This window comes from Rhodothermus profundi (assembly GCF_900142415.1).
Taxonomy (GTDB): domain Bacteria; phylum Bacteroidota; class Rhodothermia; order Rhodothermales; family Rhodothermaceae; genus Rhodothermus; species Rhodothermus profundi.
Genome location: NZ_FRAU01000011.1, coordinates 36,809 through 88,346 on the forward strand (window position 1 = coordinate 36,809; position 51,538 = coordinate 88,346).

At 57.2% G+C, this 51,538-nt stretch carries 39 protein-coding genes; 29 read left to right on the plus strand and 10 right to left on the minus strand.

What is annotated here, in order from left to right; all coding sequences use genetic code 11:
• The 5 genes from BUA15_RS12940 to BUA15_RS12960 all read left to right on the plus strand — a co-directional run.
• A partial coding sequence (locus BUA15_RS12940) for a sulfotransferase domain-containing protein (RefSeq protein ID WP_143149626.1) occupies window positions 1–182 on the plus strand: 182 nt, incomplete at its 5' end.
• Complete coding sequence (locus BUA15_RS12945) at window positions 175–1,134, plus strand: glycosyltransferase family 2 protein (protein ID WP_072716414.1); 960 nt, start codon at window positions 175–177, stop codon at window positions 1,132–1,134. The genes BUA15_RS12940 and BUA15_RS12945, both read left to right, overlap by 8 nt.
• Window positions 1,135–1,137: 3 nt before the next feature.
• Complete coding sequence (locus tag BUA15_RS12950) at window positions 1,138–2,361, plus strand: glycosyltransferase family 4 protein (protein ID WP_072716415.1); 1,224 nt, start codon at window positions 1,138–1,140, stop codon at window positions 2,359–2,361.
• Between the two features lie 39 nt (window positions 2,362–2,400).
• Complete coding sequence (locus BUA15_RS12955; RefSeq protein WP_178139426.1) at window positions 2,401–3,360, plus strand: ATP-grasp domain-containing protein; 960 nt, start codon at window positions 2,401–2,403, stop codon at window positions 3,358–3,360.
• A 6-nt stretch (window positions 3,361–3,366) separates the two neighbouring features.
• Window positions 3,367–4,398, plus strand: a complete 1,032-nt coding sequence (locus tag BUA15_RS12960) for a glycosyltransferase family 2 protein (RefSeq protein ID WP_072716417.1) — start codon at window positions 3,367–3,369, stop codon at window positions 4,396–4,398.
• Here BUA15_RS12960 and BUA15_RS12965 read toward each other — a convergent pair.
• Together BUA15_RS12965 and BUA15_RS12970 are read right to left on the minus strand one after the other, a co-directional pair.
• Entirely contained in the window at window positions 4,392–5,486 is a 1,095-nt protein-coding gene (locus BUA15_RS12965) for a hypothetical protein (RefSeq protein WP_072716418.1), read from the minus strand. The genes BUA15_RS12960 and BUA15_RS12965 overlap by 7 nt on opposite strands.
• 3 nt (window positions 5,487–5,489) lie before the next feature.
• Window positions 5,490–6,992: an MBOAT family O-acyltransferase gene (locus BUA15_RS12970; protein WP_072716419.1), complete on the minus strand. Its 1,503-nt coding sequence runs from the start codon at window positions 6,990–6,992 to the stop codon at window positions 5,490–5,492.
• A 306-nt stretch (window positions 6,993–7,298) separates the two neighbouring features.
• Here BUA15_RS12970 and BUA15_RS12975 point away from each other — a divergent pair, with 306 nt between their 5' ends.
• From BUA15_RS12975 to BUA15_RS13065, 19 genes are all read left to right on the plus strand, one after another.
• On the plus strand, window positions 7,299–10,085 hold the full coding sequence (locus BUA15_RS12975) for a choice-of-anchor D domain-containing protein (protein WP_072716420.1): 2,787 nt from the start codon (window positions 7,299–7,301) through the stop codon (window positions 10,083–10,085).
• A gap of 202 nt (window positions 10,086–10,287) precedes the next feature.
• Window positions 10,288–16,449 carry a malectin domain-containing carbohydrate-binding protein gene (locus BUA15_RS12980; protein WP_072716421.1) on the plus strand — a complete coding sequence of 2,054 codons (6,162 nt, stop codon included), beginning with the start codon at window positions 10,288–10,290 and terminating at the stop codon, window positions 16,447–16,449.
• A gap of 204 nt (window positions 16,450–16,653) precedes the next feature.
• Window positions 16,654–17,598, plus strand: a complete 945-nt coding sequence (locus tag BUA15_RS12985; RefSeq protein WP_072716422.1) for an NAD-dependent epimerase/dehydratase family protein — start codon at window positions 16,654–16,656, stop codon at window positions 17,596–17,598.
• 217 nt (window positions 17,599–17,815) lie between these two features.
• Window positions 17,816–18,850, plus strand: a complete 1,035-nt coding sequence (locus BUA15_RS12990) for a glycosyltransferase family 2 protein (protein ID WP_245772052.1) — start codon at window positions 17,816–17,818, stop codon at window positions 18,848–18,850.
• Between the two features lie 28 nt (window positions 18,851–18,878).
• Entirely contained in the window at window positions 18,879–19,946 is a 1,068-nt protein-coding gene (locus BUA15_RS12995) for an NAD-dependent epimerase/dehydratase family protein (protein WP_072716423.1), read from the plus strand.
• Entirely contained in the window at window positions 19,910–21,097 is a 1,188-nt protein-coding gene (locus BUA15_RS13000) for a glycosyltransferase family protein (RefSeq protein WP_072716424.1), read from the plus strand. The genes BUA15_RS12995 and BUA15_RS13000 overlap by 37 nt, the downstream gene beginning before the upstream one ends.
• Before the next feature lie 6 nt (window positions 21,098–21,103).
• The gene (locus tag BUA15_RS13005) at window positions 21,104–22,072 is read left to right on the plus strand and encodes a hypothetical protein (protein WP_072716425.1); all 969 of its coding nucleotides are present in this window, start codon (window positions 21,104–21,106) and stop codon (window positions 22,070–22,072) included.
• 4 nt (window positions 22,073–22,076) lie between these two features.
• Window positions 22,077–23,102, plus strand: a complete 1,026-nt coding sequence (locus BUA15_RS13010; protein WP_072716426.1) for a hypothetical protein — start codon at window positions 22,077–22,079, stop codon at window positions 23,100–23,102.
• A 4-nt stretch (window positions 23,103–23,106) separates the two neighbouring features.
• Window positions 23,107–24,261, plus strand: coding sequence for a glycosyltransferase family protein (locus BUA15_RS13015; protein WP_072716427.1), 1,155 nt, complete (start codon window positions 23,107–23,109; stop codon window positions 24,259–24,261).
• Entirely contained in the window at window positions 24,258–25,373 is a 1,116-nt protein-coding gene (locus BUA15_RS13020; RefSeq protein WP_072716428.1) for a glycosyltransferase, read from the plus strand. Before BUA15_RS13015 ends, BUA15_RS13020 begins: the two co-directional genes overlap by 4 nt.
• Window positions 25,374–25,380: 7 nt before the next feature.
• On the plus strand, window positions 25,381–26,214 hold the full coding sequence (locus BUA15_RS13025; RefSeq protein WP_084660604.1) for an FkbM family methyltransferase: 834 nt from the start codon (window positions 25,381–25,383) through the stop codon (window positions 26,212–26,214).
• 104 nt (window positions 26,215–26,318) lie between these two features.
• Complete coding sequence (locus tag BUA15_RS13030; protein ID WP_072716430.1) at window positions 26,319–27,764, plus strand: hypothetical protein; 1,446 nt, start codon at window positions 26,319–26,321, stop codon at window positions 27,762–27,764.
• Window positions 27,765–27,772: 8 nt separating this feature from the next.
• Window positions 27,773–28,693, plus strand: coding sequence for a hypothetical protein (locus tag BUA15_RS13675; RefSeq protein WP_143149623.1), 921 nt, complete (start codon window positions 27,773–27,775; stop codon window positions 28,691–28,693).
• 4 nt (window positions 28,694–28,697) lie between these two features.
• Window positions 28,698–29,801 (plus strand): glycosyltransferase family 47 protein, encoded by a 1,104-nt coding sequence (locus BUA15_RS13040; RefSeq protein WP_072716432.1) that lies wholly within the window; start codon window positions 28,698–28,700, stop codon window positions 29,799–29,801.
• Window positions 29,802–29,805: 4 nt separating this feature from the next.
• Window positions 29,806–30,963, plus strand: a complete 1,158-nt coding sequence (locus BUA15_RS13045) for a glycosyltransferase family 4 protein (RefSeq protein WP_072716433.1) — start codon at window positions 29,806–29,808, stop codon at window positions 30,961–30,963.
• A 2-nt stretch (window positions 30,964–30,965) separates the two neighbouring features.
• Window positions 30,966–32,114, plus strand: coding sequence for a glycosyltransferase (locus tag BUA15_RS13050; protein ID WP_245772053.1), 1,149 nt, complete (start codon window positions 30,966–30,968; stop codon window positions 32,112–32,114).
• On the plus strand, window positions 32,105–33,364 hold the full coding sequence (locus BUA15_RS13055; RefSeq protein ID WP_072716434.1) for a glycosyltransferase family 4 protein: 1,260 nt from the start codon (window positions 32,105–32,107) through the stop codon (window positions 33,362–33,364). Before BUA15_RS13050 ends, BUA15_RS13055 begins: the two co-directional genes overlap by 10 nt.
• Before the next feature lie 4 nt (window positions 33,365–33,368).
• Window positions 33,369–34,301, plus strand: coding sequence for a sulfotransferase family protein (locus BUA15_RS13060; protein ID WP_072716435.1), 933 nt, complete (start codon window positions 33,369–33,371; stop codon window positions 34,299–34,301).
• Window positions 34,279–35,424, plus strand: coding sequence for a glycosyltransferase family 4 protein (locus BUA15_RS13065; protein WP_072716436.1), 1,146 nt, complete (start codon window positions 34,279–34,281; stop codon window positions 35,422–35,424). Before BUA15_RS13060 ends, BUA15_RS13065 begins: the two co-directional genes overlap by 23 nt.
• 66 nt (window positions 35,425–35,490) lie before the next feature.
• Here BUA15_RS13065 and BUA15_RS13070 read toward each other — a convergent pair whose 3' ends face one another.
• From BUA15_RS13070 to BUA15_RS13090, 5 genes are all read right to left on the minus strand, one after another.
• Window positions 35,491–37,623, minus strand: coding sequence for an alpha-ketoacid dehydrogenase subunit alpha/beta (locus BUA15_RS13070; protein ID WP_072716437.1), 2,133 nt, complete (start codon window positions 37,621–37,623; stop codon window positions 35,491–35,493).
• 147 nt (window positions 37,624–37,770) lie between these two features.
• Window positions 37,771–39,225: a sensor histidine kinase gene (locus tag BUA15_RS13075; RefSeq protein WP_245772054.1), complete on the minus strand. Its 1,455-nt coding sequence runs from the start codon at window positions 39,223–39,225 to the stop codon at window positions 37,771–37,773.
• A 22-nt stretch (window positions 39,226–39,247) separates the two neighbouring features.
• A complete protein-coding gene (locus tag BUA15_RS13080; protein WP_072716449.1) occupies window positions 39,248–39,961 on the minus strand; it encodes a response regulator in 714 nt (237 codons plus the stop codon).
• A gap of 71 nt (window positions 39,962–40,032) precedes the next feature.
• Window positions 40,033–41,184 carry an alanine racemase gene (gene alr, locus BUA15_RS13085; RefSeq protein WP_072716438.1) on the minus strand — a complete coding sequence of 384 codons (1,152 nt, stop codon included), beginning with the start codon at window positions 41,182–41,184 and terminating at the stop codon, window positions 40,033–40,035.
• 64 nt (window positions 41,185–41,248) lie between these two features.
• Window positions 41,249–42,301 (minus strand): porin, encoded by a 1,053-nt coding sequence (locus BUA15_RS13090; RefSeq protein WP_072716450.1) that lies wholly within the window; start codon window positions 42,299–42,301, stop codon window positions 41,249–41,251.
• 117 nt (window positions 42,302–42,418) lie between these two features.
• Here BUA15_RS13090 and BUA15_RS13095 point away from each other — a divergent pair, with 117 nt between their 5' ends.
• From BUA15_RS13095 to BUA15_RS13105, 3 genes are all read left to right on the plus strand, one after another.
• A complete protein-coding gene (locus BUA15_RS13095; RefSeq protein WP_072716439.1) occupies window positions 42,419–44,734 on the plus strand; it encodes a S9 family peptidase in 2,316 nt (771 codons plus the stop codon).
• A 70-nt stretch (window positions 44,735–44,804) separates the two neighbouring features.
• The gene (locus tag BUA15_RS13100; RefSeq protein WP_072716451.1) at window positions 44,805–46,109 is read left to right on the plus strand and encodes a dihydroorotase; all 1,305 of its coding nucleotides are present in this window, start codon (window positions 44,805–44,807) and stop codon (window positions 46,107–46,109) included.
• A gap of 54 nt (window positions 46,110–46,163) precedes the next feature.
• Entirely contained in the window at window positions 46,164–47,405 is a 1,242-nt protein-coding gene (locus BUA15_RS13105; RefSeq protein WP_072716452.1) for a D-alanine--D-alanine ligase family protein, read from the plus strand.
• Here BUA15_RS13105 and BUA15_RS13110 read toward each other — a convergent pair.
• A complete protein-coding gene (locus BUA15_RS13110; RefSeq protein WP_245772055.1) occupies window positions 47,392–48,285 on the minus strand; it encodes a pseudouridine-5'-phosphate glycosidase in 894 nt (297 codons plus the stop codon). The genes BUA15_RS13105 and BUA15_RS13110 overlap by 14 nt on opposite strands.
• Between BUA15_RS13110 and BUA15_RS13115 the strand changes: the two genes are divergently transcribed.
• Complete coding sequence (locus BUA15_RS13115; RefSeq protein ID WP_072716440.1) at window positions 48,284–48,826, plus strand: hypothetical protein; 543 nt, start codon at window positions 48,284–48,286, stop codon at window positions 48,824–48,826. The two genes, BUA15_RS13110 and BUA15_RS13115, sit on opposite strands and share 2 nt — an antisense overlap.
• Before the next feature lie 98 nt (window positions 48,827–48,924).
• Window positions 48,925–49,410, plus strand: a complete 486-nt coding sequence (locus BUA15_RS13120) for a BCAM0308 family protein (RefSeq protein ID WP_072716441.1) — start codon at window positions 48,925–48,927, stop codon at window positions 49,408–49,410.
• A gap of 2 nt (window positions 49,411–49,412) precedes the next feature.
• Here the strand turns inward: BUA15_RS13120 and malQ are convergent, their stop codons facing one another.
• Both malQ and BUA15_RS13135 read right to left on the minus strand, forming a co-directional pair.
• On the minus strand, window positions 49,413–50,957 hold the full coding sequence (gene malQ, locus BUA15_RS13125; RefSeq protein ID WP_072716442.1) for a 4-alpha-glucanotransferase: 1,545 nt from the start codon (window positions 50,955–50,957) through the stop codon (window positions 49,413–49,415).
• Window positions 50,958–51,204: 247 nt separating this feature from the next.
• Window positions 51,205–51,538 (minus strand): T9SS type A sorting domain-containing protein (locus BUA15_RS13135; protein ID WP_143149624.1); only part of this gene is annotated, 334 nt, incomplete at its 5' end.

Here is a 51,538-nt window from a genome sequence, read left to right on the forward strand (position 1 = left end):
AGGAGGATGTGCGGAGTCATTATCGGAAGGGTCAGCCGGGCGACTGGCGGAATCATTTTACCGAAGAACACGTGGCCGCCTTCAAAGAGAAATTTGGTGATCTGGTTGTCCGCTTGGGCTACGAACCAGATAACAACTGGACCCTGACAACAGCAACACCCGAGGAGCATCGCAATGCCTGAAGTTGGGGTAGTTATTCCCTGCTATAATCAGGAACGCTATATTCTGCGGGCCATCGAAAGCGTTCAGCGACAGACCTGGACCGACTGGGAACTGGTAGTTGTAGATGATGGCAGCACAGATGCTTCGGCGGTCCTTGTGGAAGAGTTGACAGCGCAGGATGAGCGGATTCGTCTGGTACAACAGGAGAATCAGGGAGTAAGTCGGGCACGTAATCGAGGAGTCCAGGAGCTTAGCCCCTCTGTACGCTATCTGCTTTTTCTGGATGCGGATGATATGCTGCATCCCGAAATGCTTCAGACTCTGACTTCCTATCTGGAACAGCATCCCGAGGCTGGCGCTGTTTTCTGTGGGTTTACGCGAATTGATGAAGAGGATAGGACAATTGCGGCGCCGCAACTATTTGTAGCCCATGCTTTTGTGCCGACGCTCCTGGGATTTCGCCGCCTTGGAATGGACTACCAGGGCCGCATACCTTTTTACACGGTAATGGCTGATCCGGTAAATCTTCCATCTAATACCCTGATGCGGCGCCAGATTTTTGAGCAGGTAGGCGGATGGGATGAGACGGTGCCTCAGCCCGCAGAAGATCGCGACCTGTTTATGAAGATTGCGCTTTTCAGTGAGTTGCATGTAGTGCCTCGGGTGCTGGTGTATTATCGGATGCACAGTCAGCAGTCTACGAAGAATTTAGCGTTTGCGTTGCAGCAGACGGCCCGTTTGATGCGGCGATGGGTGCAGTACTGGCGCGCGCAACCGCCGTCGCGTGAGCGCACGGAAGTTTTGCGTTCCTGGCATTTGAGTATGGGGCGAGTGGGGGCCTGGAAGAGCGTGCAGGCCGGGTGGCGGCAGTTGCGAAGCCGGCGGGTAGTGCCTGGTATTCGCAATATTATTGCGGGTGTTCGCCGTTATCTGACTTCGTTTTTACCGTACGAGTGGGGCTGGATGTACTAAAACATGCGTATTCTTTTCGTTACGCAGCGGTACCACCCGTTCGTTGGCGGGGTCGAGACGCAGACCCGCCTGGTAGTACATGAACTGGCCCGTCGCGGGCACAAGGTGCAGGTAGTTGCCACAACCCTTCGCGACGTGCGGTTGCCGGTGCGGCTGCGCGTGCTGGGTGACAGTTTGCTATTACCCCGTGGCCAGTCCTATAAAGACGAAGGCGTGCCCGTGCATGCGCTTACTCCCAGTGTCTGGGACCGGCTGCGTATGTTGCCTATTGGCGTGCGGGCGGTGCCGCTCCTGGCGCGTCGCTACCATACGCTGCGGCGTTTCGGGTATCCTTTCTTTCGACGCGTCTTTGCTCCCCGGTTGCGGCCTTTCATCGAATGGGCCGAGGTGGTGCATTCGGTAGCTGGAAATTACCTGGGTTGGACGGCGCAGGAGGTGGCCCGGGCGCTGGGCCGTCCGTTCGTGGTGACACCTTATGTGCATCCGGGGCAGTATGGCGATGGACCGGACGATGCCCGGCACTGGCAGGCAGCCGATGCCGTGCTGGCCCTGCTGGAGACCGACCGAAAGGTGCTCGTTGAACGCCTGGGGGTGCCCCCCGAGAAGGTACATCTCTACGGGGTAGTGCCGTTGCTGCCCGAGCAGGCCGATGGAGCCGGCTTTCGGAAGCGGCATGGACTGGGAAAGGCACCGATCGTGCTGTTTGTCGGACGCATGAACGACTACAAAGGAGCTCCGGCCCTGGTGCAGGCAGCTCCTTTGGTATGGGCCCGGCGCCCTGAGGTGCATTTTGTGTTTATCGGGCCCGCGTCGGAGGAGGAACGGCGCATTTTTGACGGGGTAGATGCGCGGGTGCATTACCTGGGCCGGGTGGACGAGCAGGAGAAGGCAGATGCCTATGCGGCCTGCGATGTGTTCTGCATGCCTTCGCGCCATGAGATCCTGCCGGCCGTCTATCTGGAAGCGTGGAGCTACGGAAAGCCAGTAGTAGGCGGGCCAGCCCCGGGATTGCGGGAGTTAATCGAAGGCAATGAAGCCGGTATAGTAGTGGCGCAGACGCCCGAAGCGATTGCAGAGGGATTATTGCATCTGTTGCAGGCACCTGAAAAGGCGCATGCGCTGGGAGAGAATGGACGGCGTCTGGTGCAGCAGCGCTATACCCGGGAAGCGCTGGTTAATGTACTGGAGCGGATTTATGCAGACTGTACAGACCGGGCAGGTGGGTAGAGGATGTTCCGACGAGCAGGAAAAGGCAGTTTTGCCGTCGTGAGGAGGATTGGCAAGGTGCTTCCTGACGGCATGAGATGTAGGTTGAGATATGCGTGGCGTATTGTGGATGATATAAGGCAGGGCGTAAGATTGAATAGCAAAGTAAAATGTGTAAAAAATATCTATATAGTAAAAAACCTCTTCAGGCCTGAGTTGTGCATTCTGTTTTATCCTAATAGACTGGCAAAATTCTATACGATATATAAAATTATCACTTTGCTTGGATTTAGGATAGTGTACGAGCTTGATAAAGCGTATGATTTAGTTGTCAAGTGGAAGGATGCAACCTATACAGATCCGCTGCCAGCATCCCTGCGAGATAAACCAGTCATTAATGCGGATTGTATAGATATCAGTAAAGCGTATATCTCAAAGATATTTTTTGATGTTTTTGGATATTCTATTTCTGTTGATCCTTTAAGATACAAAGGCATGATGGTTGTGAAATCAAACAAAAATTTTGCTCATGATGGTCGAATTATAAAAGGGCCGTTATCTAAAACAGAGGAAGATAAAGTATATCAACGTCTTGTTGATAGCATAGATCCAGAGACGGGACTGGCTGTAGATTTCAGGGTACCTGTTTTTGGAGATATGATCCCAATTATCTGGAAGAAATATAAACAGATTGACGAAAGATTTGGGAGAAATGTGATATTTCGAGAGATTGCCTATCCTTATGAGGTTTTTTCGGAAGAAGAGCTGGAAAAGATTATAAAAGTAGCTCAAGTAATGAATCTGGATTATGGAGAGATGGATGTTTTAAGAGACAGAAGGACAGGAAAGATTTATATTGTAGATGTCAATAACACTCCAGCCATTGATAAAACTTTAGATTATTTCCTGAGTAAGGATCCTGATGAGGCTCATGTATTGATGAAAGCGCTCTGTAAAGGATTTGTAGAACTGATAAAAAAGAAAGGAATCTATAATGCGAAATTTTTGCAAATCACCTGATTTGTTATGCCAAAATGTTCGGTAATTATACCTGCCTATAACGTTGAGAAATATATACGATTTTCCGTGTCATCTGTGTTGTCTCAAACTTTAAGAGATCTGGAAATAATTGTTGTGGATGATGGGTCCACGGATAATACTTATGCTATTTTGACGCAACTAGCCTGGCAGGATTCCCGTATTCGCATCATTCGACATAGACAACGTCGCGGCGCCTCCTGCGCGCGCAATACTGCCCTGGAGGTAGCGCAGGGAGAATGGATTGCCTGGCTGGACGCTGATGATTGGATGGATGCGGTGCGGCTGGAACGTTTGATCCGGCTTGCCGAACGCTGGGGGGCAGACATGATCGCCGATAATATATATCTGGTTGATTTTTATAAATTTGATAACATAAGCGAGGGGCAAAAATTTGATCAACAACGTACCCTTTTTTCTAAACGATTATTGAAAGCGCTTCCTCGTTTTATTACACCGGTTGAGTTTATTCTGGGCAATATGCCCGGGCCTCGAAATCCAAGGCTTGGTCTGATAAAGCCGCTTATCAGACACGCTTTTATAACAAAGCATGCGCTGAAATGGCGGGAAGAGGTTATGGTAAGCCAGGATACGGTGTTCTATTTCGAATGCCTTATGCATGGTGCCCGCCTGCTTCTGATACCTGAAGCTCATTATTATTATCTGGAAGGTCGTCCGCAAAGTATCAGTCTTTCTGTGTCGAATCTACAGGGAAATATAAATCGATATAGAGTGAATCAATTTCTGATTGATAAATATGGAAGGGAAAATAGTGCTGTTAAAGCAGCGCTTCAAAAGCGATCTAAAAGATTGTTAAAGCTCATACGATATGCGCTTTTCAAGAGAAAACTCTGTAATCGCCCATTTTATCGTAAATTAAAATTTGTGGTAAATAATCCTGTGATAATTTGTGACTATATCGTCTTTTGTTTGAAAATGACCTGCTATAAAATTGTATCCCGTCTCAAAGCACGGCTACTTTTATCTGAGCGCCGAGCCTCTCGGGGAGGGCGTCAATAAGCGGATCCGGCTTCAATCTCCTGGGTGATTGCCTGCAGAAAGACTTCTGCCAGCTTGCGGGTGAAGTCTGGGGCGTAGGCATCGGCCAGGTGAACCAGATCCGGGAAGGCTTCGTCGGGGTACGTGGCAGGCACCTCAAGTACAAGCATGTCGTGCGCGTAGGCCCACTGGCGGAAAGAATGTATTTTTTCGGGTGTAGGACGGTCGGTCAGTCGATGCCAGGAAGTGAGCGGGACGTTGAAGACCGCGACGCGCCCGCCGCGCCGCTGGAGCAGACGCACCAGGTCTGCAAAGACCGTCTGATCCCAGTCTGGAATGACGCTGTCAGGGCGTAATGCATTGAGATGCTGCATTTGTTCGAGCATCAGGCGGCGAATGGCAGCAATTCCGGCGCTGTCGGTCCGAATGCCTCCTCGGGGAGCCAGGGAGGGTGGAGCAGATGAAACAGGCGGGCGGAGTCCCAGGCGACGGGGCAAGTCCTCGATCAACGCCCGTACTTTCCCGCGAATAAAGCGCCCGTAGCGTACGCTGTGCAAGAAGAGGCCAGCCGTTACGACGAGCTTGTCGCGCACTGCATCGCCGGCCTGCCACCAGAAGGTCGGCAGGTCCTCAAGGCGCAGGATAGGAGAAAGGAGCAGCGGCCAGCGTGGATCCGCCCAGAGACCGTCCCAGGTGTCCGTAAAAAGATCGCCGGGAGGCACGCCGTGCTTCAGTCCGACAAGCAGGACGGTTCCAGTCAGGAGCGAATCTGGAAGGCACCGAAGCGCCAGATAGTGCTCGGCCAGCGTTGAATATCCCTGGCCAAGGTTGTAGATGTAAAGGGGAGGCGGGAGGTTGGCCGCTGCGGCATGGGGGCGCAGCACTTCGCGAAACGTGGGCACGTCGACCGCGGCCGCCACGCGGGAACTGCCAATGAACAGGTAATGGACTGGTGTTTGGCCAGTGCGCAAGGGATGGTAAAAGTCTACGAGTCGCTGCACTCCCGCAAAGGGACCATTCGGCGTAAGCAACCGAATGGTCAGTTCTACTGCCACCAGAGGCGGCAGGAAGAATCCGAGGGCTTTGACGACAAGTTGCCGCAGCCGCATGGTTCAAAACTGAAAGTAAATGAACGGACGCCGGTCAAAGACGCCAAACAGCAGTACAAGCAGAATAAGGAAATAGTAGGTGCTCCATCGCAGCAAGCGAGGAGCAGTGTCGATCCACGTCTCCAGTCGAACAACGTGGGCATCGATCCACTGAAGAGCTTCCAGCAGTCCAATGGATCCCAGGCTGACGATCCAGTCGGTAAATGAGAAGCCAGGCAGTCCAAAGCTTCCGGAGAGATCAAAGAGATGGGTTGCGATATGCGCAGCATCTGCTGCGGAACTGGCCCGGAACAGGATCAGACTGGTCATGGCCAGCCAGCAGGTGGTAAGGACGGCCAGACCATTGCGCAGACGAGGGATAATCCGGGCCAATCTAGGAATTCCGGCGGCATGAGCGGGGGCAGGTGCGAGCTGACGCGCCCATTGTTCCACGCGTTGCCAGAACGTGCGGCGCGCCGGACGCGTCAGCAGGCCCACAATCAGATACAGCCCATGCAGCGCTCCCCAGAGCACAAAGGTCCAGGCAGCGCCATGCCAGAGGCCACTCAGTACAAAAACAATAAAGATACTTCCAAACCAGCGAATTTTAGAGCGGCGTCCCCCGCTGCGCAGCAGCGGCGCATATACATAGTCGCGAAACCAGGTGGTCAGACTGATGTGCCAGCGTTGCCAGAATTCGGCGATGGAACGGGCCGCAAATGGCCGGCGGAAGTTTTCCATCAGATCAATTCCGAAAATTCGGGCAGTGCCAATGGCAATGTCTGAATAGGCTGAAAAGTCGCAGAAGATCTGAAAGAAAAAGAAATAGAGCGCAATCCAGTAATGCGTCCCACTATAAGCAGCAGGGTGCGCAAAGACAGGATCGACATAGAGCGCCAGGCGGTCGGCAATCACTACTTTTTTGAAGAACCCCCAGAGAATCAGAAAGAACCCGGTGCGAAGGTAGGCAGCGTGCAGTTTTCGGGGATGGTGGAGCTGAGGCAGCAGATTGCGGGCGCGTTCAATGGGGCCGGCTACCAGTTGCGGAAAGAAGCTGACAAATAGCGCAAAGTACCCCAGGTGGCGTTCTGGTTTGAGCGTGCCCCGGTACACATCGATAGTGTAGCTGAGCGTCTGAAACGTATAAAAGCTGATGCCAATCGGTAGCAGCACGTCGAGCGTAGGGACCTCGGTGGGATGCCCCAGTAGCCCCAGCAATGCTTCCAGCGCATCGGCAAAGAATCCCAGGTATTTGAAGGTAGCCAGGAGCCCCAGGTTGGTAACGAGGCTCAGGATCAGAAACGGTCGGCGAGCCTGCCGCGTGGTGCAGCGCCCCATTGCCCGACCGCACAGATAGTCGATCAGCGTGGAGACCACAATGAGCAGCAGGTATTCGACCTTCCACCAGGCATAAAAGACATACGAGGCGAGCAGCAGCAACAGCCAGCGAAAGCGTGCTGGCAGACCGTAGTACAGCGCAACGACCAGCGGCAAAAAGAGCAGAAAGTCTAGCGAGTTGAACAGCATGACCTCGCGCGTTTCAGAAAAGCCAATCTTAAGTTAGCAAGGCGCTGCTCGCTAGGCTGCCTCCTCTGGCGCAAGGTAGCGGCAGAAACTCATCCGATCTTTATAGGAGGGACTGGCACTTTCAGGTGGGAGGTTGTATCCTTCCGGCACATCTCTGGGCGGGTGAAGGTGGCGGAAAGAAACCGCTGCTTTCGGAAGTATCCGACCTAGGTGAGGAAAACGGGACGTCAGGCGGCCGGAACGGGCTTTGGTGGCTTTGGGCGTCCCGTGGGGCAGGAAGTTGAATGGATACAGACCCGAAAGCTCATGCGTGTGCGTGCGTGGTGGCGGTGGATCCTCCTGGTGGGGATCATAGGAGGCTATACCGAAAGGGAAAGCCAGGCGCAACAGGGGTATGAAATTCTAGGAGAGCAGAAACGCTGGCATCCCATCACCATTCAGGTCTATGGGCCTCAGGCAGATGAGCAGGGGGACCCGAATCCCTTTCTGGATTATCGCTTTAACGTAGAAATTACGGCGCCCGATGGCCGGCGCTATGTTGTGCCTGGCTTCTTCGCAGCCGATGGGGATGCGGCCAATACATCGGCCACCGCGGGGAATGTCTGGCAGGCCCATTTTACCCCTTCGCAGATCGGCACCTATCGGTTTCGGGTCTCTTTTCGGCAGGGGCCTCAGGTAGCCATTTCGCTGAAGCCGGATGCAGGGACGCCGATCCCTCCCGATGGGCTGGAAGGGACGTTCACCATTGGTGAGACGGATAAGGCGCCCCCTGACTTCCGGGCACGGGGCATCCTGCGCTACGTAGGGGAGCGTTACTTTCGCTTTGAGGATGGAACCTATTTTCTGAAGGGCGGAGCCGGCTCTCCCGAGAATTTCCTGGCTTATGCCGATTTTGACAATACTATAGACCATGGCGGTGCTGCCAACGACTTGCCCAATGGGCTTCATCGCTACGCTCCCCATCTGTCCGATTGGAATAGCGGCGACCCTACCTGGAAGGACGGCCTTGGAAAAGGAATTATCGGAGCAATTAACTATCTGGCCGGGGAAGGGGTTAACTCGCTGTATTTTCTCACGATGAATGTAAATGGCGATGGCCGCGAAGTCTATCCCTGGACTTCCTACGACGAACGGTACCGCTTTGACGTCTCCAAGCTGGCGCAGTGGGATATCGTTTTTCGACACATGCAGCGAAAGGGTATCCTGCTGCACGTGATTACTCAGGAACAGGAAAATGACCAGTTGCTGGACGGCGGTAACTTAGGCGTAACGCGGAAGCTTTACTATCGAGAGCTGGTCGCCCGGTTTGGGTACCATCTCGCGTTGATCTGGAATCTGGGAGAGGAAAACACGAATACGACGGCGCAGCGCAAGGCCTTTGCGCAATACATTCGGAGTCTGGATCCCTATGATCATCCGATCGTCGTGCATACATTTCCCAGAGATCATGAAAAGGTTTATGGGCCCTTGTTGGGATATCCTTATCTGGAGGGGCCTTCTCTGCAGCTCAGCAAAATGGCGGGAGGGTATGCAGCCACGCGCACCTGGATTGAACGCAGCGCCGCAGCCGGACGTCCCTGGGTCGTGATGCTGGATGAGCCGGGCAATGCCGCTGTCGGGTGCTCACCGGATGGCCCCGACAACAACCATGACGCGTGCCGCAAGGAAGCGCTCTGGGCGAATCTGATGGCCGGTGGGGGAGGGGTAGAGTGGTACTTTGGCTATCAGCGCCCGCATAATGATCTGGATCTGGAAGATTTTCGCAGCAGGGATCGGCTCTGGGACTACACGCGCTTTGCCCGGCAGTTTTTTCTACAGCATCTTCCTTTCTGGGAAATGGAGCCTGTTGCCGCAACTTCTGTGGGAGCTCCGCCGGACGCTTACGTGCTGGTGCAGCCTGATGCAACGGGATGGAAGAGAGCGGCTGTCTATTTCCCTCAGGGCAGTGGAACGCTGATGGCCCCCGAAGGCACCTATACGGTCTACTGGTTTGATCCCCGAAACGGCGGTGATCTCCAGCAGACCGATCCTCAGCAAATCTCTGGGAGACAGACCGTTACCCTGCGCCCGCCCGCTCAGGACGGACAGGACTGGGTGGTGTTGCTGGTGCGGGCTGACTCGGGAGCAACGGCGGCGCTAGCAGTGGATCCGCAGCAGTTGGATTTTGGGGAGGTCGCGCTCGATACAACGGTGCAGCGCTCCCTGACCCTGCGTAATACAGGCACGGCCACCCTCACTCTGACCGCGCTGCGTTTCCAGGGAAACGATACAACCGCCTTTGCACTTGTGTCTTCGCCGTCGTTGCCGCTAACGCTTGCGGCCGGGCAGACGCTACGCCTTACCATTCAGTTTATGCCTTACCGGGAAGGCGAGCACCAGGGCTCCCTGACCATAGCCACCGAGCAGGGGGTGCACGTCACGGTTGCGCTATCGGGGACCGGACAACCTGCTGTCGAGCTTCCGGTGGTGACGCGCTTCGTGCTGGTGGATGCGCAGACCGACACCGACGTGGCGGTGTTGCGCCCTGATACGGTGCTGTGGGTGGAAAATCTGCCGGCAGCCATTAATATCCGGGCGGATGTCATTGGCAGCGTGGGCAGTGTTGTTTTCTGGAAAAATGGGGTGAAGGTACGTACGGAAAATGTACCCCCGTTTACGCTGGCAGGGGATGTTGCAGGGGATTACAAAAGCTGGGCCTATGAATTCGGGCGTTATGTAGTGGAGGCCGTGCCGTATACGAAAGCAAATGGGCAAGGCAAGGCCGGACAGGGGCTGAAGCTTACCTTTGAGATTCGCCAGTATCTAACCGCCACGGAACCATTCGGGCCTGTTTCCCGGCCAATCCTGGACGTGCTGCCCCATCCGATTCGCCAGCAAGGTTTCGTTCAGCTCGTTCTGCCTGAGGCGCAACAGGTGCGTTTAGTACTGTATGATCTGCTGGGCCGGCCGGTTCAGGTTATCTATCAAGGATGGCTTGCGAGCGGAACGCATCGCTTTGTGATCGAGGGGAGCCGTTTGGCCGCCGGTCGCTATTTATGCCGGGCACAGATGCACCAGCAGACGCTCACGCGCACCGTGACCATTCTTCCTTGATATCAAATGGCTTAAATCCAAAACTGCCATTGAGATGGGCAAACAGGCGTATCCTGAAAGCGCAGGATGCGCCTGTGGCTTGGCCGCTTTTTAGCCAGAGCACCTCTATGGCATCTTCTGGGAAACGCGTGCTACGGAGGAGGTTTGCGCTTATCTAATATGACATATTCATTATTCATTCATCTTAGGGGTGTCAGGTGCTATGCGGAAGCGATTACAGGTGCTCTATTTGCTCGTGATCTTGCTGAGCGTGAGCCTGTGGACCGGCTCAGAACAGGTCCGGGGACAGACAATAAGCTTTAATGCAGCCGACCTTCAGGGCGTCTCGTTAAAAAATCCCACATCCCTGCAGTTTGGACCGGACGGTCGGCTCTACGTGGCCCAGCAGAATGGCCTGATCCTGGTGCTGACGGTGGAGCGAACGGGGCCGGCTACCTACCAGGTCATCAACCAGGAGACCATTACGTTGATTCAAAACATTCCCAATCATGATGATGATGGTACGCTGAATCCTTCGGTCACGACGCGGCAGGTAACCGGTATTCTGGTAGTGGGCACGCCGAGCAATCCTGTTATTTATGTTACTTCGAGTGATCCCCGGATTGGAGCAGGAGGCGGTGGACAGGATCTCAACTTAGATACCAACTCCGGTATTTTGTCTCGTCTGACGTGGGTAGGAACCAGCCGGGATGATCCGGCGGGCTACTGGGATAAGGTGGATCTGGTGCGAGGGCTGCCGCGCAGCGAAGAAAACCATTCGCCCAATGGGATGGCCTATGATCCCACTACCCATACCTTGTATATCGCAATAGGAGGACATACAAACGCCGGGGCCCCGTCGAACAATTTCGGGTTTACCATAGAGTATGCCTTATCAGCCGCTATTCTGTCGGTTGATCTGAATGCGTTGGAGGCGATGCCTATTCAGGGTAGTGGGGATAACAAGTACGTGTACGATCTGCCGACGCTGGACGACCCGACGCGTCCGAATGCAAATGGTATTGATGACCCAAGTCTACCCGGATATGACGGGGTGGATATCAATGATCCCTTTGGCGGAAATGACGGATTAAACCAGGCCAAATGGGATCCGACAGGCCCGGTTCAGGTCTACGCCACCGGTTTTCGGAACGCCTATGATCTGGTGATCACCAGTAACGGTCGCATGTATGCCGTAGATAATGGAGCAAATGGAGGATGGGGAGGGCACCCGGATGGCGAAGCCGATTATCCTGCGGAGACTACCGTTGGGCAGTGCACAAATAAATATCTGGCGGGTGAGCCCGGATCGACCGGACCCGGACCGGGAGGCGACCCCAAGGTCAATAACCTGGACAATCTGCACTTTATCCGAGAGCTGGTTCCCGGGGATCCCAACTACGTGCAACCCGGTGAGCGCTACTACGCGGGCCATCCGAACCCGATTCGCGGCAATCCGCTAGGAGCCGGCCTGTTCAAAGACTCAGTCTGGTATGGGCCGGGGGATCCGCGCCTGCCTGTTGACTGGCCGCCCGTGCCGCCCGCTCTCGCATATGCTGCAGAGTGCGACTATCGCCAGCCAGGCGTAGCAGATGGCGCCTTGACAACCTTTACGTCTTCGACAAACGGCATCACCGAATACACGGCTTCGAACTTTGGCGGAGCGCTTCAGGGAAACCTGCTGCTGGCCTCCTTTGATGGTAACCTCTATCGTGTCGAGCTGAGCGCAGATGGTAAGCAGGTCCTCACAAAAGAAGTGTTGGCCTCCGGGTTTGGGTCGATTCCCCTGGATGTCACTGCGCTCGGAGATAATGCTCCATTTCCGGGCACGATATGGATTGCCAACTATGGATCAAACACCATTACCGTCCTTGAACCGAACGATTTCCTGATATGCTCGGGTAGTTACGACCCCACGCTGGACGAGGACGGTGATGGCTACACCAATGCCGACGAAATCGACAATGGAACGGACCCGTGCTCGGCTGCCAGCAAACCAGCAGATGCGGATGGCGATCTGATTTCGGATCTCAACGATCCGGACGACGACAACGACACCCTGCCCGACACGGCGGATCCCTTTGCCATTGACGCAAGCAATGGATGGAATACGCCGCTGCCGGTTTTCTACAACTTCTTTAATAACGATCCAGGAACGGGCTTTTTCGGTGTGGGCCTGACGGGGTTGATGACCAATGGCACCGCAGATTATCTGACGTTGTTTGATCCAAACAATCTGATTGTTGGCGGAACAGCCGGACTGCTGACCATTGTCGCTGTTCCGCCTGGTGATGCTGAAGGTGCTGCCAACACCCAGCAGTATGCCTTCCAGTTTGGGGTAGCGGTCAGCAGTACTACGGCACCGTTTGTTGTTGAGGGACAAATAAACAATCCGTTCTTTAGCGGTGCGCCCCAGGTGGGACAGTCGCAGGGTATTTTTATCGGGACAGGTACGCAGCAGGACTTTATCTACATCGGTCTGGTCGTTGAAAGTGGCGGCGAGGGCATTGAGGTAGTCCATGAGACAGGCGATGTAGCGACCCGACAGTTTGTGCCGGTAGCAGGAGCGCTCAGCAGCACGCATGTCAGATTCTTCCTGGAGGTCAATCCACAGGCCGGGACGGTGCAGCCTCGCTATGCATTGGATGACGGCATAGTGCAGGATGTGGGAACGCCGCTGGCTCTTTCGGGCAACCTGCTGGCCGTCGTGCAGGGTACTTACGAGGCAGCTCCGGGCATCCCGTCGGGGCTGGCGGTAGGGGTACTTGCCCGCCAGGGGAGTTCCGCTACGGCGTTTGAAGCTACCTGGGATTACCTGCGCGTGCAGGAGGTACTGCAGACCAGTCAGGCTATCGTTGAAGTGACGCCCACAGGTAATCTGGGGGCCAGCACGTATGCTAACGGCTCGTTTATCATCCAGAACACTTCGACAGGAGGGGAGCAGATCGTCTCTGTCCGGATTCGGCTGGCTTCGGGCATGCTGCCGGACATGATCTTTGATCCGGATGGATTGGCCGGGGACAACGTCGCCAAGCCATTTACCCCGAACTCCGGAGCGGTTGAAACAGGGCTGCTGGGGCATACCCTGTTGGATCCTCACAATGGGGTGGATGGCAGTGATGGTTATGAGACGCTGGAGATTCAGTTCAGCCAGTTTGATCCCGGTGAGGTGTTTACCTTCTCTATCGATGTAGATCCCAACAGTATCAAGGGCACCTCGCAGCCTGGCCCTGGTGGGTCGGGGAGTGTATCTGGACTCGAACTGGTAGGAAGTGAGGTGGAAATCACGTTCAGTAATGGTCTGACGCATCGCGTTCCGCTCTTTCGGCATCCAAATGGGAGTCTGGGAGGGGCGCGGGCCTGGGTGCGCAGTGCCGCTCCCCCTCGGCCACGTCTGGAGGTGGTGGGGCTTGCCAGCTTGCCGACCACCGTGAATGATCCGAATCAGATATTCCGGGTCTACGGACCGGTAGGCGCTACCGTGAAGCTGTTGGTCGTTGAGGCGGCGCTGTTTGAGCCGGCCGGAGGCGGCTATAACGTGGCGCCCTACGATGCAAATAGCGTCTTGCAGGTGCAGGATTTCACCGCTACGCTGGATGTTTCGGGCACGGCTGACATTCCCGTGACGCTGACCAAATCGGATCCGGCCGGTGGTATTCACTATGCTGTCGCTGTGGTGGAAGACCCAGATGGAATGACCGGCCTCACCTCTAATGTCGTGGTGCTGGCCTACGAGCCACCGCCTCCGCCTCCTTCGGCTGCATTGATTCGCTTGAACACTGGAGATGGTACAGTAACTACCAGTGGTGTAGTATGGGACGCGGATGCCTACTACTCAGGACCTAGCAAAACGTACAAAAACCTGTCGCTGCCTATTGCCGGTACGCAGGACGACGTGCTGTATCAGACGGAGCGCTACTCGAACGGCGGTCCAATGGTTTATGAGATTCCGCTGCCTAATGGTGTGTATGACGTCCGGTTGCACTTTGCCGAGATCTGGTGGGGGGTCAAAAAGCCGGGAGGACCGGGCTCGCGCGTTTTCAATGTTGACGTAGAAAATGGGCAGGGCGTGCTGACAAACTTCGATATCATCGCTGAAGCTGGTGCGCCTGCTACGGCGCTGATTAAGACGTTCAATGGCATCGGGGTAACGGATGGTGCCCTGACCATTGTGTTTACGCCTCTTGTTAACAATGCAAAAATTTCGGCTATTGAAATTCTGACTTCAGGTCCCCGAGGCGTTCTGGTTGTTTCGCCCACCAGCCTGGACTTCGGGCAGCAGGTCGTCGGCACAACGGCCAGTCAGACGTTAACGCTGACGAACCAGGGCACCGCCGATCTGACAGAGATCCTAATGGTTATGACGGGACCTCAGGGAACCGAGTTCACGGTGAGTACAAACTGTGGGACGTTAGCGCCGGGAGCCACCTGCACGGCTACCGTCACGTACACTCCGGTTACGCTTGGTGCCGTCAGCGCTACGCTCAGCATCCACTATCACGACGGGACGGGAATCCATCAGGAAAAACTCGTTCCCATAACCGGTGAGGGCGTCAGCACGCCAACTTATACGCTGACAATTACGACGGTCGGGAACGGAACCGTCACTAAAAATCCAGACCAGACAGCTTATGAATCTGGAACCGTAGTGCAACTGACAGCGGTACCGGCTGCCGGATGGGTTTTCAGCAACTGGAGTGGCGATCTGAGCGGCAGCGACAATCCGGTAAACGTGACGGTAACGACCGATATGAACATTACGGCCACGTTTATCGAGCTGCCCTCGGCCGACAACTTCCTGGCTACTCTGACGGTCACGGACGCGACAGGAGAAAGCCGAATCCTTTCGTTTGGCACGGCAAACGGGGCTACGGACGGGTTTGATGCAGCCTACGACCAGAAGGCACCGCCGCTGCCGCCTCCAGGGGCATTTGAAGCCCGCTTTCTCAACGGAGGGGAAGCGCTGTACAAAGATGTGCGGGCTTCCGTAGTGGAAGGGGCTGCGGTGCAGTGGACCCTGCAATTCCAGCCAGCTACGGGCGGATGGCCGGTCGTCATCTCCTGGAATCCGCTGACGTTGCCACCCGGTAGCTTCCGCTTGCAGGATACAGGGGGCGGCACTCAGGTGGACGTCAACATGAAGACGCAGCATCGATACGTAGCCGACAGTGGAGCGCCGACCACCTTGGTGATCCAGTACGTGGCCCCGACCGCAGCCGCCTTCACAAATGCCTCCGTCAATCTGGAAACAGGCTGGAATCTGGTCGGGTTGCCTCTGGATGTGGCCGATGGGGCGCTCGGCATTGTGTTTCCGACCGCCGAGCCGGGTGCATTGTTTGCCTATGAAGGGAAATACGAGGCGGCTACGCATCTGGTCCCCGGCCGCGGATACTGGCTGAACTCTACCCAGACGGTTGCGCAAACAGTGCAGGGGTATGCGATCAACAATCCAACCTATTGGCTGGAGTCGGGGTGGAATCTGCTGGCCGTGCCCTCCTGCACGATTAACCTGCCGCTGGATGCTACGGAAGATCCGGCAGGGCTGGTCACTACGGTCTACGAGTATGGGGGTGCGGCGGTTGGCTATCAGCTTGCTACAGCGCTAAGCCCGGGTCAGGGATACTGGGTGCAAGCGACGGCCGCCGGTATGATTCGACCTGGTTGCGATGCACCGGGTAAACAGGCTGCTGCCGTTGCTGCAACAACGTTGTCGGCAGCTTCGGACGCTGCCGTGATTCAAGTAGAGAATGCAGCAGGGGGCTCGCGCACGCTCTATCTGACCACAGAGCCGGTGGTCGCTACGGACTTCCCGGCCTATCTGTTGCCGCCGTTACCGCCAGGCAAAGCGTTTGACGTGCGCTTTGACGGGGACAGCCGATTGGCCGGCGGTGCAGAAGCACTGCTCCAGATTCAGGCTGCTCCTGAGCTGTTTCCACTGCGCCTGGTGCTGGCTGATGCCCCTGGAGAAGGAACGCTTACCGTTCAGGAAATGCATAATGAATCGCCAGGGCGCACCCATGTATTGACGCCTGGCCAGACGCTGGCGCTCGAAGATGCGCAGGTAACAGCCTTGCGGCTGGTCTGGCAACCGGCAACACCGGACTTGCCTGATGCTATTCAGCTACATGCAAACTACCCGAATCCTTTCCGAACAGAGACCTACCTGGTGCTTGATTTACCAGAGCCCGGCGAGGTGGAAGTAGAAGTGTTTGATCTGCTGGGCCGTCGCGTGTACCGGTTGACGCAGCCAGTAGCGGCTGGCTATCAGAAACGCATTCGTCTGGACCTGCGCCGCGAGCCCTCAGGTACCTACCTGTATCGGGTAACCGTGCGCACCCTTTCCGAAACCTACACCCGGGTAGGGCGAATGATGAGGATTCGGTAGCATTTAGATGGAAGGCGGGGGCGGGCTGCCGGCTCGCCCCCGCGCATGTCGCGTCAGCTATTGGCATCGCCGAACCATGTGCAAAAAGACGCATCTTGAATGCGCCAGAACGACCTATGTGCTGCCGAAAAAGCGCGTGCGCCATGCGGTCAACTTCGCTGTAAACTATAAACGCGAATTTTGAAAACAGCGACGAGTAGTTGTATGACGACTCAGCGGGTTTTTGTAACCGGAGGTGCCGGGTTTATCGGACGCTGGGTGGTGGCTCAGTGTCTGAAGCAGGGATATCAGGTCGTTGTTTACGACAACCTGCAGGCCGGTTCGGTAGACCACCTGCTGGAATTTGCGGATCGCATTGACTTCTACGAAGCGGATATTCTGGATGCAGCGACCCTGCAGGCGGTTATGGAGGAGACGCAGCCGGTTATCGTGTTTCACCTGGCTGCGCTGCACTTTATTCCCTACTGCAACGCCCATCCGCAGGAGACGCTGCGGGTAAACGTGGAAGGTACCTACAACGTGCTGAACGCAGCCGCCCGGGCAGGCGTGCGCACGGCCATCGTGGCATCCAGTGGTGCCATCTATCCCAGTGTGGAAGGGTTGATTCCCGAAACGCTTCCTCCCGCTCCGGTTGATATTTATGGCCTGAGCAAACTGCTCACCGAACAGGTGGCGGAACAGTTTGCGCGCACGACCGACATGGCCTGCGTGGCCGCCCGACTGTTTAACACGTACGGGCCGTTCGAAACCAACCCGCATTTGATTCCTCACATTGTGGCATCGCTCCAGCAGGGGCCGGTGGTCGAACTGGGTAACATCCACACAAAACGTGACTATATCTACGTCGAAGACGTAGCCCGCCTGCTGGTAGCGCTGGGCGAGCGTGTAACCGAAGGCTATGAGATCGTCAATGTGGGAACTGGCCAGGAGTACTCGGCGGAGGAAATCGTGGAGACGCTGAGTGAACTGATGGGCCAGAAGATAACTATCCGGATTGATCCGGACCGGGTTCGCGCCGTGGATAAGCTGCATCAACGTGCCGATACTACTCGGTTGCAGCAATTGACGGGTATGTTGCCGGAAATAACGCTGCGGGAAGGACTGGCACGGCTGTTGCAGCACGAAGGCTTACCGGTGCGAACGCAATAACTCTCCGCCGTTGCCAGCCAACGGCTTTTTCCTGCCGGGAAGCAACTGGCGGCCGACCCTGTTTGAGGGAGCTCTCAGAAGTGCTGCTGCAGCAGAAAACATCCTGACCCGGCCTGGTGACTCAAGCCCTTATAGGCCGGTTTCCTTTGATAGAGGGGGCGTGATAGCTCAGGGCTTGTGTAATGCGCAGGTAAAAATCTGAAAAGAACCTAACAGCGTGAAATCGAAGCGCGTGCAGCAACCGGCTGAAAAACCAGCAACGCTGATCTGCATGACGCCGGTGCGCAACGAGGCGTGGATTCTGGAGCGCTTTCTGCAGTGCGCCTCGACATGGGCTGATTATATTGTGATCGCCGATCAGCAATCAACGGACGGCTCGCGCGAAATTGCCCGGCGGTTTGAAAAAGTCGTGCTTGTTGATAATCCACATGATGCCTACGACGAGGGAGCACGCCAGCAGCTACTGATCCAGACAGCCCGGGAATTGCCCGTGCAGGGGCAGTGTATTCTGATCGCCCTGGATGCCGACGAGATGTTCTCGGCGAACTGGATGGAGAGCAAGGAGTGGCAGCAGTTGCTGAGCGCGCCGCCGGGTACCGTTCTTTATTTCCAGTGGGCGAACATTGGTCCAAATGTTTCCTGCGCCTGGATTGACCCTTCCTATAAACCCTTTGGGTTTGTGGACGACGGTTCGCCGCACCGAGGCCGCCCTATTCACAGCCCGCGCGTGCCTGTCCCGGAAGATGCGCCAGCGCTGTATTTCCATGAGATTAAAGTGCTGCACTACCAGTACGCCGACTGGGCCCGCATGCGGAGCAAGCAGCGCTGGTATCAGGTCTGGGAGGCCTTACATCACCCCGAAAAGCGACCGGTAACGATTTTCCGGCAATATCATCATATGGAAGCCGCTATCCGTCAGGCCGGACCGGTGCGCTCCGAGTGGTTGGCTGGCTATGAGGCGCTTGGAATCGACATGCGGTCGATTCCAAAGGCTTCCCATTACTACTGGGACGAAGAAGTGCTGAAGCTGCTGGTTGAACACGGTCCGGAGCGCTTTCGAAAGCTCAACATATGGGACCAGGACTGGGGGACGCTTGCCGCCCGGCAAGGATTGTCCTATAACGGGCAGCTTCGTGATCCCCGCACTCCGTTTGAGAAGACAATCCATGCCTGGTTGCGGGCTACGCAGGGCATAAGCCACAAACTTCCTGTACGCGCGGTGCAGAAACTGTTGCAGTTATTTGGATGGTAACTACGCTGGAGGAATATCTATGAGCAGAATGCGCAAACTTCTGGTTACGGGTTCTTCGGGCCTGATTGGCTCGGAAGTGGCTTCGTACTTTTCCCATCGAGGATGGGATGTGCATGGCGTGGACAACAACATGCGCGCGTTTTTCTTCGGGCCGGAGGGCGACACGCGTTGGAACCAGCGACGGCTCGAAGAGACGCTGCCGCGGTTCACGCATCATGAGCTGGACATTCGGGATCGCCAGGGCGTGCTGGAGCTGATCGAAACCCTGCGTCCTGATGCGATTGTGCATGCCGCTGCGCAGCCTTCGCACGACAAGGCGGCGCAGATACCGTTCGAGGATTTCGACGTCAACGCCGTTGGTACGCTTAACCTGCTGGAAGCTACCCGGCGCTACGCGCCTGAGGCCGTGTTCGTGCACCTGTCCACGAACAAGGTCTATGGCGATGCGCCCAATGAGCTGCCTCTTGTGGAGTTAGAAAAGCGCTGGGACTATGCCGACCCGGCCTACTACAACGGTATTCCGGAGACGTTTCGGATTGACCAGTCCAAGCATTCGATTTTTGGGGCCTCGAAGGTAGCTGCCGATATCATGGTGCAGGAATATGGGCGGTATTTTGGTATGAAGACCTGCTGTCTTCGTGGGGGGTGCCTGACGGGGCCGAACCATGCGGGCGTAGAGCTGCATGGTTTTTTGAGCTACCTGATCAAGTGCAATGTGACAGGCCGCAAATACACCATTTATGGTTATAAAGGCAAGCAGGTTCGAGACAACATTCATTCTTACGATGTAGCCCGGTTTATTGAGTGCTTTATCGAAGAGCCCCGGGTGGCGGAAGTGTACAACCTGGGGGGCGGTCGGGGAAACAGTTGCTCGATTCTGGAAGCCTTCGATATGATCGAGGCGCTTTCTGGTAAAAAGATGATCTACGATTATGTGGATAAACCCCGGGAGGGAGATCACATTTGCTACATTTCAGACCTGACGAAAATGAAAACCCACTATCCTGAGTGGGATATTACAAAAAAGTTGTCGGACATTTTTGAAGAAATCTACCAGGGATGGATCGAACGCGTGAAAGCCCAACAGGTGGTCTGATTGCCTTTGTGCAACCATTTGGACTGCGAGACAGTAGCGGCGGCGGACGCATCCTGCGCGCGCTGCTTGAAAAGGCTCCGGTGCCGTTTCTGAGCATCTGCACAGGCGTGCGTCCGCCGGCTCCGCCACCGTTTGGGCGTGAAGTGCATCTGCCGCCTCGTCCCTATTTCGGCCGTCTTGAGGGCACCCGGTTCGCGCGTTATTTGCGCTGGATCGCTGAGTGGCGACAACCAGCCTTTGAACGGGCGCTGGAGCAGACTATTCTGGAGGCCGGGGCTACGGCGATTCATGCCATTCCGCACGGGATAGATTTCTGGCTGGCCTTCCGGATAGCCGAACGGCACGGGCTGCCCTATTTCCTGAATGTGCACGATGATATGCGTTATAACCTGGCCACGCACCCGCGCCTCGACTTTCTGATGGATCGGTTGGCCTACGTCTGGCAACGCGCCACCGGGCGAATTGTCATTTCAGAAGCCATGGGCGAGGCCTATAGTCGGTGGTTTGGTCGCCTGCCCTATGAGGTGATTACGGATGGATTGCCTGAGGAGCTGCCTGAGGGGGCGCGGCCGCGTCCGGCCAACCGAGCAGTCGTGTATTTCATGGGCGCGTTGCATCTGTCCTATCACCCCAACTTTCGGGTGCTGGTCGAGGCCATCGATCGGTTGCAGATTCGCCGGCCGGACTGGCAGGTTGCGTTTGTTACGCGGGGAAGTCGTACCCCCACGCGCCCCAAACGCGTTCCTGTAGAAGAATTACCTTATGCTCCCGAGGCTGAGGTAATGCGCGACCTGGAGCGGGTGGATGTGCTCTACCTACCGCTGCCGTTCGGCGAGCAATATCGCTGGTTTACGCGCTACAGCCTTTCCACCAAGCTGGTAACGTACCTGGGAAGTGGGCTGCCGATCCTGTATCATGGTCCGGCCGATGCAGCCGCGGCGCAACTGCTGGCCCGCTATAACGCGGCCATTCAGGTGCATGCGTTAGATGCAGACGCATTGAGTCGAGGGATTGAGCGCGCGCTGGAAGAGCGGGAGCAGTGTGTTGCTGGCGCGTTGCGGCTGGCGCGTGAGCGCTTCCGCCTCTCAGATCAGCGGGCCCGCTTCTGGGCGCTTCTTACCGGACAGGAAGTCTCGGCCCCGAATGCCTGAGCGGCCATGACTGCTATCTCTACATCGCGCTCAGCCGTCTGCACCCTCTTTGAGGGGCATTACCACTACGGGGTAGGAGCGTTGGTGAACTCTCTCTACCGCCACGGCTTTCGGGGAATCGTCTGGGTAGGATATCGGGGAAAGCTGCCGCCCTGGGCTCGCGCTGCGCGGCAAACACCGGAGGGCTACGATCTGGAGGTTGCGCAGAATTGTCTTATTCGTTTTTTGCCCCTTCAGATCGACATTTTCTTTTCAAACTATAAACCGTATTTCATGCTGGATCTCTGGGATCGCTATGGCCTGGAGGCCGAGCGATTGTTTTATTTCGATCCAGACATTGTGGTCAAGTGCCGCTGGTCTTTCTTTGAAGAATGGGTCGATAGTGGCGTAGCGCTCTGCCTGGACGGGGCCTATGCCTACATGCCGGCTACCCATCCGTTTCGTCTGCAATGGCAGCAGTTTGCCTGTCGCCAGGGACTTGAGGTGCGGCGGTGGCCTAATGAATACTATAATGGCGGATTTATCGGAGTGCGCCGTGAGCATCGCGTTTTGCTGGAAGCCTGGCGGACGTTGATGGAAGCGTTGCGCCAGGAGGGTGTTAACATTTCCAGTTTTAAAAACTATGAGGGCTACAATATTGGCGATCGGAGCCACCCCTTCTACGTGGCCGATCAGGATATGCTGAATCTAAGCGTGATGGTAACGGAGGTGCCGCTCAGCGTGATGGGTACCGACGCCATGGATTTCACCGGAGCCGGCTTCACGATGTCGCATGCCGTAGATGCCCCAAAGCCCTGGAAAAAGAATTTTCTATGGCTGCTGCTAAAGCGCGGACGCCTGCCCACGCTACCTGATGCTGAATTTTTGAAGTATATTGACAGACCGATCCCGCTCTATTCGCCGTTGCGTCTGCGCCTGAGACGCTTGAATTATCTGGCCAGTAAAGCGGTGGGTACGTTCTACCATCGGCACTGAGCCTATGGCAACAACTCGTCGGCATTACGTCACCTTTGATGACCGGCCTGTCCGTAACGCAGTAGGATTGAAGCTGTTGATGCTATCGGCGGCTGAGCATGCTCCGGACGATGTGCTTCATGTGGTGTTGCCCGAGCTTCCCGAAGCGCTGGTCGATTGGGCTCGTCGTCAGGCTCCCTCTGCCCTGCTTCACAGGCTGCAGCCCCGGGGAGAAGGTTGGTCAGCCAAACCAGAGGTGTTGCTCTACCTGATGGATCAGGGAATTGGTGAGCTTATCTGGCTGGATGCGGATCTGATGATGATTCGTAATCCCCAGCTACTCTGGGAAACGCTGTCGGAAGAAGTGTTGGTTGCTGCCGAAGACCTGGCGCGGCATTACGACGCAGCATTGGGAGAAGAGAAAGCACGGGTCTGGGGCTACAAGAAGAAACGAGATCTGGAAACGGGCCTGAACAGTGCCGTGCTGCGCGTAACCTATCGGCACCGTCCGCTCATTGAGAGCTGGGGCAAGCATTTGCAGCATGAGCTGTATCTACAGGCGCAGCGCAATTTTCAAGGGTTTGTGGATCGGCCGCGCGCGCTTTACGGAGATCAGGAGGTGCTGGATGCTCTGTTGATTACACAGTTTGTGGAGATCCCGGTACGGTTTCTCAAATATGGGCCCGAGATCATCCATGATCATCGGCATTTTTATGCCTATACGGCTCGGGATCGAATTCGGAACGCCCTGCGCCTGGCGCGGCCTTACTTTGTTCACTGCACTGGGTTTCATCCCTGGCTGGAAGGACCCGGTTTTCATCACGAAGAAAGTGGAGAATACTTCCACGAGAGCGTGCAGCTCAAGCCGTATGTCTGGTATGCCCGTCGCTATGCCGACAGGTTGGAAGAGGACAATCTGGACTTCTGGCTGCACTACCGCACGCCTTTTGGGCGGCTCTGTCAGGTGCTGACGCTGAACAATCCTCATCTGCAGGGACTGGGGCTCTGGGCCCTGGATCGGTACCGACGGTGGCGTAAACGGCGACAATAGATGCATGCGTATTGATCTGCTGTTTCCGGTTCTTCCGCCTGCGCTGGATGGCATCGGGGATCATACCGCGCATCTGGCTGCTGCGCTGGCAGCCGAGGGGGGGGCTGTTCGCGTGCTAACGGCACAGGCCAGGTGGACTGCTATCCCCGGGGTAGAGGTGGTGCAGGCGTTTCGCTGCCCTCCCCGTCGCGGCGTGGGAGAGCTGGTTCGTTGTGTCGCAATGGATCCGCCAGACTGGTTTATTGTGCAGTTCAATCAGTTCAGTTATGGACGCTGGGGGCTGAATCCTTTTCTGCCGATAACATTGCGGAAGCTGCGCCGCCGGTGGCCCCGCATGCGTCTGGCGGTGCTGTTCCACGAAGACTTCGTACCGCCTACAAGCTGGAGGAACCGGGTTTTTCGATGCTGGCAGATACCCCAGTTTCGGGCGCTGGGCCGTCTGGCCGATGTGGTGGCTTTCTCGATTCAGCCCTGGGTGGCGCAGTACCGGTCATGGTTCCCGCAGGCGCGTGTGGTGCACTGGCCGGTGGGGTCGAACATCCCCGATGTGGGATGTGACCGCTCAAAGGCCCGGGAACAACTGGGCATTGCGCCGGAGGGACTGGTTGTGGGCGTATTCGGGACAATAGGCGCTGGACGCCTGGTGGATTACATCGCAGCAGCCATTGACCGATTATGGAGGGAGGGGCTCTCATTTGAGGTACTGTATGTAGGGCCTCATGGGAAGCAGTTGCGGGCGCATCTGCCTTCTGAAGTAGTGCTGCGCGATGCCGGGGTGTTGTCTGATGTGGATGCTTCGATCCACCTGGCGGCGATGGATCTGCTGCTGGCGCCGTTTGTGGATGGCGCTTCGACGCGCCGTGGGTCGATGATTGTGGGCCTTCAGCATGGACTGGCGGTGTTAAGCACCGACGGACCGCTGACCGATCCGCTGCTGCGGGCAGAGCACGGACGATCGCTCTGGTTGACGCCGGTAGCAGATCGGCAGGCTTTTGCAGAAGCAGCGTGGCATCTGGCCACGCATCCGGCGCTTCGGCAAAAGCTGGGGCACAATGCCCGGCGTTTTTACGGGACAGAATTGGACTGGATGGTGCTGGCTCAGCGGGTTCGTCAAACGTTGGTACAGGTGAAGTCAGATGAAGCAGTGCGCATGTTATGAGGGTAGGGATTCTCATGCCGCTGGCTGAACAGCGTGGGGGAGCCGAGCAGCTTCTGCGGCTTTTCCTGCAGCACGTGCCGGGGGCGCCCGAGGACTGGCTGCTGGTGTTTTTTGAAGCTGGGCCGCTTGCAGAAGAGGCGCGGTCCCTGGGATTTCCTGTGTGGATTATACGGGCCGGACGTCTCCGGCAGCCGGTGCGCTATATGCAGACCGTGAGGCAGCTCGTGCGGCTGTTCCGGCAAGAGCGCGTCACGCTGGTGCTGAGCTGGATGAGCAAGGCCCATTTATATGGAGGAATTGCCGCACAGATGGCCGGAATTCCGGCGCTCTGGTTTCAGCACGGAATCCCGTTGGCCGGCGAGGTAATGGATCGACTGATCACGCTGATGCCGGCGGTCGGAGTGCTGGCTTGTTCTCGGGCAGCGGCTGATGCACAGAGGCAGCTCTGGCCGAACCGACCGGTCGAAGTGGTATATCCCGCTGTTGATCTGACTGTATTCGATCCTGATAGGCTGCCGACGTTCGCCGAAGCGCGACGTCAGCTCGGGCTGCCCGAAAGCGGTCCCCTGATTGGTATGGTCGGACGGCTGCAGCGCTGGAAAGGGATGCATACGCTTATTCAGGCCATGCCCCACATTCTGGAGCGGCATCCTGAGGCGCATGCTGTGATTGTGGGGGGGCGGCATGAGCTGGAGCCAGACTATGAGCTGTTTCTACGGCAGTTAGTCGCGCAACTAGGCCTGCAGGAGCGGGTATTAATGGTGGGGTTTCAGCGCGACGTTCCGCTCTGGATGCAGGCGATGGACGTGGTGGTGCATGCTTCAGATCGCGAGCCGTTTGGTATGGTGGTCGTTGAGGCGATGGCTCTGGGTAAGCCGGTGGTGGCCGGTGCGGAAGGCGGGCCCCGCGAGATCATTACGGAAGGGGTTGATGGCTTGCTGGCACCCTACGAGGATGCCACGGCACTTGCCCGGCAGGTTTTACGCTACCTGGACGATCCGACGTTTGCCTGTCACGTGGGCGAGGCCGCCCGCCGACGGGCACGTGATTTTAGGCCAGAGGTGTTTGTAAATAGAATGGTAAATACACTGTATTTATGGGTTCAAAGCTAAGAGAACTATGTTTTGGCACCTGTTACCGCCATCATGGATTCGGTGGATGGGACGTTTACCTTTTAAGTTGTCTGTTTTTCGCCCATTTATTGATATGATAGCTCGTTTTTTAAGGCAAGGTGAACATGTGATGGCGCATGGCATTGGTAAAGGCTTGCGTTTTGACCCGGCTGGACTTAGAGCTGGATATGCCTTGGGTACAGCCGACTTGGAAGAACAAAAGGTGTTGGCTGCTTGGTTGCGTTGCGGGCAGGTGTTCTATGATATCGGCGCAAATGTAGGATTCTTCTCAGTGCTAGCCGCTAAGCTTGTTGGGCCAACAGGAAAGGTCTATGCATTTGAGCCGTTTCTGCAAAATATTGAAGCAATTCGTAAAAATGCAGCTCTAAATAGCTTTGAGGAGATAATTGAGATATGGCATGGAGCAGTTTCAAATCGCAGCGGTAGTGGTAAACTGGTACTGTGTGAATCAAGTGATCGATTCAGACTGGAAGACACAGCGGTGAATGCGCCAAGTATCACCGTTCCGCTCTACACGATTGATGAATTGGTATTGAAAGGTCGACTTAGGCCTCCGGACCTGGTAAAAATTGATGTGGAAGGGCACGAGTTACAAGTGTTGCAGGGCATGGAGGAGACAATTCGGCGTTATCGGCCAGTTATTCTCTGTGAGGTACATTGGTGGGTAGGAGAAAATGAAGCGTTGCTGAAAGAGCTAGTTTTGCCGCTAGGATACCGTATTGCTCAAATAGATGATAAAACAATGCTGGGACATTTAAAGAATTATCATCTATTGATGATTCCAGGTAGCGTAAGCGGATCGCGCCAGAAGCGCATGTAGAAAAGTGCCTTGGATGAAGCGGCAGGCTTAGCAAAGTAGGATTTTGAGTTGGTAGCCCTGAGTGTTTAGCAAGTAAAGGACGAGAGATTAAAGAGCCAGAGCATATGCGATTGACGTTTCCGCTATTCGGAACTGCAGCGGCCATTTCCTGGCGCCGGACGCTGGGGGTGGGCGTGCTGGGCGCGTTGGGTGTCGGCGCCGTACTCTGGCTGTTATTGACCGGGCACGGCCGGCTGGCCCTGACGCTCATGCTGCTGGAGCTGTTTGTGGCCATGGCCACGGTGAACGTGCGCGTGGCCATTCTGGCGGTGTTTGCCTATTTGATTGTGCTGGGGGATCTGCGGCGGCTGTTGATCCCCCTGTTTGGCTGGTCTGGGCTTGATCCGTTGCTGGTGGTGGGAAGTGTATTTGCGCTGGTGGTGGTAGCCGGAGCGCTGGTGAACCGAGAGATTCGCTTCGACACGAAACTGGCGAAGTGGACGCTGGCGCTCATGGCAATCATGGTGCTGCAGATTTTCAACCCGAAGCAGGGGGGATTGATGGTGGGGCTGGCCGGCGCGATGTTTCTGATCGTGCCGATCTGCTGGTTCTGGGTCGGACGCACCTATGCAACGCCGGCCTTTATGCGCACGCTGCTCTACGGGCTGGTGCTGCCCCTGGCACTGGTGGCGGCTGCTTATGGGACCTATCAGGTATTTTTTGGCTACCTGCCGCACCAGCAGCGCTGGCTGGAGATGAACTGGTATCAAGGGTTAGGGAGTCCCAATAACCCTTCGCCCATTTCTCTTTTTGCTTCAAACACGGAATATGGAAAATTTTTGAGTATCGGAGTTGTGCTAGCATGGGCTGCTTTTTTGAAAGGAAACCGAATGGCAGGAGGAATTGCCTTGATACTGCTTGTTGCGGTAGCCCTAACAGGAATTCGAGGCCCCTTGTTTTTTTCTTTGGCCATGATGGTAGGACTCTGGGCGGTGCTTTCACGGTCAACGGTTGTTTGGGTGTTGCGCGGCGGCCTAGCTGCCGTGGTAGCTATTGTAGGATTAACCGTAGGATTGACTACAGCAACGCAACTTGATATAGATCCTCGAGCACGAAAACGACTAGAACGTCAAGCACAGGAATTTGTTTACGCATGGCGAGGACAAACTGATTATAGTTCGGCTGATAAACATTTTAGCATGATGCTTGGAGGGTATTTGTATTCGCTAAGCAATCCGTTTGGATTAGGTATCGGATCTGTCACGAAAGCAGCACTGAAGTTTGGAGGACGAGCTTATAATACAGAGACGCATCTAGGAAATAGTTTCGTTGCACTAGGATTACCAGGAGGAGTTTTGTATCATGTAATTATATTTCTTATAATACTTTATGCATTTCGATATTGGATATTTTCTCGTAGTCTAATTTCATTGGCTATTTTGGGGATTTTAGGAGTCACAATGGCCAGCTTGCTTGCAGGAGAGGCATATGCTGTTGGTCCTTTAACAGCTTTCTGTGCGGGAGCAATAGACAGATTATACTCAAATTGTATAGTAAACAAAATAAACTAGGCAAAAAAATGAGTATTCCAGTTTTGTATATTGGAGGATGGGGGAGAAGCGGGAGTACTTTGATTGGAAATATTTTAGGATCTATAGATCCATTTATACATCTAGGCGAATTGGTATGGATATGGGAACATGGATGGAAGTCTAATCACTTATGCGGATGTGGTATTCAGTTTCAATCGTGTAGTTTTTGGAAGAGTGTGTTGGATGATTTTTTAGAGAAGAACAGATCTGTTGATATAGATAAAATCATTTTTGTTAGAAATAGATATTTTATGTCAAACATTAATTTTCTCAAATTAATGCTTGGAAAGATAAATGATGAAATTGAAGAGTATTTATACTATGTGCATCAATTATATAAAAGTATATGGAGTAAATCAGAGAGTAAAGTTATTGTTGATTCGTCGAAGGTTGCTTTTCATTTCCTTGCATTAAGTATGATTAATGATATTGAATTATACTTGATTCATTTAGTAAGAGATGCAAGAGGGTGTGCTTATTCTTGGTGCAAACATATTTACCGTGAAGATGCAGAATCAGGAAAAAAGATTCCATTCGTTCAATATTCTCCAGCTTTTTCAACTTCTAGATGGTGTTTATATAATACTTTTTTTGAAATTTTTAAATCAAAAAGTTGTAAGCATGCATTAATAAAATATGAGTCGTTTATTCGGGATATTACATCTTATATAAAGTGCTTTATGTCTATGCTTGGAGTCGAAAAAATTAAATGTTGTGATGTGATGGATGGAGATGGTAATGTGAAAATCGGAATTAACCACACCGTATGGGGTAACCCTTCACGGCTAAAAAGAGGAAAAATCAAAATTCGTCTGGATGATGCCTGGCGGCGAGAAATGCCGTGGAAGGATCGTCTGGTCGTTACAGCGCTTGCCTGGCCCTGGCTGCTAAAATACGGCTATCTGTAAATCCATGCGGGGACCGAACCGGTACTATCGTTGTCTGGGCTATCGGGAGGAGCCGGAGGTGATGGAGCTGACGCGACCGCCAGCACGACCGTCGTATCTACACCGGGTGCTGCAAATCGTCGAGCGTGAGCTGGAGGGAATGGGCCTGACTTTTTTTGTTACGTGGAAGCTGGATGTGTTGCCAGCGTATGGCAACCATGTCGTAGCGATCGTCATGGGCGATGAATGGAGCCAGATTCCAGCCTATGTTGATCGGGTGCTGGTAACGTTTAAATGCTATGGCATTTATCCACAGTTAGCTGCGCGGCCACTGCGTAAGCCTTCTCGCCTGAATACTTTGTTGCTGCTGCGCCATCTCCGCGTGCTGGCGCACTGGTTGCCCGGAGCCCTGCGCTATAGTGGACGTCTATTACAGGGATGGCTTCGCGGCAAATCTTTGCCCCCGATATATGATCTGCCTCTAGGATATGGCAACCAGCAAGCACTACCTGTGCTTCCCATTGAAGAGCGGCCGATTGATGTGTTTTTTGCCGGAAGTGTAGCGCAGGGATTTCCCCGACGTTTCTGGTCGCCATATCGCTGGTTCCCCAGCCCCAAGCGACTGGCACGATTGCGGATGTTGCAAGTGCTTGAAACGCTACAACAGCGCGATCCGGACCTCCAGATCTTTGTCCATACTAACGCTCGGTTTGTACTCAATGCCCTGGAGTATGGCCTGACTAAGCCCGGTGAAGTCCTGGATACTGAGGCGTACTCGCAGACGCTGATGCGCAGCAAAATTTGCCTGGCACCAAGAGGTACCTCAGCTGACACGTTCCGGTTGTTTGAAGGCCTGCGTTACGGGTGCGTGGTCATCTCAGACCGGCTTCCTCGGCGATGGTTTTATCGCGAGGCTCCTGTCATTCAAATAGATGACTGGCAGGAACTGCATACGCTGATTCCCGCTTTGCTCCGCAATACGCAACGGATGCGACAGCTTCAGCAAGAAGCCCTGCGGTGGTGGCAGACCGTTGCTTCGGAGGAGGCTATTGGACGCTGGATGGCCCGGTGCATTCGAAGGCGACTGAGCGAAATCTCGACGGCTTCATCAGAAGCGGTACCGGTATAGGACAATGATTCACCTTGCCTTCATTACCCATAATATTTTTCCAGGCGACGGGCAGGGACGCGTCAACTTTGAGCTGGCCCGCTATTTTCTCTTGCGGGGCGCTACGGTAACGCTCTTTGCCGACAAAGTAGACCGGCGGCTGCTGGACATGGGAGCCTCCTGGGTGCCGGTGCACACCGGTCCGCTGGGCGAAGCCGTCGATCTCTACAAAGTCTGGCGCTTTCGGCAGCAGGTTGACCGCATCCTGGCTACCATGGACCATCTGTTTGATGTGATCATGGGATGCGGCGTGGTCACCTGTTTTCCCCATACGGTCAATGCCGTCCATTTCGTGCATGGCACCTGGCTGCGCTCGCCCTATCATCCGGCGCGCCGCAGCCGGCACCCCCGGGCTCTGTACCAGCGGATCTTTTCGCAGCTTAACGCTGCCTGGGAACAGGAAGCGTTCGTGCAGGCCCGGCAGATTGTGGCCGTCTCGGAGATGGTCCGCGACGAGTTGATCACTATTGGTGTCCCCGCGGAGCGCATAGAGGTGATTGTCAATGGCGTAGATCTGGATGAATTCCATCCCGGGCAGGCCGACCGCAGCCGGTTGGGATTACCTGAAGCGGTGCCGCTGGCCCTGTTTGTCGGCGACATTCGCTCCCCTATTAAAAACCTGGATGGCGTGCTGCATGCCATGAAGCAGGTGCCCGCGCTTCATCTGGCCGTGGCTGGACGGCTGCCCGGCAGTCCCTATCCCGCCCTGGCCGAGCGGCTGGGCATCGCCGAGCGTGTGCATTTTCTGGGATTTCGACGGGATATTGCCTCGTTGATGCGAGCTGTAGATTTTTTCGTCTTACCTTCTCGGCGCGACTCGTGTCCGCTTGTGTTGCTTGAAGCGCTCGCCAGTGGTCTGCCGGTAGTGGTCTCTCGTCTGGTAGGAACAGCCAGCCTGGTCGGTGAAGCAGGCTTTGTCATCGAAAATCCAGAAGACCGGGAGGCGCTGGCCCAAGCGTTGGAAACACTTACTCGGGACGCCGATCTGCGGCGCGTGATGGGACAGAAGGCGCGCGCTATTGCCAGGCAGCATAGCTGGGAGCGCATGGCCTCGCGGTATGCAGCGCTGTTTGAGCGATTGATTGGCAAAGAATTTCCGTTACCTGAACTGTACACGGTGTAGCGATGGCACGTCCCCGCATGCTCTGCATCAGCACAGCCGGTCCCGTAGGACAGGATATCCGGCGCATCCGACGCCTGACGGCGGGATTGCCGGTGGATTGTGCGATCTGGGGACTGGACCGGAGCCGATCGCGAACAGAAAACATGCGGGCAGTCTGGGAACGGCTGCGCCAGGACCGTCCTGATCTGGTGTACCTGGAGGGGACAGGCATTGCTGCTGGGCTGCCGCTCATCCGAGCCGCGCGGACCTGGGGGCAGCGCTACGTGGTATCGTCGGGGGATCCAGTGGGTGGTTTTTTTTACGTAACCAAAGGCCTGCCCTACGGCATGGTGTTCGGTGCGTACGAGCGCTTGCTGTACCGGCACTGTGCCGGATTTATCGGGTGGACGCCCTACTTGACCGGGGTGGCCCTTAAGCTGGGAGCGCCACGGGCGATCACTGTCGAAGGAGGCGTCGATCTGAAGACATTCCGGCCGTATCCAGCGGCGCAGCGTCAAGCGCTCCGTCAGCGCTACGGCATTCCGGCCAACCACCTTGTCTGTGGCGTGGTAGGGAGCCTGAAATGGGTGCCCCGGCAACGCTACTGCTACGGCCTGGAGCTGGTTGAAATGCTGCGTTATCTGCAGCGTGATGATGTAACCGTGCTCATTGTAGGCGATGGTGACGGTCGGTCCCGCCTGGAAGCCCGGGTGCCTGCCAGGCTGCAAGATCGCGTTGTGTTCACCGGGCGCGTTGAAGAAGCTGAAGTAGTTGATCTGCTGAATGTCATGAACATCGGGTTTATCACACAGACGCTGGACGCGCTCGGCCGCTACCGGCTCACGACAAAATTGCCTGAATATCTGGCCACAGGATTACCCATTGCGATGAGTCCGATTCCAGGCTTTTACGACTATGTCTATCCGGCTGGCTGGACGTTGCCTGAAGGACATCCGGCAGATCCGGCTTTCCATCAGAAGCTGGCAGCCTGGCTGGATGCGTTGTCCTGGGAAGAGGTCAGAAAGCGAGCGGCAGAGGCCCCAGCGCTTGCGCAACGGTTTGGCTACGACGTATTGCGGCCGCGTTTTGCCGCCTTTATCAGTGATCTGTTGGGCATTGACCTGGCGGAGCAAGCTGTATCACCGGAAAACGTTCAGCACGGATGCGGATAGCCTGTTATGCGCTGGTAGAGCAGCACGCCGGTAGTGTGGCCTCGGCCAACTATCTGGTGCTGGAAGAGCTGTTGCGGCGCGGGCATCAGGTGGACCTGTTTGCCAAAGCCGATTTTGTGCGCAAACCGGAAGGGTTGGCGCGCTGGCCGAATTTTCACTACAGGGGCGTGCTGCTCAAGGAGCTGCTGGCCCTGCGCGATCGGTGGCGCTCGCTGTTGCGCGGAGGGTTGGAGCGCATCGTGGAAGATTGGATCTATCGCAAGCACCTGGAGGTTATCGCCCGTCGGGTAGCTGTGCAGCATCGGCAGGATCCGTATGACGTCCTGCTGTTTCTGGGCGTGGGCGCTCAGTTTCAGGTAGGAGGCGTGCCGGTAGTCGCCTGGCTGCAGGGACCACCGCAGACTGAATGGCAGGCGATTCGGCGACTTCGGGATCGGCTGATTGAACTTTCGGGCCGAACCCTCTACTGGAAGCTCTGGGCATTTTACCGACATCGGCAACGCACGGCGCGGCGCGAGCTGGCGCGCTGCCAGGCTGTTATCTGCGGGAGCCAGTGGAGCCGTCAGCACGTGATAGCCTTTGGCGTGCCGGCTGAACGGGTCTTTGCCCTGCCCTATCCGTTCGATCTGGAACTGTTCTGTCCCCGTCCGGCAACACCGCCTCGATACCCGGGGCGGCGTACTCTCCTCTGGCTGGGACGGATTGATCCCCGCAAACGGCTCGACCTGATGCTGGACGCTTTCGCATTGCTACTGAAAAAACGCCGCGATGTGCATCTGGAGATTATCGGGCGGTTTACCTATGCGCCCGAGTATCGCCGCCTGATTGAGACCTTTCCCTTTCCGGAACATCTGACCTATGCGCCTGCGATTGCGCGTCTTGAGGTCCCGGAACTGCTGCGGTCGGTGGATGTGGTTGTGCAACCCAGTGAAGATGAAAATTTTGGTTCTACCGTCGCAGAGGCGCTCTGTTGTGGTCGGCCGGTGGTGCTGGGCCCAACCAACGGCACCGGCGAATATTGCGGAGAAGCTGCTTTTCGCTTTGAGCGCTATACGCCAGAGGCCTTGTGCAGGGCGCTGGAGACGGCGCTGCAGGCAGTCGAAACAGATCCAGCGAGGCTGGCGCAGGTAGCCCGGCAGACGGCTGAGCAGCAGTTTGACGTCCGTCGCATAGTGGACCAGCTAGAGGCTATTCTGGCTCGCACCACAGCCCCACAGCCAATGCGGGAGCTGATTCAACAGACTGAGTAGACTCATGGAAGAGCAACAAGGCCGGCTTCCTGATTTTCTGATCATTGGGGCTCAAAAAAGTGCAACGACCTGGCTGGCCCGCTTGCTTCGCCAGCATCCTGGTGTTTACATGCCGGAAAGGGAACTGCATTTTTTTAACTATCCCGGATCGCTTGCGCAGTACCAAGCAGCGTTTCGAGCTGCCCGACCCGATCAATTAATTGGTGAGAAAACCCCGGATTATCTGCATCTGACAGAGCGGCAGATAGCCCGCATTAAGGAGTGGATGCCTTCGGTGCGGCTCATTGTCGTGCTGCGTGACCCGGTGGCGCGTTCCTGGAGCCAGGCTCGCATGGAAGTAGCCGCGGTAAACCGGCGTCCCCTTGCCTGGCGAGATCGCTTCTGGCTAGCATGGCATGTCCATCTATTGCGCAATCGACTGCGTAGCGACTACCGCCGCGCCCTGCAGCGATGGCAACAGTTCTTTCCACGCCAGCAGTTTCTGGTTTTGTTTTATGAGGACTTATACCGGGACCCTGTCTCCTTCATGCATCGCGTGTTCGATTTTTTGGGGTTGTCAGCGTTGCCAGCGCAAACGTTGCATGCACTGGCGAAACGGCGAGTGTGGGAATCACCGGCAGCAGATATGCCAGCCTGGCTACGTTATGCGCTGACCCGGCGTTATTGCGCGCAGACGCAATGGCTAAAACAGCAGGGATATCAGGTGCCGGCGTCATGGCCAAATGCTAGTCTGGTGCAGCAGCTACGCCGCGAGGAGCGAGGGCTCTCCCTGAAAGCAGGGGTACTGACAGGCATGTTAACGGTGCTGTCTTTGCCTGAGCATCTGCTGGTTTATATGGGACGCTGGTTTCCGGCATTGCGTCTGTATCGGCTGTACGATCGCCTCCAGCATTGGCGAATGCACCGCGAAGAACATGAACGTCCTTCAACTCGGTAGTGGGTGGTTTGCGGAAGCCCCGGGAGGACTGGAGCGGGTCTATGAAGCCCTGTGCCGTTATCTGCCGGCGACCGGCGTGCATTGCCAGGGGGTGGTGATGGGCTCGGAGGCAGTAGCCCGGACTACAGAGGGAAAATTTGTGGCGGCAGCGCCTCCGGAAGCTCCACTCTGGAGGCGATGGCAGGGTGTGCGCCGGGCCGTCCGGCAACTCCGTCGTGACAGACCGTGGGACCTAGTGGCTGCTCACTTTGCCCTGTACACTTTCCCGGTGCTGGATCTGGTGCAGGATCTGCCGCTGGTGGTCCACTTCCATGGGCCCTGGGCCTGGGAAGGACGCGAGGAGGCCCGGCGAGGCGTTCAGGTGGCGGTCAAAGCCTGGCTGGAGCGGACGGTTTACCGGCAGGCAGTGCGTTGCATTGTGCTGTCTGAGGCATTTGGGCATGAGCTAGTAAGACGCTACGGTGTGGCACCGGAGCGCGTTCGCATAGTCCCGGGTGGGGTCGAAGCCTCGCGCTTTGCGCTGGACTGCTCCCGGCAGGAAGCCCGTGCGAAGCTGGGATGGCCTGCGGATCGCCCCATTGTGCTCAGCGTGCGGCGCCTGGTGCGACGGATGGGGTTAGAGCGGTTGATCACTGCGATGACTGCCGTGCGGCAGCGCATTCCCGAAGTCCTGCTGTTGATTGCCGGACGCGGACCGCTGGCCCAGGCATTGGAGGCGCAGATCAAAGCGCTGGAGTTGCAACAACACGTGCGTCTGCTGGGATTTGTCTCGGACGATCAGCTCCCGCTGGCTTACCGCGCAGCCGACCTGACCATCGTGCCAACCATTGCGCTTGAGGGCTTCGGGCTTATTACGCTGGAATCACTGGCCGCGGGTACCCCGGTGCTCGTAACTCCGGTCGGTGGGTTGCCTGAGGCAGTGCGGGGACTCTCAGAATCCCTGGTGCTGGACGACACCACCCCGGAAGCTCTGGCAGCTGGCCTGATCGAAGCACTGACAGGACGACGCGTATTGCCATCGGCCGAGGCCTGCCAGGCGCACGTGCGCGCGCACTACGACTGGCCTGTGATCGCGCAGCAGGTAAAAGGGGTGTATGCAGAGGCGTTACGGGAGGGCGCGTAAGCCCCTGGCCAATAAATTAAGGCCCGGACTGTGAGGCCCGGGCCAGAATAGCCAGGCAGTAGGCCGTCAATATGCCAGCAAATCGCGCGCGGCCTGCAAGATGTCTTCATCCTGGGGCAGGACCGCGCTTTCCAGCGGGTCTGCAAACGGAATGGGCGTGAAAGCGCCGGCCACGCGCTGCACCGGAGCGTCCAGGTATTCAAAGGCCCGGGCTGCAATCTGAGCCGCAATTTCAGCGCCAAAGCCGGCAAATTCGTGGTCTTCGTAGACGACCAGGACCCGGTTGGTCTTCTGAACGGAGGCTAAAATGGTATCTATGTCCAGCGGAATGATGGTGCGAATATCAATGATTTCGATAGAAACCCCGTCTTCGCGGGCGAGGCGACGGGCTACGTTGACCGATTTGTGCACCATCATGCCATAGGTGACAATGGTCAGGTCGCGGCCTTCCTGAACGACGCGGGCTTTGCCAAACGGAAGCAGATAGTCCGCGTCTGGCTCTGGCGTGCGCGCAGCGGCGGCCCGGTAGAGCGCTTTGTGCTCCAGGAAAAGCACGGGATCGCGCATGCGAATGGCGGTTTTGAGCAGCCCCTTGGCATCGGCAGCGTTCGAGGGCAGGGCAATCTTATAGCCGGGCATATGGCCAAAGATGCCCTCGATATTCTGGGAATGGCACAGGCCGCCGTGGATGTAACCGCCGCAGGGGACGCGGATAACGAGCGGGCATTCCCAGGCGTTGTTTGAACGATACCGGAAGGGGGCCACCTGGTTGCGCAGTTGCTGCATGGCCGGCCAGATGTAGTCGGCAAACTGAATTTCCACGACGGGCTTGAAGCCACAGGCTGCCAGGCCTACAGCCGTTCCAATGATAGACGCTTCGGCCAGAGGAGAGTTGAAGCAACGATCGAAGCCGAACCGTTCGGAAAGCCCGCGCGTGGCCGTAAACACGCCCCCTTTGGGATCAGCCACGTCTTCGCCATAGACGATCACGCGCTCGTCGCGCTCCATTTCTTCATGGAGCGCATGGTTGATGGCATCCACCATAACGACTGGCGGACCTGAAGGCGTGCTCTTTTCATATTCCAGGTCGAGCGTGCCTTCAAAGTATACGTAGCGCGTAGCGGTGTCGGGGTCTGGATCCGGCTGTTGTTCAGCCCAGCGCGCGGCCTCATCGACCTGGTGGCGCACTTCCCTGCGGATTTCTTCGATCTGCTCTGGCTGAAGCAAGCCGGCCTGTTGCAGCGTCTGTTCCAGGCGCAGGATCGGGTCAAGCTGGCGGTCTTTTTCCAGCTCTTCCGGCAGGCGGTATTTGGCGTGGTTGTCCGAGGAAGAGTGCGGCAGCAGACGGACGACGTCGGCAACCAGCAAGACGGGCCCCTTGCCGGCGCGAATGTATTCGATGGCTGCCCGGGCCGCTGCATAGGCTTTGAAAAAGTCGGTGCCGTCCACGTGAATGCGAGCCAGTCCCTCGTAGCCGGCGCCCAGCTTGTAGGGGTTGCCGCCGGCGGTTTGCTGTTCGATCGGGACAGAAATGGCGTAGCGGTTATTCTGAATGAAGTACAGTACCGGGGCTTTGGCGCGGGCAGCCCAGTTTAGCGCTTCGTGGAAGGCGCCCTGCGATGTAGCACCTTCTCCGGCCGAGCAGTAGACGTAGGCGTTTTCTCCGCGGCGCTGGACGCCCATGGCCGTGCCGAGGGCCGGCAGAAACTGGGCACCTACTGAAGAAGAGGGGGTTACGATGTGTTTGGCGCGGTCGCTGTAATGCGAGGGCATCTGGCGGCCGCCGGAGTTGGGATCGTCGGCTTTGGCCAGATGGGCCAGCAGGGCATCTTCGGGGCGATTGCCCAGCATCAGGTACATGCACAGGTCCCGGTAGTACATCCAGAACCAGTCGAAGCCCGGTCTGGAAAGTAAGCCAATGGCAGCTTGCGCGGCTTCATGGCCAGAGCCCCCGATATGGAAGAAGCCTTTGCCCTGCTTGAGCAGGGTCAGCATTTTTTCGTCCAGCCGTCGCGCCAGCAGCATGGTGCGATAGACGCGAAGCAGCGTGTCGCGGTCAAAGTCGGCCGGACTTACGGGCTGGATATCCAGGTCGCCTTCGTAAGCCAGAACAGGAAGCTCGGCGACCTGCTGGCCGTTGCCTCCAGAATTTGGAAGCGCTTTTTCAAGGGTATGAGTCGTTTTCTTTTTCCGCGGCATTGTTCTCACGGATTGATGTACCACTACAGGGCTGCAGGGGCAGCCAGCTCCCAAAGCAAACGTGTGGGATATTGTGCACGTTCCACCTACACGCCGGACGAACCGAAGCTGGCTGCCTTAATTTACGAAGAAGCTGCGGCCGACGCTTCAGGCGCTGACCGCTTCGTCTGCCGCTGCGTAGGGCAGCTCAAACCAGAAGCGACTGCCTCGGCCGACAGTGCTTTCGACGTGGATCGCTTCGCCGTGGGCCTGCAGGATCTGCTTGACGATACTCAATCCCAGGCCTGTGCCGCCACTGCGGCGTGAGCGATCGGGATCGACGCGATAGAAACGTTCAAAGATACGATCCAGGTGCTCTTCGGGAATGCCCCGTCCTGTATCCACTACTTCTACATGCACTTTGTCGCGTCGCCGCCGGATCCGGCATCGTATGTAGCCTTCGTCGGTGTAGGAAATGGCGTTGTCGATCAGGTTGGTCAGGACCTGCCGGATGCGCTCGCGGTCGGCCCGCACAAAGACCGGATCGTTTTCGGCCTGAATGATCAGGCCTTTTTCTTCGGCTTTAGGCCGCAGCATATCGACTACTTCCTCAACGACCTCCTGCAGGTTGAACACCGAGGGGTGGATCAGATCGGCCCGGTACTCCAGACGAGCGATTTCTATCAGATCGTTGAACAGGTTGTTGAGTCGGTTCAGATTCTGCAGCGCTTTTTCTACGTATCGCTTGCGCGTCTCTGGATCCATGGTGGGCGAAGCCAGGGCTTCCAGATAGCCCCCAATGGAAAAGATGGGATTGCGCACTTCGTGGGAGACGTTGCCGATAAATTCCGTTTGCAGACGCGTTAGACGTTGCAGCTCGGCAATTTTTTCGCGGAAGCTGTCTGACATTTCATTGAGGTGGTGCGCCAGATCCTGAAACTCGGCAGCTCGCGTGTGCACCTGAATTTTTTCGTCGAAATGCCCTTCAATAATATTGCGTGCGCTGTTGCGGATGGCGCGCAGGGGGGCGGTGACTTTTTCGGTGGCGATCCAGCTTCCCAGGAGGGCCAGCAGGAGCGCGGCCAGCATGCCCAGCACCAGCGTCAGTTCCATCTGCCGCGCCAGTTGGTACCAGAGCGGAGCAGGTTGGCCGACCTGCACGGTCCACCCGGAAGCGGGGTCGTACAGGGTAAGATAGAAGATCTGTCCCTCCGCGGTGAGGCGGCTGAAAAAGCGAGCGGAGGCTTCTGCACTGACCAGCGTATCCAGCCGTGGGAGCGAGGCAGAGGGAACCGGCTGGCCGGCCTGGCCGCTCCAGATGATTGAGTCGCCGCGGGCCAGCGTCAGGTGCAGTCCGGTAACGCGGCTGAGCAGAGCCAGCGTGGACGGCAGCTCATGGGACGGCGTCTCTGGAACCACCTGATAGAGCAGCCGCTCTGCCTGGGTGCGCAGCGTTTGTTCCATGGTGTTGTGAAGCCGGCCGTGCAGCACCAGGCCGGTATAAAGCCCTACGCCCAGCACGGCCAGCCCCACAAACAACGCAAACGTCAGGAACATCCAGGTGCGCACCGAGGCGCGGGGGGGGAAAATCCAGCGCCAGACCCGATACAACAGGCGACGCACTCCTCGCGGTCGCCGATGACGCTTAACCCTCGCTGGGCTCATCCTCTTCCACAAAGCGATAGCCTACGCCGCGCACCGTCTGGATATGTTTGGCAAAGTCGCCGAGCTTTTCCCGCAGGTTCTTGATATGCGCATCAACGGTGCGCTCCGTGACCATCATGGCATCCTTCCAGATGCGTTCAAGCAACTCCTGACGCGTAAAAGCCTTGCGGGGATGCCGGACCAGGTAGCGGAGCAGCTCGAATTCAGTCAGCGTCAGCCCCAGATCGCGGCCGCGCAGCGAGGCCCGGTACTCGTCTTCGTAAATGGTCAGGTCTTTAACCTTCAACGTGCGGCTTTCTTCCACACCCGCGCGACGCAACACCGCCTTGATCCGAGCCAGCAGCACCTGCGGCGAAACGGGCTTGGTCAGGTAGTCATCGCCACCCATCATGAGCCCTTTAACCTGATCCTCTTCCTCGCTCTTCGCGGTAAGGAAGATGATCGGGATGTGCTCGGTCTCTACCCGGGAGCGCAGGCGCTTGCAGACTTCATAGCCATCCAGGCCCGGCAGCATGATGTCGAGCACAATCAGGTCGATTTCGGGCGTAGCCTTTTCCAGCGCCTCTTCTCCATCGTACGCCTTATGCACCTGGTAGCCTTCCTGAGCCAGGAAGTGGCTGATGACCTCGACAACGTCTTCCTCGTCGTCCACTACCAGGATGTTGATTTCCGCAGGTTCGGCTGTCCGTGGCATGGTCATTCTCTAAGTTGGTGGGAAATAAAAAAACCGTCGCTTCAACGCCAGATAATAAATATAAGTTTTCTTCAGAGGTTCTCAGCAGAAGAAAAGGACGCGGCCCGGGAATGAGCTAGATAGTGTCGGGGGACCCGTTGCGCGGCCATGCAGCTTAGCTCGTACGGAACGGTCTCAGCCCACCGGGCAACTTCCATGATGGAAGGACCGCCGTCGCCGAAAAAAACGACCGGAGTCCCTTCTTGCACATCGGGAGCGCTTTCAGGATCGCCCAGGTCGATCATGGTCATATCCATGCAGACGGTTCCGACAATAGGAAAACGCCGCCCCTGCAGGCCCACCTGACCCCGATTGGAAAGGCGACGCGGAATGCCATCGCCATAGCCGGCGCCGACCACGGCAATGCGCCGCCAACCCGGCGCTGTCCAGGTGCGGCCGTAGGAAATGGTGGTGCCAGGAGGAACCGTGCGAATCTGAACAATATGGGCGACAAAGCGCATAACAGGCTGCAATCCAGCCTGACGGGCCTGCTCCGCACGGGAAAGATAGCCGTAAAGCGCTGCACCGATGCGAGCGCGTTGGCGGTGGCTGTTCCAGTAGGAGCGGGGCAGGGTAAACAACGCGCTGCTACTGGCTACGTGGAAGGTTTCAAAAGCATCGCCTACCTGCCGACAGAGCTGGTCGAAGCGCTCCAACTGCTCCTGCAGGAAAGGATCATCAGGGCGGTCGGCTGTGGCCAGATGGGTGCAAAGACCGGCCAACGTGACGCCCGGCGTTTGTGCCAGGCGACGGATGATCGCAGGCGCTTCCTCCGGCCAGAGCCCCAGCCGTCCCATACCGGTATCTACCTTGACATGAACCCGGAGGGGACCGTACCGCTTCACCGCTGCACAGACTGCCTCGGCCAGCGCCGGCGATGAAACCGTAACCTCAATGTGATGCTGCACGCAATGGGGCAATGCATCCGGCAAAACCGCTCCCAGCAGTACAATCGTTCCCGCAATACCTGCCTGCCGCAGCGCCACTGCCTCGTGCAGCCGAACCACGGCAAAATGGCGAACACCCGCTTCCTGTAAGGCACGGGCCACGGGTAACAACCCGTGGCCGTACGCGTCGTCTTTGACCACCGCTATGGGGACAGCAGGCCCCAGCCGCTGCCGTATCTGTCTCAGATTATGATGAAGCTTGTCCAGGTGAATTTCAACAAACGCAGGGTGCCACACGGTAAGCCTACGTTTACGAGGTAAAAGGCCGCGCCGCTGACGCCTTCCCCCTGAAAAAAGATCCTTAAAAAATTAACTGCCATTGAACGACCAGTAGATGTTGCCCGAGGCCCCGTTCGGTTGCGTACGCAACCGTGAGCCGCTGCCGCTCGTAGGGCGCTCCCTGCAGCGCACTTGGACTGATGCTGAAACCTGTCGTCAGGATCGTGCGGTCGGCTTCCGCACCGCTTTCTTCCAGCCACTCCAGCCGCGCAAAAGCTTCCGCGCCGCGGTGCAGCCGCACGGCGCTCAGCCCGGCAATACCCGTCAGGTGATCGCTCGACCGAAGCACAGGCTGCCCTGGTTCATACCGCACGACCACCCCGTCAAGCTTTAGCCGAAACCATCGGCTTCCAGGCTTTGCGCCCCAGTACCAGTGGAATCCGTAGGACAGGTAGCGCCGATGGTCGGTGTTCGGATTGCCGGCGCTGTTGTAGCTAACAAAGCCACCGGCTTCGATGTCTGCCTGCTCCGACAGGTAGAACTGACCGCCCAGGCTAACCGCTATGCCGGTGCGCTGCTGGCCCTCGGTAACGTCGGTATTGCTGGGGCTGGCGCGGTAGTTGCCGCGCAGGCGATCCCAGCTTCCATCGCCGTTGTGCAGGAAAAGGATAAAGCGGCCTCGAGGATGATGATAAGCAGCCTCCACGCCAAAGTCGCGTCCGTCGCGGCCAATGGTGCGGGCACCCCAGCGCTCGGCGATAGCCGGGCGCTCTACAGCATCGACGTACCGGTGCGAGGTCAGCCCGAGAGCACGTGGTTGAATGGAAGGCATGCGGCCTATGCGAAACGACCAGCGGGCGTGAGGCGTGTAGATGGCATAAGCGTCCAGAAAACGTGCAGAGGGGGCCGTGCCGTCTAATTGAACGCGAAAGGTCCATCGCTCGGACAGGCGCACCCTGACGCGCAGTCGGGCCCGCCGAACGCCAAAACCTATCCGCGTGCGCTGAAGCGTTTCGTGCTGACCGTAGCTGAAGCGCGTCTGCAACGTTCCACTCAGGGTAACGGCCGGCAAACTGGACGGTTGCGCCTGCGCCGTCATAGCAGCAAGGCCCAGCAGTAAAAGTCGAAACCGCACGGTCATATCTTCGCTGGTTCAAGGTAAGCAGCACGCGCCAAAAGTACGTGCATGCTCCCTTCTTTTCCAGCGCTGTCCTATCTTAAGAACGGATTCGCGTAACGGATACGTAGAGCAATGATGCGTCTGCAGAAAACGTTCGGCATTTTCCTGGGACTTTTTTTGCTGGCGCCGGCTGCTACGGCACAGCAGGATGTTCAGGAGCGCCCGCGGCTTACGCTGGAAGACATTCACGCGTCCCGTAAGTTTATTGGCGAATTTTTCCAGGGAGGACGCTGGGCGGCTGAGGGGCCGGTCGTTCTGTACATCGAGCCCGACCCGCAGACCGGTGCTACGCACTTGATCCGATATAACCTGGAAACAGGTCAGCGCGAACGACTCATCGACGGTAACCGGCTGTACGCCCCGGATGTCGAGCGCCTGATCCGCATTGAAGCCTATCAGTATAGCCAGGACGGCCAGCGGGTGCTGCTCTATACCGACTCGGAACGGGTCTGGCGCTACAATACTAAAGGGTTCTACTACGTCTATGATCTGCAAGCCGATTCGCTCTGGCCGGTTAGCGACCGGCGCAAAGGCTTTCAGATGTTTGCCAAGTTTAGCCCGGACGGCCGCCAGGTAGCCTTTGTGCGCGACCGCAACCTGTACCTTGTCGATCTTGAAACAGGCCAGGAAGTCCCGCTGACGACCGACGGCGCACCAGGGAGCATTATCAATGGTACGTTCGACTGGGTTTACGAAGAAGAATTCGGATTACGGGACGGTTGGGCCTGGAGTCCAGATGGCCGCTACATTGCCTTCTTCAAGTTGGACGAGTCAAAGGTCCCGGCCTTTACCATGATGGACCTTCGGGCACCCTACCCGAAGGCCATTACGTTCCGTTATCCCAAAGCCGGTGAACCTAACAGTGAAATTCAGATTGGGGTTATTGATCTGCAGACGGGTCAGGTGCGCTTCTTCGATACGGACACCTGGTATGAAGGCGGCGACCGATACGAGTACCTGGCGCGCATGGGATGGACCCCCACCATTGAGGGCCGCCATTACGTCTGGATGTTTCGCATGAATCGCGATCAGAACCACCTGGAACTGCTCTACGGCGATCCGGCCACGATGTCCCTGCGCACCGTGCTCGAAGAGCAGGCTTCAGCCTGGCTCGAAGTGGAGACCGGCTTTACCGATCTGGAAGCCGGGCAGATTACCTATCTGCAGGATAACCAGCATTTTGTGTGGATCAGCGAACGCGACGGTTATCGGCACCTGTACCTGTACCGCAACGATGGCACGCTGGTCCGTCAGCTCACGCAAGGCAGGTGGGACGTAACCGATTTTCACGGCGTGGATGAACAGGGTGGCTGGGTATACTTTACGGCGACAATCGATGGGCCCCGAGAGCGCCATCTCTATCGCATCCCCCTCCATCCGGAAGCATCCAATGGCCAGGCGTCTGCGCCGCAGCGCATTACGCAGGCACCCGGAACGCACGACGTTAGCCTTTCAAGCGACTTTCGGTATTACATCGACACGCACACGCGTTTCCTGCAGCCACCTGTGGTAACGTTGCACCGCATTACCGGTGAGCAAATCGCTGTGCTGGAAGGCAACGAGGCGCTGCGGGAGCGACTGGCCGCCTATGGGCTACGTCCACCAGAGTTTTTCACAGTGCCCGGTGCCGACGGTACCCCGCTGCAGGCTTACCTCATCAAACCATCCGATTTCGATTCCACCCGGCAATACCCGTTGCTGCTATACGTTTATGGAGGACCCGGCTCGCAGACTGTTGTGGATCGATGGGGCGGTGCGCGCATGCTCTGGCACTACTACCTGGCCGAGGAGCTGGGAATTCTGGTTGCCAGCGTAGACAACCGCGGAACTGGAGCCCGGGGCTACGCCTTCAAGACTGCCACCTATCGTCGGCTGGGCCAGCTCGAAGCCCAGGATCAGATTGCTGCAGCTAAAGCGCTGGCGCAGCGCCCCTATGTTGATCCGGCCCGCATTGGCATCTGGGGATGGAGCTACGGCGGTTACATGACCCTGATGGCCATGCTCTATGGCGATGGACCGCAGGTCTTCCGCGTAGGGGTTTCGGTAGCTCCCGTTACTGACTGGCGACTCTATGATACCATTTACACCGAGCGTTATATGTCCACGCCGCAGCGTAACCCGGAAGGCTATCGGCTCGGCTCTCCCATTACCTATGCGGATCGGCTCACCGACCGACAGCGACTGCTGATCATTCATGGTGATCTGGATGACAATGTCCATTTCCAGCATGCGGTGCAGATGATTGACGCGCTGCAGCGAGCCGGTAAACAGTTCGCGTTCATGATGTATCCAGGCCGCAATCATGGCATCTACGGAGGCAATACGCGCCTGCACCTGTTCACGTTGATAACCGACTTTTTAAAGGAAAACCTGGTGAACCCACGCTGAACGACCCGGCCCGTGCTATCTTTGGCACGGGCCTTTTCTGTGGTACACAAGAAAGGGGATGTACGGCAACATGGAATCAAGTGCGCGCAAGACGCCAGACCTGCTCATTCGGGGAGGAATTCTGCTTGATCCCGAAACGGGCCGGCAACGCCGGGCCGACCTGCTTATTCGCAACGGTCGTATTGCCCGCATTGCAGAGTCCATTGAAGCCGATGACGTGCCCGTCTATGAGGCGGCCGGTAAGTTTGTCTCGCCCGGTTGGATGGACATGCATGTGCATCTGCGCGAGCCCGGCCAGGAGCATAAAGAGACCATTGAGACGGGCTGCCAGGCGGCTGCGTTTGGCGGGTTTACGGCGGTGGCCTGCATGCCCAACACCGATCCGCCCATCCACACGCGCGATGTCGTGGAGTTTGTGATCGAGCGCGGTCGGCGCACCCCGGTTGACGTCTACCCGATTGCCTGCGTGTCGAAAAACCGGGAGGGAAAAGAGCTGACCGAAATGGCCGACCTGGTAGAAGGAGGAGCCGTGGCTTTTAGCGATGATGGGGCGCCGGTGCAGCACGGAGGGCTGATGCGCCGGGCACTCGAATACGCTTCGATGCTCGACCGGGTTATCATCAACCACATGGAAGATCTCACGCTGAATCCCCAGGGCCATATGCATGAGGGCGTGGTATCGACCCGGCTGGGGGTACCTGGCATTCCGTCGCTCGCCGAAGAGGTGATGGTTGCGCGCGACCTGCTGCTGGCCGAGTATACCGGGGGGCACGTGCATGTGGCCCATATTTCGACGGCCCGGTCGGTGGAGCTGGTCCGGCAGGCCAAGGCGCGCGGCGTGCGCGTAACGGCGGAGGTTTGTCCGCATCACTTTACGCTAACCGATGAGGCCGTTGAGCGCACAGGCTTTTCGACCAACACGAAGATGCATCCGCCGCTGCGCACCGCGGCCGACATTGCAGCGATCAAGGAAGGGTTGCGCGATGGGACCATCGATGCCATCTGCACCGACCATGCGCCGCATGCCAGCTTTGAGAAAGAGGTTGAGTTCATCGAAGCGCCTTTTGGCATCATTGGGTTGGAGACCGCCTGGGGGCTGATCGGGCGTGAGCTGATTGCACCGGGCGTGCTAACCGTAACCGAGGCCGTTTACAAGCTGACGGTAGCGCCACGCCGCATTCTGCGGTTGCCTGTGCCGCGCCTGGCCGAAGGAGAACCCGCCAACCTGACTATTTTTGATGCCACAACGCGCTGGGTTTTTGAAGCGCGGCATATTCGCTCAAAAAGTCAAAATACGCCATTTATTGGAGAAGAACTGGTAGGACGCGCCTGGGCTATCTATAACCGCGGCTGGTTTGTTGTCCAGGACCCCTGAGCCGCGGCATGTTGATGCAAGGGACTTCCCAGTAACCAGGACGAGATGACAGGCATGCAGGCCACCGGAGCGCGTTTGCAGGTGGGCGTGGTTTTTGGCGGCGTGTCGCCAGAGCATGAAGTGTCGGTCATTACAGGGCTGCAAGCAGTTGCTGCGCTCGACCGCACCCGATACGAGGTTATTCCCCTGTACATCGCGAAGGACGGCCGCTGGTACACGGGAACTGTATTGTTTGAGCTGGAAGCCTACCAGGATCTGGAGGCGATTCGACAGACGGCTGTTCCCGTGCGGTTTGATCCGGCCGCGCACGGAAAGCTACTGCTGGTCGAAGCAAAACCACGCCGCTGGCCCTGGCAACGTCCCCGACGCTATCTGGTGGACGTTGTGCTGCTGGCGCTGCATGGCGGCGACGGCGAAAATGGCGGGGTGCAGGGATTGTGCGAAGCGCTCAACGTTCCCTACACAGGAAGTGGGGTGCTGGGATCGGCGCTGGGAATGGATAAAGTTCTCTCCAAGCTGCTCTGCCGGGAGCAGGGCATTCCGGTTGTACCCTTTCAGTGGTTTCGAGAAGCGGACTGGGCCGATCATGAAGAAGCCTGGTTAGATCGGCTGGAAGCCGAACTGGGCTATCCCATGGTGGTGAAGCCGGCTCGACTGGGCTCTTCGATTGGCATTCAGCGCGTCGAGGATCGCCAGGCGCTTGACGCAGCCATTGAAGAAGCATTCCGCTACGATGAGAAGGTGGTGGTCGAACAGGCCATTCGCAATCTGCGTGAGGTGAACTGCGCTGTGCTGGGCGACCCTTCGGAAGCACGGCCCAGTGTGCTTGAGGAGCCGGTGCGAAGCGACCGCACCCAGCTCCTGACGTTCCAGGACAAATACATGCGAGGAGGCAGCAAAGCCGGCCACCGCGGTCGCAAGCAGCAGGCGCCCCAGGGCATGGCCTCCCTGGACCGGATCATTCCGGCACCGCTTGAAGCCGACCAGACGCGGGCCATTCAGGAAATGGCCGTGCGCATTTTTCAACTTTTCGAGTGCGCGGGTGTAGCCCGCATCGACTTTTTACTAGATGACGATACTGGACAGGTTTATTTCAATGAAATCAACACAATCCCTGGCTCCTTTTCCTTTTATCTGTGGGAGCCGGCGGGTGTGCCGTTTGACCGGCTGATGGATGAGCTGATTCGTCTGGCGCAGAAGCGACACCGGGAAAAGAACGGCCGCGTGCGCTCCTATGAGGTGAACTTGCTGTCGGCGCGCAGCTTGCAGGGCCTTAAAGGCGCTAAGTCGCCGTAGCAAGTGCGCGGGCAATCCGGGCGGCTACAATGGCATTCTGTTCCAGCAGGGCAATGTTCGCCTGCAGCACGCGCGAGCCCAGGCGTTCGCGCAGCCGGGCCAGCAGGAAGGGGGTGAGCGCCTCCGCACGTAGCTGGCGCGTTTCGGCATCCTGCAACGCCTGTTCCAGCGCAGGCAGCACAACCTCCCGGGGAAGTGCCACTCGGTCGGGTGGCGGAACCGTCACAAGCAGCGCTCCGGGCAAACCCAGTCGCTGCCGGGCTCGATACAGCGCTACAACTTCTGCCGGTGTATCGCACCGGACGTCAACGGGCAGACCGCTTGTCGGGCAATAGAAGGCCGGCATGGTATCGGTGCGATAGCCTACAACGGTGATGCCGCGCGTTTCGAGCTGCTCGCGCGTGGCTTCTAAATCCAGGATGATCTTCGGTCCCGAACAGACCACGATGGCTGGGATGCGAGCCAGCGCCTCCAGGTCGGCACTGATGTCCATGGCCGGCTGGCCGTCGATGCGGCGATGCACGCCACCAATGCCTCCGGTAGCCATGACCGGTATACCGGCACGCCAGGCCAGGTGCAGCGTAGCTGCTACGGTTGTGGCGCCGTCCAATCCTCGGGCTACCACAACCGGTAGATCGCGCAAGCTGACCTTCCGGATGCCTGGAGCAGTTGCCAGATAGCGTAGCTCATCGGGATGGAGGCCAAGCCGCACCTGGCCCTTCAAGATGGCAATTGTGCAGGGGCGAGCGCCTTCGGCGCGGACGGCCGCCTCACACCGGCGGGCCGTATCCAGATTATGAGGAGCGGGCAGGCCGTGCGCAATGACCGTCGATTCCAGCGCAACCGGAGCGTCCATAAGCAACAGCAACGGTGAAAACATGCTGCGCGCTGCTTACACAAGTTACATTGGCACCGGCCACCTGTTCAAATGGGGCCTGGCTCTCTTATGGCTGGTGGGCTGCCAGCGCGACGTTTCCGTTCCATCACCTCTTAAGCCGCATGCGCTGCAACCCGGACGCTTTCTGGTTGTGTTGCAGGGGGCAGTCACTGACACGCTTGAAGGGACGGCCCGCTTTCGCCAGGACACGTCAGGGGTCGTCGTGGTGGACCTGAGCGGGCAGCCGGACAACCGGCGTGGCCTCTCGCTGGAATGGTCGTCTGCGCAGGCCGATACGCTGGAAGCAGTGCGGCGATGGATAGCGGGACCATCTTCCAGCGCGTTTGTGGTGGGTTATCTGGACTGGCCTCCCTATACCTTTGTTACCGAAGCGGGCAGCCTGGTGCTCATAGAACGCTCGCGCACCGATCGGGTAGTCGCTACCTTCCGGCTAGCGCTCGGCGCGCTTGATCGACGCACCGGTGAGCCGCTGGAGGTTGAGGCCATCGGATCTTTTATCGCCATACCGGTCTCAGAAAAGTAGCCGGCAGACTTGACTTCGCCGGTCCTTCTTTTAATCTTAACATTGTGGTGGTCATAGATCGCCATTAATGATCCTGTTCACCTCTAAGAGGAGCGCCTATGTATCGGAGCAGTCATGGCCGAAAGGATCGGATTCTGAAGCAGCGTCGGCAGGATGCCTACTGGGAGCATCAGAAATGGCCTGAGCCTACCCGTTGTCCTGACTGTGGGGCCGTGTTCCGGCATGGCCGGTGGACATGGGAGCAGGCAACGGACGTAGTGCATGAAGCGCGATGCCCGGCCTGCCGGCGGGCAGCCGATCGCTACCCGGCCGGTTATGTGGAGCTGAAAGGTGCGTTTCTAAGTGCGCACCAGGAAGAGATCCTGAACCTGGTTCGGAATCTGGAGGCGCAGGAAAAACAAGCGCGTCCTCTGGAGCGCATTCTGCAGCTTGAATTGCAAAATGGCTGCTGCTATGTAACTACAACGGGCGTACATCTGGCCCGGCGTATTGGCGAGGCGCTTGCCCGGGCTTACCAGGGAAAGCTCAGCTTCGCCTATGCAGATGGCGACCGCGTCATTCGCGTGCAGTGGCGCCGGGACTGATTTCAGGGGGACGGCAGGAGTCGGCCGTATGTTTCAGTAAGTAAACGCAGGCGTTCTGCCACCCTGGGACGAAGCTGGTTGGCCCGTACGCGCCAGGACCAGTTGTGGGGGCCGGTCGTGCCGGGGGTATTCATGCGCGCTTCGCTCCCCAGGCCCAGCACGTCTTGCAGCGGAAACACGACCAGCTCGGCCACGGAGGCCATGAGCGTGCGGATGCAGGTCCAGTGGATCTCGCGTTCGCGTTTTCGGTCCAGGTCAAGATAGGTGCGGGCGTAGGCCCTGGCGCGGGCAACCACTTCAGGGGGGAGGGTGGTTTTGTTTTCGCCGCGCCACCATCCTACGATGGTATCGTTGTCGTGCGTGCCGGTGTAGGCCACCAGATTGCGCGTGTAGTTGTGGGGCAAGAAGGTGGAGGTGGCGTCGTCGTCGAACGCAAACTGGAGTACGGCCATGCCGGGAAAGCCGAAGCGCTCCATGAGTTCGGTTACATCTGGGGTGATAACCCCCAGGTTTTCCGCAACCAGAGGAAGCGGCCCCAGCTTCTGCTGAATGGTTTCAAAGAATTCGGCGCCCGGGCCGGGAACCCAGCGTCCGTTGACTGCTGTTGGTTCGCTGGCTGGAATTTCCCAGTAGGCCGCAAAGCCTCGAAAGTGATCCAGCCGGATCAGGTCTACGCGTTCCAGCAGCACAGCAAAACGCTGCGTCCACCAGTGATGGCCGGTCTCCCGAGAGACGTCCCATCGGTAGAGAGGATTGCCCCAGCGCTGTCCGGTCTCGCTGAAATAGTCAGGGGGGACGCCGGCAACTACCGTAGGATGGCCCTGTTCATCCAGATGGAACAGATGCGGGTTGGCCCAGACGTCAGCGCTGTCGTGGGCGACGTAGATAGGAATGTCGCCCATCAGGCGGATGCCCCGGTCATGACAGTAAGCACGCAGGTCCATCCACTGTTTATGAAAAAGATACTGCCAGAATTGATGCTTGCGGAATGAGCGCGCTAGCTCCTGGCGTGCGCGGTGCAGCGCTTCCGGCTCACGCCGAACCAGTTCAGGCGGCCACTCGGTCCAGACCGTACCGCCCTGCGCTTCTTTGAGCGCCATAAAAAGCGCATAATCATCCAGCCAGAATGCTTGCTTTTCACAGAAGAGCCAGAAATCCGTCTCATCAATGCGATCTGGATGGGCTTCAAACGTAGCATAGGCCTTTTCCAGTAAATGCTTCTTGTAGACGGTAACCCAGTCGTAGTCTACGCGATCTTCAGGAAAGGCAGGAGGATGGGCAATGTCGTCGGTTTGCAGCAAGCCTTGCTCGACCAGTCGCTCGGGACTGATCAGCAGCGGATTGCCGGCAAACGTGGAAGGGCTGGCGTATGGCGAAAAGCCCAGTCCTACGGGCACAAGCGGAAGCATCTGCCAGAGACGCTGACCGGCCTCGACCAGAAAATCGACAAAGCGGTAAGCTGCAGGCCCCAGATCTCCAATACCGAAAGGACCGGGCAGGGAGGTCGGATGCAACAGAATACCGCTGGAGCGAGGAAGACCGTGCATGAACGTCTCAGATCGCGCTGATCCACATGATTACAGCGGCGCCAAAGATACGGGATATGACAACGATAAGGGAGCGCAAAGCGAGGAAAAGCCTGTAAAGAAAAAGAAAGCAGCCACTTGCTTACATGGAAGCAGCCTGTACCCTTTCGAAGAAGGACCCGCCTACCTGGACAGGCCTCCGAGAAGCCTCCTGCTGATGGGTATAAGCAAATCGTAGCGTTGTACGCTTGTCTTTCTTCCTGTAGATTTATTTAACCAGGATGATTTTGCGTTGTTGGACGAAGCTGCCGGCCGTGAGGCGATAGAAATACAAGCCACTGGCCAGGCCCTGCGCTTCGAAACGCACGGCATAGAGGCCAGGCGCTAGCTTTTCGTCCACCAACACGCCGACGCGTCTTCCCAGCACGTCGTAGACTTCCAGGCGCACCCGCACCTGCCGTGGCACGGCAAAGCGAATCGTAGCCTGCCGCCGAAACGGATTGGGATAGGCTTCGTAGAGCGCAAAGCGTTCGGGCACAGCGCCTTCGTCTTCGGCGGCCACCAGATAGGGGGCCACTTCCAACAGGCGCAGGCCTACGGCA

What these genes read in the sequence shown, in the direction of transcription:
- BUA15_RS12945 (WP_072716414.1), top strand. Translation starts at nt 175, where the DNA reads ATGCCTGAAGTTGGGGTAGTTATTCCCTGCTATAATCAGGAACGCTAT.
- BUA15_RS12950 (WP_072716415.1), top strand. Translation starts at nt 1,138, where the DNA reads ATGCGTATTCTTTTCGTTACGCAGCGGTACCACCCGTTCGTTGGCGGG.
- BUA15_RS12960 (WP_072716417.1), top strand. Translation starts at nt 3,367, where the DNA reads ATGCCAAAATGTTCGGTAATTATACCTGCCTATAACGTTGAGAAATAT.
- BUA15_RS12965 (WP_072716418.1), bottom strand. Translation starts at nt 5,486, where the DNA reads ATGCGGCTGCGGCAACTTGTCGTCAAAGCCCTCGGATTCTTCCTGCCG.
- BUA15_RS12970 (WP_072716419.1), bottom strand. Translation starts at nt 6,992, where the DNA reads ATGCTGTTCAACTCGCTAGACTTTCTGCTCTTTTTGCCGCTGGTCGTT.
- BUA15_RS12975 (WP_072716420.1), top strand. Translation starts at nt 7,299, where the DNA reads ATGCGTGTGCGTGCGTGGTGGCGGTGGATCCTCCTGGTGGGGATCATA.
- BUA15_RS12980 (WP_072716421.1), top strand. Translation starts at nt 10,288, where the DNA reads ATGCGGAAGCGATTACAGGTGCTCTATTTGCTCGTGATCTTGCTGAGC.
- BUA15_RS12985 (WP_072716422.1), top strand. Translation starts at nt 16,654, where the DNA reads ATGACGACTCAGCGGGTTTTTGTAACCGGAGGTGCCGGGTTTATCGGA.
- BUA15_RS12995 (WP_072716423.1), top strand. Translation starts at nt 18,879, where the DNA reads ATGCGCAAACTTCTGGTTACGGGTTCTTCGGGCCTGATTGGCTCGGAA.
- BUA15_RS13000 (WP_072716424.1), top strand. Translation starts at nt 19,910, where the DNA reads ATGGATCGAACGCGTGAAAGCCCAACAGGTGGTCTGATTGCCTTTGTG.
- BUA15_RS13005 (WP_072716425.1), top strand. Translation starts at nt 21,104, where the DNA reads ATGACTGCTATCTCTACATCGCGCTCAGCCGTCTGCACCCTCTTTGAG.
- BUA15_RS13010 (WP_072716426.1), top strand. Translation starts at nt 22,077, where the DNA reads ATGGCAACAACTCGTCGGCATTACGTCACCTTTGATGACCGGCCTGTC.
- BUA15_RS13015 (WP_072716427.1), top strand. Translation starts at nt 23,107, where the DNA reads ATGCGTATTGATCTGCTGTTTCCGGTTCTTCCGCCTGCGCTGGATGGC.
- BUA15_RS13020 (WP_072716428.1), top strand. Translation starts at nt 24,258, where the DNA reads ATGAGGGTAGGGATTCTCATGCCGCTGGCTGAACAGCGTGGGGGAGCC.
- BUA15_RS13025 (WP_084660604.1), top strand. Translation starts at nt 25,381, where the DNA reads ATGTTTTGGCACCTGTTACCGCCATCATGGATTCGGTGGATGGGACGT.
- BUA15_RS13030 (WP_072716430.1), top strand. Translation starts at nt 26,319, where the DNA reads ATGCGATTGACGTTTCCGCTATTCGGAACTGCAGCGGCCATTTCCTGG.
- BUA15_RS13675 (WP_143149623.1), top strand. Translation starts at nt 27,773, where the DNA reads ATGAGTATTCCAGTTTTGTATATTGGAGGATGGGGGAGAAGCGGGAGT.
- BUA15_RS13040 (WP_072716432.1), top strand. Translation starts at nt 28,698, where the DNA reads ATGCGGGGACCGAACCGGTACTATCGTTGTCTGGGCTATCGGGAGGAG.
- BUA15_RS13045 (WP_072716433.1), top strand. Translation starts at nt 29,806, where the DNA reads ATGATTCACCTTGCCTTCATTACCCATAATATTTTTCCAGGCGACGGG.
- BUA15_RS13050 (WP_245772053.1), top strand. Translation starts at nt 30,966, where the DNA reads ATGGCACGTCCCCGCATGCTCTGCATCAGCACAGCCGGTCCCGTAGGA.
- BUA15_RS13055 (WP_072716434.1), top strand. Translation starts at nt 32,105, where the DNA reads ATGCGGATAGCCTGTTATGCGCTGGTAGAGCAGCACGCCGGTAGTGTG.
- BUA15_RS13060 (WP_072716435.1), top strand. Translation starts at nt 33,369, where the DNA reads ATGGAAGAGCAACAAGGCCGGCTTCCTGATTTTCTGATCATTGGGGCT.
- BUA15_RS13065 (WP_072716436.1), top strand. Translation starts at nt 34,279, where the DNA reads ATGAACGTCCTTCAACTCGGTAGTGGGTGGTTTGCGGAAGCCCCGGGA.
- BUA15_RS13070 (WP_072716437.1), bottom strand. Translation starts at nt 37,623, where the DNA reads ATGCCGCGGAAAAAGAAAACGACTCATACCCTTGAAAAAGCGCTTCCA.
- BUA15_RS13080 (WP_072716449.1), bottom strand. Translation starts at nt 39,961, where the DNA reads ATGCCACGGACAGCCGAACCTGCGGAAATCAACATCCTGGTAGTGGAC.
- BUA15_RS13095 (WP_072716439.1), top strand. Translation starts at nt 42,419, where the DNA reads ATGATGCGTCTGCAGAAAACGTTCGGCATTTTCCTGGGACTTTTTTTG.
- BUA15_RS13100 (WP_072716451.1), top strand. Translation starts at nt 44,805, where the DNA reads ATGGAATCAAGTGCGCGCAAGACGCCAGACCTGCTCATTCGGGGAGGA.
- BUA15_RS13105 (WP_072716452.1), top strand. Translation starts at nt 46,164, where the DNA reads ATGCAGGCCACCGGAGCGCGTTTGCAGGTGGGCGTGGTTTTTGGCGGC.
- BUA15_RS13115 (WP_072716440.1), top strand. Translation starts at nt 48,284, where the DNA reads ATGCTGCGCGCTGCTTACACAAGTTACATTGGCACCGGCCACCTGTTC.
- BUA15_RS13110 (WP_245772055.1), bottom strand. Translation starts at nt 48,285, where the DNA reads ATGTTTTCACCGTTGCTGTTGCTTATGGACGCTCCGGTTGCGCTGGAA.
- BUA15_RS13120 (WP_072716441.1), top strand. Translation starts at nt 48,925, where the DNA reads ATGTATCGGAGCAGTCATGGCCGAAAGGATCGGATTCTGAAGCAGCGT.
- malQ (WP_072716442.1), bottom strand. Translation starts at nt 50,957, where the DNA reads ATGCACGGTCTTCCTCGCTCCAGCGGTATTCTGTTGCATCCGACCTCC.